Annotated in this window: 46 protein-coding genes and 1 pseudogene; 19 read left to right on the top strand and 28 right to left on the bottom strand. The window is 57.0% G+C overall.

Going from position 1 to position 41193, the window contains the following annotated elements:
• Nucleotides 1-175 precede the first annotated feature (175 nt).
• From fabA to MM194_RS19005, 8 genes are all read right to left on the bottom strand, one after another.
• Nucleotides 176-736: a 3-hydroxyacyl-[acyl-carrier-protein] dehydratase FabA gene (fabA, locus tag MM194_RS19040; RefSeq protein ID WP_033132148.1), complete on the bottom strand. Its 561-nt coding sequence runs from the start codon at nucleotides 734-736 to the stop codon at nucleotides 176-178.
• A gap of 78 nt (nucleotides 737-814) precedes the next feature.
• Entirely contained in the window at nucleotides 815-2791 is a 1977-nt protein-coding gene (locus tag MM194_RS19035) for a Lon protease family protein (protein ID WP_241344493.1), read from the bottom strand.
• A gap of 153 nt (nucleotides 2792-2944) precedes the next feature.
• Nucleotides 2945-3139: a hypothetical protein gene (locus tag MM194_RS19030; protein ID WP_241344492.1), complete on the bottom strand. Its 195-nt coding sequence runs from the start codon at nucleotides 3137-3139 to the stop codon at nucleotides 2945-2947.
• A gap of 15 nt (nucleotides 3140-3154) precedes the next feature.
• Entirely contained in the window at nucleotides 3155-3346 is a 192-nt protein-coding gene (locus MM194_RS19025) for a hypothetical protein (protein ID WP_241344490.1), read from the bottom strand.
• Between the two features lie 167 nt (nucleotides 3347-3513).
• Entirely contained in the window at nucleotides 3514-3726 is a 213-nt protein-coding gene (locus MM194_RS19020; RefSeq protein ID WP_241344488.1) for a DUF3892 domain-containing protein, read from the bottom strand.
• A 342-nt stretch (nucleotides 3727-4068) separates the two neighbouring features.
• A complete protein-coding gene (locus tag MM194_RS19015; RefSeq protein WP_033132152.1) occupies nucleotides 4069-4263 on the bottom strand; it encodes a hypothetical protein in 195 nt (64 codons plus the stop codon).
• Between the two features lie 476 nt (nucleotides 4264-4739).
• A complete protein-coding gene (locus tag MM194_RS19010) occupies nucleotides 4740-6023 on the bottom strand; it encodes a site-specific integrase (protein ID WP_241344487.1) in 1284 nt (427 codons plus the stop codon).
• Between the two features lie 270 nt (nucleotides 6024-6293).
• A complete protein-coding gene (locus MM194_RS19005) occupies nucleotides 6294-6608 on the bottom strand; it encodes a YebG family protein (protein ID WP_033132154.1) in 315 nt (104 codons plus the stop codon).
• Between the two features lie 264 nt (nucleotides 6609-6872).
• Here MM194_RS19005 and MM194_RS19000 point away from each other — a divergent pair, with 264 nt between their 5' ends.
• From MM194_RS19000 to rsmF, 4 genes are all read left to right on the top strand, one after another.
• Nucleotides 6873-7499, top strand: a complete 627-nt coding sequence (locus MM194_RS19000) for a paraquat-inducible protein A (RefSeq protein ID WP_033132155.1) — start codon at nucleotides 6873-6875, stop codon at nucleotides 7497-7499.
• Nucleotides 7483-8085 carry a paraquat-inducible protein A gene (locus MM194_RS18995; RefSeq protein ID WP_033132156.1) on the top strand — a complete coding sequence of 201 codons (603 nt, stop codon included), beginning with the start codon at nucleotides 7483-7485 and terminating at the stop codon, nucleotides 8083-8085. Before MM194_RS19000 ends, MM194_RS18995 begins: the two co-directional genes overlap by 17 nt.
• A 54-nt stretch (nucleotides 8086-8139) precedes the next feature.
• Entirely contained in the window at nucleotides 8140-10692 is a 2553-nt protein-coding gene (locus MM194_RS18990; RefSeq protein ID WP_033132157.1) for an MlaD family protein, read from the top strand.
• A gap of 141 nt (nucleotides 10693-10833) precedes the next feature.
• Nucleotides 10834-12264 carry a 16S rRNA (cytosine(1407)-C(5))-methyltransferase RsmF gene (gene rsmF / locus MM194_RS18985; RefSeq protein ID WP_033132158.1) on the top strand — a complete coding sequence of 477 codons (1431 nt, stop codon included), beginning with the start codon at nucleotides 10834-10836 and terminating at the stop codon, nucleotides 12262-12264.
• Nucleotides 12265-12506: 242 nt separating this feature from the next.
• Here rsmF and MM194_RS18980 read toward each other — a convergent pair whose 3' ends face one another.
• Both MM194_RS18980 and MM194_RS18975 read right to left on the bottom strand, forming a co-directional pair.
• Nucleotides 12507-12785, bottom strand: coding sequence for a RepB family protein (locus tag MM194_RS18980; protein ID WP_033132159.1), 279 nt, complete (start codon nucleotides 12783-12785; stop codon nucleotides 12507-12509).
• Between the two features lie 125 nt (nucleotides 12786-12910).
• The gene (locus MM194_RS18975) at nucleotides 12911-13270 is read right to left on the bottom strand and encodes a DUF3693 domain-containing protein (RefSeq protein ID WP_241344486.1); all 360 of its coding nucleotides are present in this window, start codon (nucleotides 13268-13270) and stop codon (nucleotides 12911-12913) included.
• A gap of 128 nt (nucleotides 13271-13398) precedes the next feature.
• Here MM194_RS18975 and MM194_RS18970 point away from each other — a divergent pair, with 128 nt between their 5' ends.
• The 11 genes from MM194_RS18970 to MM194_RS18920 all read left to right on the top strand — a co-directional run bounded on the left by MM194_RS18970 (nucleotide 13399) and on the right by MM194_RS18920 (nucleotide 20091).
• Nucleotides 13399-13593: a hypothetical protein gene (locus tag MM194_RS18970; protein ID WP_241344485.1), complete on the top strand. Its 195-nt coding sequence runs from the start codon at nucleotides 13399-13401 to the stop codon at nucleotides 13591-13593.
• Nucleotides 13594-13601: 8 nt separating this feature from the next.
• The gene (locus MM194_RS18965; RefSeq protein WP_241344484.1) at nucleotides 13602-13811 is read left to right on the top strand and encodes a hypothetical protein; all 210 of its coding nucleotides are present in this window, start codon (nucleotides 13602-13604) and stop codon (nucleotides 13809-13811) included.
• Nucleotides 13798-15249: a replication initiation factor domain-containing protein gene (locus tag MM194_RS18960; protein WP_241344483.1), complete on the top strand. Its 1452-nt coding sequence runs from the start codon at nucleotides 13798-13800 to the stop codon at nucleotides 15247-15249. The genes MM194_RS18965 and MM194_RS18960 overlap by 14 nt, the downstream gene beginning before the upstream one ends.
• A complete protein-coding gene (locus MM194_RS18955) occupies nucleotides 15242-15640 on the top strand; it encodes a hypothetical protein (protein WP_241344482.1) in 399 nt (132 codons plus the stop codon). Before MM194_RS18960 ends, MM194_RS18955 begins: the two co-directional genes overlap by 8 nt.
• Nucleotides 15640-15867, top strand: coding sequence for a hypothetical protein (locus MM194_RS18950; protein WP_241344481.1), 228 nt, complete (start codon nucleotides 15640-15642; stop codon nucleotides 15865-15867). The genes MM194_RS18955 and MM194_RS18950 overlap by 1 nt, the downstream gene beginning before the upstream one ends.
• 21 nt (nucleotides 15868-15888) lie before the next feature.
• Nucleotides 15889-16134 (top strand): hypothetical protein, encoded by a 246-nt coding sequence (locus MM194_RS18945; protein WP_241344479.1) that lies wholly within the window; start codon nucleotides 15889-15891, stop codon nucleotides 16132-16134.
• A gap of 112 nt (nucleotides 16135-16246) precedes the next feature.
• On the top strand, nucleotides 16247-17668 hold the full coding sequence (locus tag MM194_RS18940) for a hypothetical protein (protein WP_241344477.1): 1422 nt from the start codon (nucleotides 16247-16249) through the stop codon (nucleotides 17666-17668).
• Between the two features lie 3 nt (nucleotides 17669-17671).
• Entirely contained in the window at nucleotides 17672-18013 is a 342-nt protein-coding gene (locus tag MM194_RS18935; protein WP_241344476.1) for a DUF2523 family protein, read from the top strand.
• 1 nt (nucleotide 18014) lies between these two features.
• On the top strand, nucleotides 18015-19367 hold the full coding sequence (locus MM194_RS18930) for a zonular occludens toxin domain-containing protein (protein ID WP_241344474.1): 1353 nt from the start codon (nucleotides 18015-18017) through the stop codon (nucleotides 19365-19367).
• Between the two features lie 164 nt (nucleotides 19368-19531).
• On the top strand, nucleotides 19532-19828 hold the full coding sequence (locus MM194_RS18925) for a hypothetical protein (RefSeq protein WP_241344472.1): 297 nt from the start codon (nucleotides 19532-19534) through the stop codon (nucleotides 19826-19828).
• 26 nt (nucleotides 19829-19854) lie between these two features.
• Nucleotides 19855-20091 carry a hypothetical protein gene (locus MM194_RS18920; RefSeq protein ID WP_241344471.1) on the top strand — a complete coding sequence of 79 codons (237 nt, stop codon included), beginning with the start codon at nucleotides 19855-19857 and terminating at the stop codon, nucleotides 20089-20091.
• 324 nt (nucleotides 20092-20415) lie between these two features.
• On the opposite strand, the gene MM194_RS18915 is transcribed toward MM194_RS18920, so the two are convergent.
• The 15 genes from MM194_RS18915 to yceD all read right to left on the bottom strand — a co-directional run bounded on the left by MM194_RS18915 (nucleotide 20416) and on the right by yceD (nucleotide 32609).
• Nucleotides 20416-20607, bottom strand: coding sequence for a DUF3653 domain-containing protein (locus MM194_RS18915; protein WP_277605162.1), 192 nt, complete (start codon nucleotides 20605-20607; stop codon nucleotides 20416-20418).
• Between the two features lie 243 nt (nucleotides 20608-20850).
• Entirely contained in the window at nucleotides 20851-21792 is a 942-nt protein-coding gene (locus tag MM194_RS18910) for a tyrosine-type recombinase/integrase (RefSeq protein WP_241344495.1), read from the bottom strand.
• 374 nt (nucleotides 21793-22166) lie between these two features.
• Nucleotides 22167-22946, bottom strand: coding sequence for a YchF/TatD family DNA exonuclease (locus MM194_RS18905; protein ID WP_241344469.1), 780 nt, complete (start codon nucleotides 22944-22946; stop codon nucleotides 22167-22169).
• Nucleotides 22947-22979: 33 nt separating this feature from the next.
• Nucleotides 22980-23927: a DNA polymerase III subunit delta' gene (gene holB, locus MM194_RS18900; RefSeq protein WP_033132162.1), complete on the bottom strand. Its 948-nt coding sequence runs from the start codon at nucleotides 23925-23927 to the stop codon at nucleotides 22980-22982.
• Nucleotides 23912-24553, bottom strand: coding sequence for a dTMP kinase (tmk, locus tag MM194_RS18895; RefSeq protein ID WP_241344467.1), 642 nt, complete (start codon nucleotides 24551-24553; stop codon nucleotides 23912-23914). Before tmk ends, holB begins: the two co-directional genes overlap by 16 nt.
• A complete protein-coding gene (gene mltG, locus MM194_RS18890; RefSeq protein ID WP_033132164.1) occupies nucleotides 24553-25554 on the bottom strand; it encodes an endolytic transglycosylase MltG in 1002 nt (333 codons plus the stop codon). The genes tmk and mltG overlap by 1 nt, the downstream gene beginning before the upstream one ends.
• Nucleotides 25544-26350 carry an aminodeoxychorismate lyase gene (gene pabC, locus MM194_RS18885; protein ID WP_241344464.1) on the bottom strand — a complete coding sequence of 269 codons (807 nt, stop codon included), beginning with the start codon at nucleotides 26348-26350 and terminating at the stop codon, nucleotides 25544-25546. The genes mltG and pabC overlap by 11 nt, the downstream gene beginning before the upstream one ends.
• Nucleotides 26351-26428: 78 nt before the next feature.
• Nucleotides 26429-27670, bottom strand: a complete 1242-nt coding sequence (gene fabF / locus MM194_RS18880) for a beta-ketoacyl-ACP synthase II (RefSeq protein WP_033132166.1) — start codon at nucleotides 27668-27670, stop codon at nucleotides 26429-26431.
• Nucleotides 27671-27752: 82 nt separating this feature from the next.
• The gene (acpP, locus tag MM194_RS18875) at nucleotides 27753-27989 is read right to left on the bottom strand and encodes an acyl carrier protein (protein ID WP_005300909.1); all 237 of its coding nucleotides are present in this window, start codon (nucleotides 27987-27989) and stop codon (nucleotides 27753-27755) included.
• Between the two features lie 157 nt (nucleotides 27990-28146).
• A complete protein-coding gene (gene fabG / locus MM194_RS18870; protein ID WP_241344462.1) occupies nucleotides 28147-28881 on the bottom strand; it encodes a 3-oxoacyl-ACP reductase FabG in 735 nt (244 codons plus the stop codon).
• 12 nt (nucleotides 28882-28893) lie between these two features.
• Nucleotides 28894-29829, bottom strand: coding sequence for an ACP S-malonyltransferase (gene fabD, locus MM194_RS18865; RefSeq protein ID WP_241344460.1), 936 nt, complete (start codon nucleotides 29827-29829; stop codon nucleotides 28894-28896).
• 73 nt (nucleotides 29830-29902) lie between these two features.
• Complete coding sequence (locus MM194_RS18860) at nucleotides 29903-30862, bottom strand: beta-ketoacyl-ACP synthase III (protein WP_033132169.1); 960 nt, start codon at nucleotides 30860-30862, stop codon at nucleotides 29903-29905.
• Nucleotides 30863-30869: 7 nt separating this feature from the next.
• Nucleotides 30870-31889 carry a phosphate acyltransferase PlsX gene (plsX, locus tag MM194_RS18855; RefSeq protein ID WP_241344458.1) on the bottom strand — a complete coding sequence of 340 codons (1020 nt, stop codon included), beginning with the start codon at nucleotides 31887-31889 and terminating at the stop codon, nucleotides 30870-30872.
• A 9-nt stretch (nucleotides 31890-31898) separates the two neighbouring features.
• Complete coding sequence (gene rpmF / locus MM194_RS18850; protein ID WP_081966227.1) at nucleotides 31899-32066, bottom strand: 50S ribosomal protein L32; 168 nt, start codon at nucleotides 32064-32066, stop codon at nucleotides 31899-31901.
• 21 nt (nucleotides 32067-32087) lie between these two features.
• Nucleotides 32088-32609, bottom strand: coding sequence for a 23S rRNA accumulation protein YceD (gene yceD / locus MM194_RS18845; RefSeq protein ID WP_033131802.1), 522 nt, complete (start codon nucleotides 32607-32609; stop codon nucleotides 32088-32090).
• Between the two features lie 328 nt (nucleotides 32610-32937).
• Here yceD and MM194_RS18840 point away from each other — a divergent pair, with 328 nt between their 5' ends.
• Nucleotides 32938-33324, top strand: a complete 387-nt coding sequence (locus MM194_RS18840; protein ID WP_241344456.1) for a hypothetical protein — start codon at nucleotides 32938-32940, stop codon at nucleotides 33322-33324.
• 27 nt (nucleotides 33325-33351) lie between these two features.
• Here the strand turns inward: MM194_RS18840 and MM194_RS18835 are convergent, their stop codons facing one another.
• Nucleotides 33352-34002: an START domain-containing protein gene (locus tag MM194_RS18835; protein WP_052101148.1), complete on the bottom strand. Its 651-nt coding sequence runs from the start codon at nucleotides 34000-34002 to the stop codon at nucleotides 33352-33354.
• 210 nt (nucleotides 34003-34212) lie between these two features.
• Between MM194_RS18835 and MM194_RS18830 the strand changes: the two genes are divergently transcribed.
• Nucleotides 34213-34794 carry a nucleoside triphosphate pyrophosphatase gene (locus MM194_RS18830; protein WP_033131804.1) on the top strand — a complete coding sequence of 194 codons (582 nt, stop codon included), beginning with the start codon at nucleotides 34213-34215 and terminating at the stop codon, nucleotides 34792-34794.
• A 78-nt stretch (nucleotides 34795-34872) separates the two neighbouring features.
• Here MM194_RS18830 and MM194_RS18825 read toward each other — a convergent pair whose 3' ends face one another.
• Entirely contained in the window at nucleotides 34873-35520 is a 648-nt protein-coding gene (locus tag MM194_RS18825) for an HAD-IA family hydrolase (RefSeq protein ID WP_241344455.1), read from the bottom strand.
• On the bottom strand, nucleotides 35520-36464 hold the full coding sequence (gene rluC, locus MM194_RS18820; RefSeq protein WP_202963165.1) for a 23S rRNA pseudouridine(955/2504/2580) synthase RluC: 945 nt from the start codon (nucleotides 36462-36464) through the stop codon (nucleotides 35520-35522). The genes MM194_RS18825 and rluC overlap by 1 nt, the downstream gene beginning before the upstream one ends.
• Nucleotides 36465-36877: 413 nt before the next feature.
• Between rluC and rne the strand changes: the two genes are divergently transcribed.
• Nucleotides 36878-40051, top strand: a complete 3174-nt coding sequence (gene rne / locus MM194_RS18815) for a ribonuclease E (RefSeq protein ID WP_241344452.1) — start codon at nucleotides 36878-36880, stop codon at nucleotides 40049-40051.
• Between the two features lie 113 nt (nucleotides 40052-40164).
• A pseudogene (locus MM194_RS18810) lies at nucleotides 40165-41193 on the top strand (IS3 family transposase); the annotation flags it as partial.

Genomic DNA, 41193 nt, shown 5'->3' with positions numbered 1-41193 from the left:
TGGCGCAAGGTGAGCAGTGGGAAGAGAGACAGCAGGTGTTGAAAGGCTTGAGTATCCATGATGGTGGCCTTCAGGGGGATGACCTATTTCAAGGTTAGCCTTTCAACACGTAATTGGGACAGCGCCAAAGAAAAGGGGCCTTTGGCCCCTTTTCTTGGTTCATACCCACCCGAATTCAGAAGGCAGTGGTGTCCTTGAACAGACCCACTTTCAGGTCGCTTGCGCTGTAGATGGGACGACCATCCACCTCGACCACGCCATCGGCAATGCCCATCACCAGCTTGCGGTTGATGACACGCTTGAAGGTGATCTTGTAGGTGACCTTCTTGGCAGTCGGCAGGATCTGGCCGGTGAATTTCACTTCACCCACGCCCAGTGCCCGTCCCTTGCCCGGACCGCCTTTCCAGCCCAGGAAGAAGCCGACCAGTTGCCACATGGCATCGAGTCCCAGGCAGCCTGGCATCACGGGATCGCCCGGGAAATGGCAGTCGAAGAACCAGAGATCCGGGGTGATGTCGAGCTCGGCCAGGATCTCGCCCTTGCCATGTTCACCACCGTTGTCATTGATCCTGACGATGCGATCCATCATCAGCATGTTGGGGGCGGGCAGCTGGCTGTTCCCCTCACCAAATAATTCGCCACGGCTGCAGGCAAGCAGCTCTTCGCGGGTAAACGAATCTTTGCCTTGTTCACACAGGGAGAGGCGGGGATTAATGGTGTCGTTATCTAGGGTCACGCTGTTTATCCTTCATATGGGTCAAAGCCGGGCCAATTTAGCTTACAGTTGTTCGCTAAACAACTCCGATCTCTTCATTTACAAGCCGAACAGGCGGCCGAACAGGCTGCGCAGCAGGCCATTCTTGGGGCCTGAGCCATTGAGTTCATCCAGCCTTTCCTGGATCCGGCCAAACAGGGTATCCGGCATGTCCGGTTCACCCGCCACGCAGCCGGTCAGCAACTCGATGGCTTCTTCCACATGATCCACCGGGTGGATATGGAACTGACCGGCCTCGACGGCGGCAATCACCTCGTCGGACAGGTTGAGTTGCTGGGCGTTGGTGCCGGGCAGCAGTATGCCTTGCTTGCCGGTGATGCCGTGGATCTTGCACACCCGGAAGAAGCCTTCGATCTTCTCGTTCACACCGCCCACCGCCTGCACGTTGCCAAACTGATCGACAGCGCCGGTCACGGCGAAGTGCTGATAGATGGGTTGGCGGGCGAGGGCAGAGAGCAGGGCACAGAGACCGGTCAGGGAGGCGCTGTCCCCATCTATCTCGTGGTAGGACTGTTCGAATACCAGGTTGGCCGAGAGCGGCGAGGGGGTTTCGGCGCCAAATTTGTTGGAGAGATAGCCGTGGATGATCATCATCGCCTTGGCGTGAATGTGCCCGGCGAGCTCCGCCTTGCGCTCGATGTCCGCCACGTCACCATCTCCCAGGTGCACTGTCGCGGTCAGGCGCACGGGTTCACCGAAATCGTAGGGGTGACCGGCCACCTGTATGACCGACAGACCGTTGATCTGGCCGACTTCCTCACCATCGGTCTGCAGCAGGATCTGGCCATCGATGACGCCCTGATCGGATTGCTCCACCAGGTAGTTGAGGCGGTAATCCTGCTCTTCGAGGGCGAGCAGGATGTGCTCCTCGGTCACCTCAGGCGCCTCCAGTTCCCGTGCCAGACTGTCGGCCATGCGCATGATGGCGCTGAGCTGCACCTCGGAGAGCGCAAGCCACTCCTGATGGTCGCACAGGCGGCTGGCATGACGACACAGGGCGAGGAGGGCGGCTGGCGTGAAGTCCAGCAGATTCCAGCGTTGACGCAGCCAGGCCAGATATTGCAGGAAGGCCGGCAGATCCTCGTCAATCTCCACTTCGGACACCAGATCGGCCCGCAGGAAGATACGCTCGGACATGTCTCTGTCCAGCATCTGGAATTCGGCTACTTCGAGACGATCACCGACCAGAATCAGTTTCAACCGGATGGGCGTAGCCTCCGGGGTGAAGAAGGGGGTCAGGGTCTTGCCTTCCTGATAGGCATTCCAGTCCAGCTCGCCTTTTTGCATGGCATTCTTGAGCTTGAACCAGAGGTGGGGCTGATCCAGCAACTCATCGAGTTGCAAGATGAGGTAACCACCGTTGGCCTCACGCAGCAGGCCGGGTTCGAGTAGATGCTGGTTGGCGTAGACGGAGCCTTGCTCGGTCTGGTAATTGATGGAGCCGAACAGGGTGTCCCAGTTCAGGTCCCGGCCATAGATGACAGGGGCTTGCTGCTCTTCGTGATGGATCAGCAGGTTGATGAGCACGGGATGCTGGAATTCGAGCCCCTGAGCCACGTGCGCCGCCAGATCGGAGAGAAAATCCACGATCTTGGGGTCATTGTCCTGTTTGCGGATGATCCTGGTGACCAGACGTTCGGCATCCAGGTGATGACTCATCAGCTTGAGCAGCTCGCCAACCATCTCGCAAAACTCGAACCCGGTGCCGGGCTGCAGGCGCAACCAGATAGGTTTGAACGGGTTGTTGAGATTCTCGGTGTAGCAGAGGTCGAACAAGTCACCATCCTTGCCATTGGAGGCGGCGATCAGCGTCTGGCAGACATTTTCATAATCTGCGCCAGGGAAACCATTGAGCAGCATGACCGGGCAGTCGCCATCAAAACTGGCCAGGCGCTTGATGCCAGAAATGGCTCTGGGTTGCAGGGCTGCGAAAGGGATGGGTTCGAGCTCGCTGAGCATGGGAAACTGCTCAATCGTAAAAGCGGGTTTTAATTGTTCTGATGTTAATTCAGCCACTTAAGACATCCGGTCGGGGATAGGATCAATTGTTTCCATTATACACAGTTCGATTAGCGGGAACAGGAAACAAGCACTCATGATTTAACATAATATACATTATGCGCGGTCAGACTTGGGGGCATGAGTAAGGGGCCGGAGGCCCCTTGGTTACTATTTATCGTCGGAATAAGGCCGAACGTGCGGAAGCGCCTCATTATTCGAAGCATGGTACGCATCCAGATACTCTCTGGTTTTCACTGCCAGCTCTTGAGGTGATTTGCCAGCTAACCGCATAGCTTCAAGTTCTGTTTCAAGTTCCTTCTGCCTTGCATCAAGGTTCAGGATTTTCTCTGCTGTATCACTCATTCAAATGCCTTGTAGTTATCGGCCTGTAGCCTTCAGGAAATCGAGAATGTTGTACATCAACGAAATGCGCTCGCGGGCAATCTCAATCAGATCTGGGCGGTCTGAAATGCCAAGAATGCCAATGATTTTTTGCAAAAGCGCGGATTCATCTAACACATGGCCATGATCTGCTGCATATTGCCCAACAAACTGGTAGAAACGATTCATATCCAGATCGTGCGATGTGTGCCAAGTAACTGAAAGCCAAGAGTTTAATAGCCGTTCTGCGTTAGCCGAAAGAGTCATTAGAAGCACCTATTCTATAGAAATGAAGGGGCTAAGCCCCTTTACTGCGTTGGTAACGCCGATAACTAGATTTATCGGCATCAACGGAGCTATTTCTTATCGATATTGTTCGACTTGGCCCCATCAGGGTTTGCTCGGGCGTAATCGACCCCATCACGCTCGTAATTGTGAAAATCAGGATGTTTCCCTTGCTCAATCTCCCTAGTCAGCTCCCTGCGAGATACAACCCCTCGCCCAGGAATCGTGTAGGTTTGGTTTTCACCGTTCGGGCCGTCCCCATTACCGCGAATATTCTTGGCCATATGTATCTCCTATCCGAGCCAGATGCTCCATACGGATATTGGGATTGCTGTTCATAAAACAACCCCTTAATAACAAAAATCTACAAGGTAAGAGATAACACCCCTGCCCCGTGGCTGAGTTGAGCATGTGAGGATTGAATTCCCCCCGTATTACTACCCGGGGGCTGCGCCTGGAAAAACCGTGCGGCGCCGTGGCGCTGCCCTCCCCTCAAGTCTGGAAAGCCTTAAAAGCCGGTTTTGCTGGGAAAGGGGGCGCTAGCTCCAGGGTTATATGGGCTGGATTTGCCGCGAGGTATGGACGGAAACCAGCAGAAGGGAATAGGAAAAGAGGCGTTCTCTACTTCAAACACATTCAACTTGCTTGAGTTCAAACAAAAATAACTGGGTGCTTTTGATATTGGGAGTGCAAAGCTGGTCACGCAGTTCGCTATTCAGGAAATAGGCTATTGCTTGTTTTGCGGTGGGTGTCTGGCTTGACACCATCTCAAACGGGATTTTTTGTAGTCCTGACGCGATCACTACTTGAAAAATGGGCATTGCAAATTCTTTTGATTGTCCAGTCAGTATTATCCTATGGTGATTTTCCTTCGGGGCCAACTCATCTTTGAATTCTGGGCTTCTTGCCCCGGCAACGAGACTTCTCCTGTTTCGCCGGTTGTGTTACCAGAATGGTCGACAACGCTTCATTCTTACTTCCATCGAGCATCATGCCAGCAGAAAACCGCCCCCCCACAGCAGCCCAGTCTTCATATGCCACTTGTAGACCGGGCGCCATTTTTCCAACCCATTTCCTCCTTTTAGAAGATGGCCCCAGATTGGCGGCCTATTGGGACAGCACCTTCAAACCGGTGAGAACGTTGAGTTGCTCTATACGGGTTTAGATGGCTGTCTGAACAGCGCCCTATTATGTGCGCTGATATGAGTGGAGGAGCGATCCTGGTGGTATCGTCGTCACTGCGGATCCGACCGATAAATAATGGTGCTTTTTATGATCTGTCCGGTTGATGGCGATTTCATTCATGTCCAGAAAGGTGATCGAGGGGCTTGTGACTCGCACTCTCGTGGCGTTCGCTGTTGCCGGTGTGCAGATATTTGGAGGTGGTGTCGATGCTGTCGTGTCCCGCATCGGCCTGCACGTGGGAGAGTGGTCGACCATTGAGGTTGATATCGTGGGTGATGCCGGTATGGCGAATGGAGTGCGGCGTCAGGCTGCGCATCTCGGCCGCGTCCTGGGCAAAGCCATCCAGCTCGGCCAACTCGGCCGCCTGCTCAAGCACCGCCATGACCAGCTCGCGCAACTGGCGGATCCCGAGGTTGGCATTGAGCTCTCCCTGCTGTCGTCCATGGGCTGCCGCCTTGTGGCGCACGAAGAGGGGGGTCTGCTCATTCGGTGTCGGCAGTGGCGACAGCCCCAGAAAGCTGCGGTAGCGTTTCAGGGCATCCAGCAAGGCTTGGGAAACGGCCACGGTGCGTCGCTTGCCGCCCTTGCTGCGAGGAATGTAGTAGCCCCAGACACCGGTTTTGTTGTCGCGGCGAAACTGATCCATGACAGGGCTGAAACCGGGCCTGGCCGCCACCTCCGAGATCCGCAGATAACAGGCATACATCAGGCAGATGAGAAAACGGCTGCGCTCATGCTGGGCCGGGTGCTCGCTGGCGAGCTGCTCGGCGGCCTGCATCACATAGGACCATTGCAGCTCGGTAAAGGCCTGGGTCTGCTCGTCGGTCTCCTGATGGAGCGGCTTTTTTACTCTTTGCAACAGCAGTGCCGGGTTGCGGTCCATGTACTCTTCCTGGACGAGAAACTGGAAGAAGGCCGACAGGATGGCGAGTTTGGTCTTCATGGCCTGATCGCTCAGGCGGTAAGGCAGCTCAAGGCCCAGCTCCCGTTTGCCCAGAAAGGGTCGCCACTGGGGGTTGGGCAGCCGCTCTCCCCACTCCTTGTCGAGCACGAACTGGGCCACGTTTCGATAGGCGATCAGCGCCGGCGGTGGCGCCTGACAATAGTCGAGATAACGCATCATGATCCGCCTGGTGAGATCCTTCGGGCTGATGGCCATCTCGGCGAAGCTCCAATGCAGGAAGGTGGTCAGCTCGCTGCGATAGGTCTTGTAGTTGTTTTCACTGTGGCGCTGCTCCAACAACCAGTCGACGGCCAGCTCATAGACGAGGCCCGCATCGGGTACGTCGCCCATGCTGAGGTTGGCCAGATATTGGTTGACTTGAGGGTTCCCCCCCTCCAGATGGAGCAGGCTATCGAATAGCGGCATGGCGGGCGGAAGTGGCAGATGGGTCATATGGGTGCTTGTGGTTATGGTTGTCTGAAGTGAGGCAAGCATTGCCTGGTGTTGATACCGCGAGATGGGGCATGTCATCAATGCACTTAGCTCGCTCAGGACGCACCATTGGCTCAGTTTTTGAGTGCAGTGATGGATGAATATATTCACTTAATATGCAGTTTTGTTGGAAAAATCTCGGGGTAAATAGAAATTAAATTGGTTAATAATGCTGAAAGTTGAATATTAAAGGCAGGGTGACTGCACTTAGGCAGTCTCCCCCTCTTCTTTTCAGGCCACGCTCTTTAGGGATTTTCCTTTGGGTTTATCGCTATTTTCAGCATCAATCTTCTCCTCTTTGGGGCTTGTCCCCTGCCCTTTTCCGCCCCGCAGCAGGTTTTGCAGCAGATCCCGCTGCTCGGCCAGGTAGAAGGCCAGGCTCTCTTGCTGCTCGGACGTCAGTTCAACCGGTGCACCGGCCAGCAAGGTCATCAGCTCATCGGCGGTATCCAGCAGCTTGTCATAGGCATCCGCCTCTTTCTTGCTGGCAAAGGTCATCTTTTCCACTCCCCCACGCACCACAACATACTTGATCTCAACGGCCATACGGCGTCCTCCTCATGATAGTGACCACAATTATATGTACGTATATACAGTATTGCAAATAACAGCCAGGTAGCAGCTTCAGAGTCCGCAGCGGTATCCAGGTCCTCTTCACAGCAACGGCCTCATCTCAAGCGAGATGAGGCGCCGATTTTTCCGTCCACTGGGAGAAGCAATCGGGGTTTTCTTGGCGGCAGGCCGTGCCGGGCAAGACAGAGAACCGGTTTTAGGGTAAATTTTATCAATTCCTTCAACAGGTTGAATCGTATGTCGGATCCCCGCACCGTGATCGTCTGCCCGGCTTGCGACTTGCTGATCGAACGCAAGTTGCTGCCGCTGCGCCGTCACGCCCATTGTCCCCGTTGTCATCAGCATTTGTATGGACGCTACGCCTTTCGCCCTTCTCACCTGATGGCACTGACCCTCACCGGTTTGTTGTTGTTGCCTTCCGCCTTCTTCGAACCCCTGCTCTATGTGCGCCTGGCGGGCGTCAACACCGATGCCAACATGATGAAGGGCATAGTGTTGCTGGCGCGGGAGAACGAGCTGTTGGTCGCGGCGCTGGTATTGTGGTGCGGCGCACTGGCGCCGATGGGGCTGCTGCTCGGCATCTTTGCCCTCGCCTCCGGTCTCGCAAAGCGCTGGCACATCTTGCCCCTGACGCTGAAGGCGGTGGCCGTGTTTCGTCATTGGGCCATGCTGGAGGTCTATATCGCCAGCTTGCTGGTGTCCCTGTTCAAACTGGTCGATATCGCGGATGTGCGCTTTGGAGGGGGCTTTCTGAGCCTGAGCTGTTTGATGCTGCTCACTCTCGCCCTGTTGATCCTGTTCGATCCCGCCCCCTACTGGGAGCAGGTCCCCATGGAGGAGCCCAATCATGATCAGCGCCCGTGAACAGGGGCTGTGCGGTTGTCACACCTGTGGCCTGCTGGTGCGCTATCAAGCAGGCACCGTCTGTCCTCGCTGTCACAGCAAATTGCAGATGCGCATCCCCCGCTCCCTCGCCAGCTCCTGGGGCTTGCTGGCGCTGGCGACCTTCATGCTGCTGCCGGCGAACCTGCTGCCCATCACCCATTTTTACACCAAGGGGCTGCTGCAATCCGATACCATTTTTAGCGGCATCATCTCGCTCTATAACAGCCACATGTCCGGCATCGCCACCATAGTGTTCCTGGCGAGCATAGTGGTGCCGGTCGGCAAGATACTGGGGCTGGGCTGGATCTGCTGGCAGTTGCAACGGGCCAAGCCGGTGCGGCGCAGGCGTCAGCTCATCATGTATCGCATCATCGATTTCATCGGTCGCTGGTCCATGTTGGACCTGTTCGTCATCTCGTTGATGATGGCCCTGGTGGATCGCGGCGTGCTGCTCAACGTGCTGGCGGGGCCGGGTGCGACCGCCTTCGGTTGCGTGGTGCTGCTCACCATGATGTCGGCCCGCATGCTGGATACCCGGCTATTGTGGGACAAAGAGGCCCGCTGATGGTGCCTCGCTCTGTTGGTTTTCATTTGCACATTCATTGTCTAAGGAGTCGATATGATCGGGGCTGAACCCGTCATCGAGAAGCGCCGCTGGCTGTCGCCGGTCTGGTTGTTGCCTGTCATCGCCCTCTTGCTGGCCGGTGGCTTTATCTATCAGCAGGTGGCAACCCGTGGCCAGCTCATCCGTATCAACTTTGCCCAGGGCAACGGTATCTTGCCGGGCAAGACCCAGCTGCGCTACCAGGGGGTGGCCATAGGGGTGGTACAGGAGCTGGCACTGGCGGCGGATGGTCGCAAGATAGCTGTGCTGGTGAAGGTCGACAGCCGCGCCCGTCCGCTCATTCGCAAGGGCTCCGACTTCTGGCTGGTGAGCCCCAAGGCGTCCCTGACGGAGATCTCCGGCCTCGATACCCTGGTTTCCGGCAACTACATCAACCTGCAGCCGGGACGGGAGAACAGGCCGCTGGAGGAGGAGTTCGATGCAGTCGATGGCCCTCCCCCCGGTTATCAGGCCCAGGGGCGCACCCTGCATCTGACCGCCGACTCGCTGGGATCGGTCGGCATCGGCGCCAAGATCTATTTCCGTGGCATCGAAGTGGGCAGCGTCATCAACACTCGTCTGGGTGAGGATAACCAGAATGTGATCCTGGATCTGGTGATAGAGCCGCGCTTCGAGCACCTCATCAAGGCCGATACCCGCTTCTGGAACATCAGCGGCATCAAGGGCTCCTTCAGCCTGGCCGGCGTCAGCGTCGAAGCGGGCAGCCTCGCCTCCATACTGAGCGGCGGCATCGCCTTTGACTCTCCCAAGGACTCCCCGTTACCGGAGAAGGGACAGACCTTCACTCTCTACAAGGGGCTGGCCGAGGCGGCGCGGGGTGAGCGCATCAATATCCAGGCGGGCGCCCTGCCCATCAAGGAAGGGATGCCGATCCTCTATGAAGGCATCGAGATTGGCCGGGTTGATCCCATTCGCCTGACCGAACAGGGCCGGTTCGTCACGGCACTGATCAATCCGGAGCAGGCGTTTCGAGTGACCGGCAAGAGCCGCCTCGTCTGGGAGACGGTGTCACTCTCCCCGACCGGACTCAAACATGCGGATCGTCTGCTGGCCGGGCCCGCCATCCGGCTCGATTATGTGGCGGGCGACCGGGTGAGGACCATGATGCTGACGGATCAGGCGCAGCCTGGTGGCATCAAGCTGACCCTGCAGGCGGATGATCTCGCCGGGGTGAGCGAAGGGGCCCCGCTGTTGTTCAAGGGATTGCAGATTGGCCAGGTGGGACAGCTGACGCTCGATGCCAGCGGCAACGCGAGCATCGAGTTGCAGGTGAGCGAGGCGTATCGCCCCCTGCTGACGCGGGCCCGCTTCTATCGGGCTGCACCGCTGCAGATTGCCGCCGACCTGAGCGGTATCAAGGTGGAGTCCAGCCCGGCGAGTGCCTGGCTGGCGGGCGGGATCAAGCTGGTCCAGGTGCCGAGCGGCGAGCGCATTGACCGCCTTTACCCCAGCCAGGAACTGGCCTTGCTTGGCAGTCGCAATGCCAAACCACAACCCTGGGTCTTGCGCGCCGAGCAGGCCGATGGCATCGGCATCGGCTCTCCCGTGCTCTATCTGGGGTTGGAGGCAGGCTCGGTCAAGGCGCTCAAGGCGGATGCCCGCGGCGTCGAGATCACGCTGGAGATTAACGCCATCTATGCGCCCCTGCTCAAGCAACAGCCCCAGTTCTGGAAGAAGGCGGCCATCGATGGCAAGATCCGGCTGGATGGGATCCAGGTCAAGATGGGTAACCTCGCCACCTTGCTGCGCGGGGCCATCGAGTTTGACCAACTTGGCACCAACCGCAGCAGTCATCAGCTGTTCGACAACAAGGAGCAAGCCAAGATCCGGGTGCGCAGCCTGACGCTGACCGCCGATAGCAATCCCGGGCTCGGCGTCGGCAGCCCCATCCGCTACCGAGGGGTCGATATCGGCAAGGTGGAGCAGGTCGAGCTGGATCCGTCCCTCGGTCAGGTGAGCTTCAAGGCCGAGCTGGACGAGCAGTACGCAGCTCGTTTCCTGCAGACCGGTGCCCGCTTTACCCTGGTGCAGGCCAAGCTCGGCCTCGGCGGTGTCGCCCACCTCGACACCCTGATCAAGGGGGCCTTCATCGAGGCCAGCCCGGGTCAAGGTGCAGGGCGGGAGCGCTTCCCTCTGAGTCAGAGTGGCCCCATCGGGCTGGCGCTCACCCTCAAGAGCCCCTCGGTCAGCGGCATCAGCGTCGGCAGCCCTCTGCTGTTTCGCAAGTTGATGGTCGGCAGCGTCACCAGGGTAGCGCTGGCCCGGGATGGCAGCGAGGTGCTGATCGATGTAAGCATCGACGCAGAATATGCCCACCTGGTGCGGGCCAACAGCCGCTTCTGGAATGTCTCCGGCGTCAAGGCGGATATCGGCCTGACCGGCGGCACCATAGAGGTGGAAACCGTGCAGAGTCTGCTGACCGGCGGCATCGCCTTCAACACCCCGGAGCGGGAGATGGGGCCGACCGTCAAGGCGGGCCACAGCTATCTGCTCCATGGCAAGGCGGAGAAGGAGTGGCTGGAGTGGAGCCCCCGCATCCAGCCCTGAGTCCCTTGGCTCACATAGATAAACCGGCCTTGTGGCCGGTTTTTTATAGGCTGGCGCGCATCACATCGTGAAAGCTCCCTGAGGAAAACGGCCGGTATGTGGTAAGATATCGCCCCTATTTTGGGTCTGCGAGATTGCACAGTGCACGACAACACCTACCTTCCCGATCACTTCCTGCGCCATATTGCGGCCATCATGCCGGCCAACCTTTCCATGGATGAGTTTGTGGCGAGTTGTCGGCGACCGCTTAGGCGCAGCATCCGGGTCAACACCCTCAAGATTGCGGTGCCTGACTTTGTGGCGAAGATGCAGCCACTGGGCTGGCAGCTTGAGCCCGTGCCCTGGTGCGAAACCGGGTTCTGGCTGACTCGCGAGGATGAGAGCGTGCCCCTTGGCAACACTGCCGAGCACCTCTGCGGGCTCTTCTACATCCAGGAGGCCAGCTCCATGCTGCCGGTGGCGGCGCTGTTTGCGAGCGACAAGGTCAAGCGGGACGGTATGCTGCTGGATGCGGCGGCGGCGCCGGGCTCCAAGACCACTCAGATCGCCGCGCTGATGGATAATCAGGGCATGCTGGTTGCCAATGAATACTCCAGCAGCCGGCTCAAGGTACTCAGCGCCAACATTCAGCGCTGCGGTGTGACCAATGTGGGCATGACCCACTTCGATGCCAAGGTGTTCGGCCAGTGGTTGCCCGAGACTTTCGATGCCATCCTGCTCGATGCCCCCTGCTCGGGGGAAGGCACGGTGCGCAAGGATGAAGACGCCCTGCGCAACTGGAGCATAGAGAGCATCGATGAGATTGCCGCCGTGCAGCAGGGGCTGCTGGAAAGCGCCTTTCATGCCTTGAAACCGGGCGGCGTGCTGGTCTATTCCACCTGCACCTTGAGCGCCCAGGAGAATCAGGACGTCTGCCAGTCACTGCTGGACAAGTTCGGCGATGCCCTGAGTTTCGACTCGCTGGCGGACTTGTTCCCTGGCGCCGGGCAGGCCTGCACCGAGGAAGGCTATTTGCACGTCTGGCCCCAGATCTTCGACAGCGAAGGCTTCTTCGTCGCGCGGTTGCGCAAGCACCACTCGGTGGCCAATACCATGTTCAAGCCGGGTAAACTCGGCAAGTTCCCCTTCTCCCCGTTGCCGGCCAAAGAGGCCGAGCCCATGCTGGCTGAGATTGAGGTGGCCTTCGGCCTGATCCCGCAGGGGCAGTTGTTTGGTCGCAACGACGAGATCTGGCTGTTCCCCACGCTATTTGAGCAGGTACAGGGCAAGCTGCGCTTCGATCGCATCGGCATCAAGCTGGCGGAAACCTTCAAGAAGGGTTATCGGCTGACCCACGAATGGGCACTGGCCTATGGTGGCCTGGCCACCCGGGGGTGCGTCGAGCTGGATGTCGCCAATGCGCGGGAATTCATGATGGGACGGGATGTCTGGCCTGAGCTGGAGTCTGGCTCGGGCGAGGTGATAGTCCGCTATCAGGGATATCCGCTGGGGATGGGAAAATGGGTCGGCAGCCGCATCAAGAATGCCCTGCCCCGTGAGCTGGTGCGCGACAACAACCTGTTCAACAGTTGAGCTGATCCCATGAGGCGGTGGTCACATCGAGGGCGCCGCTGCATGGGTCGGGTGCCTTATCGTCCTCTGCCCAACACCTGTTCGAGTCTGAAAAACCTCCACTCTGGTTGAACTTTTAGTCAGATCTTGAAATGCCTCGCGCCTTGTCTAAGCTTAGGGTTATCTGCACACCGGTTAGCGCACGGCTCTGCAAGGAGCCAATTCCCCTATGCCAGGTACAAGGAATTCGTACCTGGCTTTTTTTATGCCTGCTCGTCGATGAGCTCGGCACTCTCTGTCTCAGGCAGACGTGCAGGCACCAGCTCATGGCGATAGAGCAAGTCGATCGCCTGCTCGATGAGCGAGGCCTGACTGTCTTCCAGATGCTGGCCGAGTTCATGAAGTCGCTCGGCGTGACGATTGCTGATCCAGCACTGCAACCGGCTGTGGGTTTCCTGCTTGCGCTTCACGTGTTGACGTTGTCGCTCGGCGTTGTCTTGTGCATCCGAGTGCTTGGTTATTTCCTGGTTTTCCTGGCTCATATGACCGTGCTTTTCTCGATTAATGCAGATGTTATCTCTCACTGTGAATTCTTCTTCGAGGAAGTGCCCTACTCCCTCACCGGATCGGGTAAGGGAAAAAGAACAACAAAACAATGAGATGGTATTTAACATAAAAAATATTTAGACGCGGTCAGTATCCCTTCCAGATTCAGGCTCGCCATCGTCATCAAGCCCACTGCCAGCGCTGTCCCTGTGCTGGCGCAGTACTTTTTTAAGGCGTCGTACCACGCGGCTCTTGTCTCCGGGGTCTTCGCTCTGACGGCTTGCAATGAAATGATAACTTCCAGCTCATCTAGGCCGATTTCCTTTGCTATCGAAATAGCTGATTCATCAGTGAATTCTCTTCTTCCTTGGTGCAGTTCTGTGATGTAGGACGTTGAATAACCAAGCTTCTCTGCAACTTCTTTAAGCTGGGTCAGATTTTTAGCTCTCATGTAGGCTTGAATCAGTGCTTTTGAGTTCATTTCGTACCCCTTTTTCCATTCCGCCTTAGTTTAACACATACGTTGACTCGTGAATTTTCGGACTTGTGGCTTTGTCTTTCCTATCCAATACTCGCCTCATTCGTTGATTCGGCAATGAGTGTATTTACATGGAACGCCAAACCCTACAGCAGCAAGTCCCCCTTTACCACGTCTGCCCTGAGTGCCAGGGCGATGGCTGCCGTGATTGCGGCTCCATGGGCATTGTGGAAGGCGACTTCCCCAGTGAGCTGCTGGATCAATCTATCCCCTTCTCTGCCGACCGCGAACTCGACTTCAACGCTGATTCTGGATTTGCCCAATGACTCCGAAAATGAAGCGCAATCTCTACTGGCAACAAGAGCCCACTGGCTGGATTGCGGCCAGTGTTGCCAGTCAGGTCGAGATGTTTCCTGATCTCGCTTCTTGCCTGCGTTACCTCGCTTGCAACTACCCGGATACCGATTTTGAGCCGGTCGAAGTGACTGATGATACGTGGCGCAATCTCTATGAACAGGGAGTCTTTTTCGATGACTGGTCATAAGACAAAGCACGACTTTCTCTCCTTCACTTGGAGCCCGGAAGTGCTCAAACAGGTTGCAGAACTCGCCAAGCAAGGCGCGATCCTCAAGGCTGTGCCGGCGTTCGGTCAACATGCTCATATGCTGCTGCGTAGCATCCGCCCTAAGTCTACCGACAAGGGGATGATCTATGTTCGGTCCGTTCCCACGGTCAATGACCCACGTGTTTTGCGTGATGCAGTGGTGCCTCAAACTACTGTAGACGGTGCCCGGTCTATCCTTACGGCGGCCATGTATGAAGCCATGGAATTGAACATTCGCCGGGCCTACAAGAACGATGCCAGCCGCCGGATGAATATCGAACTCAAGTCAGTGTTGGGCCAGCTGCTGGACGCGTCCACGCTGGAGCTCAACCCGGAGGCTAGGTACTACGATGCCTACAACGATTTGATTCACGCATACGGGATTCAATTCTTTGACTCCCTTTGCTGTGGTGAACTGGAGATCTTCCTTGATGAACTCAACCATCAAATCGGTGTTCCTATCCCTGCTCCGCGCTTTAGCCTGCGTGCTAGACGTGGTGGTGTGCATGGCTATAGCTATTCAGCTGACTTACTTGTTGATGGAATTGCTTGCGGACTATGCGCCTGGGGGGCCGCTAACCATGGCTGTTTCATCTCCTTTTCTGGTACTGGATGTGACGCTCTTGATTTTCATGCTTTGTATGCTTGCATGGTGCGTGTACCAGGCATCCGTATCACTCGGGTTGATCTTGCGCTCGATGACTACAGCGGTGACATCATCACGTACTCAGGTGCCGTAGAAGCAGCCAAGAACGGCGCGTTCCACCCTGCCCGTGGCAATGCCCCTAAGTGGATGAAGATTGAAGCCGGTGAGCTTATCCCTGAAATGGTCAAAGGCTTGGCCAAGCGCTTTGGCCTTATCGCCTCCTCCGGTTGCTCGTTCTATATCGGCTCGCGTCTCAACGGTAAGTGCGGCCGCACCTATGAAAAAGGTAAACAGCTTTCATCGCTGGAATACCCGGACTGGGTACGGGCTGAGGGTGAACTGCACAACAAAGATCGGATTATACCGCTCGATGTACTGCTGAATCCTGACCCCTATTTTGCGGGCATGTATCCCCAGTTCGCCGAATGGTTGGCCGCTATGGTCGATGAATCGGTTGAACCGGTGCGTATTACTACCTTCAAAAATAAATTCGTTACCAGTCGTGATAATGCGGTTCATAACATGTCCCGCATGGCTGGCCGTCTGGTTAATTGGTTGGTGAACGTGGAAGGATTGAAACCTGAAACAATTATCAAGCAATTAACCGCCCATCTATCGATAGACGATATTCCAGCTCGCCTACGGCTGCCTGTACCGCCAGAACTGGATTCATTGCCTGTATTTATGCCCACAACTGAGGGCTTATTCACTGGAGACTACAGCCATGGCTGAGATTAACAATGTAATGGTGTTTTGCGTCACTCATGGCAAAGGTATTTCCCATAAAAAGGGATCTCCTCGCCCCTATGACTTCGCTAACCTCGAATACATCGTTCAAGCAACGAACCTTGATATTCAAGATTGCACCATTTCTAACTGGGGCTATCAGGCTAAAAGCATTGGCGTCAAAAATGAGCCAGCTGTGATTGCTCGCCTGTCTAAGTGCCCCCTGCTGGTGCCGGTCACACTCGTCATTGAGTTTGACCCGCAGGACTTTACCAAGCTGCTGGCCGTCGACTTCAAGACGGATTTGCCGGTAGTCGATGATTTTGGTGGTGAATCCACTACCAAAGCCCTAGTAACGAACGGCAAAGCTGTTCCTGTTACTGAGAGCAAGTTCTGATGAGCTGCCTACTTGTCTCCGATACAGGGGAAATCATCGTCACGGCTGATGGTTTGAATACCTGCACGGGGTATGTGTTGGTTACACCTGACCAATATCGAGCACAAGTAGGCGCTTTATCGGAATTTGATAAAGACCTCGCCAATGAATATCTCGGTTTCATGCTATTGACCTTCTTTGCTGGTCATTCAGCAGGCCGTCTTGTTCGCTGGCTTGGTAGACGTTAATTTCACAAAAGGAACTGTGTCATGAAACATATCAATCAAGTTCGTAAGTATTCCGCTCAGGTAGTTCGCAAGTATGCCGGTCCGGCCACTGTCGTTGTCGGTGCGGTGTTCGCTTCCTCTTCGGCGTTCGCCGTTGATCTGGCGACTACCTTCGCCGCTGCCCGTGCTACGGCTGAAGCGAACATGGATCTCATCCTGGTCGGCGTGTTCTCGCTGGCGCTCATCGGCTTCGGTGCGGCTCACCTGCTGGGCTGGACTAAGAAGTAATGTTCGCGGCCCTGTTATGGGCCCTCGGGGCAGGCCTCTGTTTCGTGCTTGGGTTCGTCTCGGGGGTTTACTCGGCATAACACGAGGGGGCGGGGAAACCCGCCTTTTTTTTATGAAATGGATCTTCGCCCTCCTGTTTTTATTTTCATTTAATGCTTTCTCTGTTGAATCTTCTCCTGCTAAATCAACAGGGGTTTACATGGGCAATTGCCCTGTAGTGGGTGGTTATAAATCATATAATGATTGTATTGCAGCAATCGTTGCTAATTTTAATGCAACGAATGCATATAGCAGTGCCCCTTACACGGTTTCTCCTTCAACTCCGCCCGCACTTAGCGTTAAAGATAAGTATGGACGCATCAGTAGCCCCGGGACTATGACTGGTGGTTCGACTGTAACTTCTTATTCTTGTCCTCCGGATGGCAAACCAAATTTAACGCTTGGTCCCATTGATTTAAATGGCTCTAAGGTTTGTCAAGCTCCTCCTAAAGTCTGCATGATGGGGGCTATTGTCCGGGTCGATAAGGACGGTAAGGAAACCTGTGTCCCCAATTGCAGTTCTGCCGCTGGCCTGACACATACCTCTCAATACTTCTTCCAGGCTGGTCCTGACCCTGCCTCTACTGCTGGTAATGTGGCTTGTTATGGGCAGTGCTCTATCAAGACCATGGGTGGTACTCAACTTGCTTCAGGTGCCTGGACGGGGAACTTTGCTTTCACTGGTGCCAACTGTTCTGTCGTTCGTCCAGAGCCCACTGTGGACTCTGAATCAAACACCTCTGGGAATGGCTCTGCAACGCCCGTAGACGAATCCACAACGTCACCGGGTACAACGGATGCCCTTGGTCAGCTCAATGGTGCAGCCTCTTCTGCAACAGGAACACCGGTTCAACCGACTGTGACTGGCCCTGATGGCACGGCCACTTTGAAAGATGTAACGAAAACCATTGCTGATGCTGCCAACGCTCAGATCAAGGCGACGTCGGCCCAGAACGTGGCGACCGGTAATCTGATCTCGAACACCAATAAGGATCTCCAGAACACCATAGTAAAGACCATGGGCGGTGGAGGTGGCGCAGCTGCAACGCTTCAAGCCCAGGGTAATGGCAAACTGGATGGGATTGGCTCGGCCATCGGCACGGGTAACGGCAAGCTCGACGGTATCCAGTCCACCCTGAACGATATAGCGGACAAGCTCGACGAACCGGGAGAAGAAACACCCTTTGTTCCAGGTGCGGGTTCGGGTGCGTTCTGGGAAAACGTGCTGCCTGAATCGGCGTTTACAGAAATCAAAGAGAAACAAGCCGACGCTATTCAAGAAATGAAGGATTTGGCAGCTGAGTTTCAATCCTCGGTTCAAATGACTGATTTGTCTGCATCGGGTGAGCCTGACGAATGGGCCTTGAACATGCATGGAACAGTATTGCCGTTCGGTGTGGGGGCGTTTCAGTTGATGCTGAATTTGGGCTTGGCTGCCCTTATTCTTTTCATCTGTGCGCTGTATGCCATTTATCTCATCACAAACAGGAAGTGAAATATGATAACCGAATTCATAAATTGGGTGTCAGGGATATTCACCGATGCACATGCGTTTCTGACCGATGGTGTCCCTTATATTGTCTCTAGGACGTTGGCTTATATTGTTGAAATTGGTGTTTACGTCAAGATTCAAGGTGAGCTGATGATGATAAAAGTGGGCTATTCTGTGGCCCATCAAATCATTCAGGATTTTAATATTTCTGCAATATTGCAGCCATTGATGAGTGCGTTACCGTCGTCGGTGCAGTGGTTTTTATTTCAGTCAGGGATAGTGGATGGCATGAATATGATTCTTCATGCTCTTGTCACTCGCTTTGTTTTGAATTTCTTGGGGTGGTGATATGGCCGTTGTTATTCGTCATGGGCCTAACGGCTCTTATAAGTCGGCATCAGCGGTATGGTATGACTTGCTGCCGGCCTTGCGGCAAGGTCGAATTTGTATCACTAACCTTGAGGGCTGTTATCCCCTTGAGGAAATCGCTAAGCGACTCGGGGAGACGTTCCCAGATACTACCCGCCTGTATCGTATTAACATCCTCCATGAGGATGCCTTGCGTCTCTGGCGGCGTTGGTTCCACTGGGCCCCTGTGGGGTCCTTTATCCTCATGGATGAGGTTCAGGATATATACCCCGATAAGTCGTGGAAAGAATCCGACTTGGATTATCAGCCCATTGAGACATATAAGGAACAATTGCCGCCGGGATTGATGGAGGATTATTATTCTGCTATTGAATCCTGTAAGCCTGAACAGTTCGAGTCCTGCGATTACGATGACACCGGTGCGTTATTGTTTGATGGAGATGGGCGTATTGTTTACCCAAAAACATTGAATGGGGCTTTTAAACGCCACCGTAAATTTAACTGGGATATTGTTTGTGTTACCCCTGATATAAATGATATTTCGCCAATCGTGCGCGGTTGTGCTGAATTGGCAAAATCACAAGCTAATAAAGACTCCTTATTCATATTCAAACGCAAGCCGAGGATATATGAACATAACCCGCGTCAAAGTGGCGTTCCGAATGCTAACTCTACGGTCTATCGTGAGAAAGTGCCTTTGGCTGCTTTTCTTCTCTACAAATCGACGCAAACCGGAAAGCAAACAAGGTCCGGCCAGTCGAAAGGCCCTTTCACATCACCCCTCTTTTATTTTTATGCGTTACTTATTTCGTTCTTTGCTGGTTATGCCATATATAACTATTCTAAGGCCGATAAAATTAATGCTGATATCGATGCTAATTCACCTGTGGCAACTTCTGAAAACAATCCTGCTGTGGCTGTTCAAGGTAATTCGCGTGTTCCTGATCATGTGGGCACTGGTGGCACTAACAAGGTATCTCCTGGTCAGCCTGTTTTTGTGAACCCCTATAACGCCAAAGCTGTCTATGTGACCGGCTCTGCCTTGGACACCCAGGGTAACGGCGTGGTGACGTTCGCGCTGTATGCCAAGGACGGCACCGAGTATCACACCAACAATGACGAACTCTTGTCCATGGGGTATGCCGTCCGCTTCAAGCGTTACTGCCAGGCCGAGCTGTTCAACGTCGATACCGGTCAGTCGGTAACTGTCTATTGTGAACCTTCCAAGTTTGTTGAGCCTAAGGCCCCTACGACGTCCGCTCCGGCGTTGTTGAATCCCTTCTCCACTACCGATAAGGATGCGGGAGGCGGAAAGGAGGAGGGAGCGGTCTAGCGGACGACGACGCCGCCGCCAGCCGATATTTTGTGTAACAGTGACGTTAATTTGTGGCAAATGGGTCAGCGAAAATAATTAGCGTCACAGTAACGAATAATTTGATAATTTACGTCACTGTGACTATAATTAGTACATCTAGACAGCAAACACGGATGTGACTCATGAAAGATCAAGCCGATACCGCCACTCTTGAACTCATCCCGCAACCTCGCCGCCGTGGTCGCCCCTCCACCGGTAACGCGAAATCCGGTGCTGAGCGCCAAAAGGATTACCGTGCTCGCCAGCATCATGAAAACGTCACAGTGACAATAAATAGGGATGATGTGTTGATGCTGAGCACCTTGCTCAATGCGGCTAAGTATTACGGCCCTCGCACTGGGGTCGAAGTGGATGCGGCATCCGTGCAGCGGCTCATTGCTGCGCTCGATGATGCCTGTGGTGGTGCGGCTTTAAAGTAACGGTTACTTAAATTGAGGTGATCGATATGATTCAGGGAATGATTTTTACGTTCGCGGTGCTGGCGTTCGCGGCGATGCTCGCTGCTGGCTATCAGTTCGGGTTTCATATTGGTGTAGGGTATGTGCTTGGTGCCCTGGTGGCCGCGCCGCTCTTGTCTGTGACATTGGTGTTTGGGCTGATCTGTCTGGCGGATTGGAGCGAGCACCGTGCCCGCACCAGACGCCGGGTTAGGTCAGCTGCCCATCGCGTTCAGGGTCAATGAACAGGGGCGCTAGCCCCTATGAGGCGCTCCCCTTACGTCAAATCGGAATGACGTAGGCGGGCGCCGGAACATACCCATCTGTCCCCATGCCCGGCTCCACCCCCTTCCCTGCTAAACCGTCTTTATTGCCCGGCTCTAGTGCCCAGGCGCAGCCTATGGGGCACGGCCAGCGGCTGCTGTGGCCTCCTGTCGAAGACAAGCGGGAGGAACCGCGCCAGCCGGTTTGGGGGCCCCCCGTGTAGTAATACGGGGGGAATTCACCCTGCTGCTTCCCATTGGCACGAACGACTGAAAAACAAAGGGGCCCGTAGGCCCCTTGTCTTTTTATCTGTACTTCCTGTATTTGACCCGTGGCGAGTGCCATCGTTTGAAATGCTCAGCGGCCATGACATCCAGAAGCTCGAGCCTTTGCCTGGTCATTTGGGAACCGGCTGGAGTGATAAGGTGATAACCGGACATGCGCCAGCCTTCCCAGTACCGCTCGAAAATTGAGGGTAGCTCTCTGCCTGCGGCCATCCTCATTACTCGTTTGTATATTGCGGGCATCTCTTTCCCTTCGTCCCACAATGTGACTTCCGTCACAGATACAAAACAAAGTTTTGCGGTTTCCTCCTTATTGAATCCGCATTCAAACCAACGAAAAATGAAATTTCTTGTGAGATTACGTTCCATGTTATCCAAACCGTTAAAACTGGCTAATTCCAGCGGCGCCTAGTTTGAATCCCAATTTAACGTAATCTGTACGGTGACGCGGTTATCTTAAAGCAGGCCATCCAGCGCATGATCGGAGAACTTGTGCGCGTCGTCGAAGTACTCCTGCAGGGTACGCATGTCTTTGTGCCGTGTCACCTCGATGATCTTGTTCATGGGTTTGCCGGCGGTCACGGCCGAGGTGATGAAGCCTCGACGCAGGCTGTGGCCACTGACATAGAGATCGTCGATGACCTGGCCGGTGCGCCGCTTGATCATCAGGTTGATGCCCTGAGGTCCTAGTGGCTCAGGCATGAGTTGACCCCAGCGGTTCATGCGGCGAAACAGCGGCCCCTCGCCGATCCGGCTCTTCTTGAGCCAGTTGGCCAGCGCCGACACCGGGCAATACTGTTTGCCGGGGATGAGTGCAATTTCGGTCTCGTGGAGCTGATGTTTGCTCGGCTTGAGGCGAAGCCTTATCCCCTGACCCACAAAATCGAGATCGCTCACCTCGATACGGGCGGCTTCCGAACGGCGCAAGGCACCGCTGAACATCAGCAGCAGCAGGGTATGATCCCGCAGTCCCGCCAGAGTTGAAGTATCGATGTCGTCGAGCACCCGAATGAGCGGCTGCAGGGTCAGGGCCCCCGTCTTGCGTTTTCGATTATCGCCGAGCCGCACTATGCCGCGCATCATCTCCTTGATCTCCGCATGTTCGGTCGGCATGGGATGAATGCCCTTCTGCTTGAAGGCATAACGAATGCCGGCGAGTCGCCGCACCAGGGTCGCGGGTTTACGCGGCTCGCCATTGCGCAGCTCCCCCTTCCCCTCTTGCTTGTCCAGCCATACCCAATCGGCCAGAACGCCATCGGCCTGATCCGCCAGGAAATTCATGATGTCGTGATGGGTAGTTTGCAGCGGCTCCAGCTGCTGCAGCTGGCACCAGTAGACGAAGATACGGGTATCTGCCTCATAGGCATTGAGGGTGGAGTCCGCCTTGGCACTGCGCAAGAAGCGCCTGGCGCGGCTATTGAGCTGAGGATCGAACACCGCCTGCAATGACTGGTGAGCGGGGTTTTGAATGGTTGGATAGGCCACTTAAGTTGATGATTCTATGCGAAGTTTCGGAAGATCTTACAGGATCTTTCAGATCCATCAAGTATCGATAATGAATATTATCGATACTTATAAAGTCTTGGTTTTAACCCCCTTGGCATCCGCAATACAACCTCAGCATTGTCTGTTCTATTACACCAGTAATCAGGATCAGAGCTGCTATGATCCATATAAAAATTAGAGATAACGACCTTTGTTTTTAGAGTTCGCATGGTAAGTTATGCTGATAATAAGAAATAAAAAGGCCCCATTTCCAGGGGCCTTGTTGGTCATCTTTTTGCCAGCTTGAACAGCTCGAAGAAGTTGTGGCTGGTGGCCTCGGCCAATGCCGCCAGCGGCATCTGACGAAGGTCAGCGATGAACTGGGCAACATCTCGCACGAAGGCCGGCTCGTTCTCCCTGCCCCGGTGTGGAATGGGGGCGAGATAAGGAGAGTCGGTTTCGACCAGCAGCCGCTCGAGGGGCAGCGCCTTGACCACGGCCTGCAAGGCAGTGGCATTCTTGAAGGTGGCGATGCCGGAGATGGAAATATAGAAACCCATCGCCATGGCGGCCTCCGCCATCTCGAGGGATTCGGTGAAGCAATGCAGCACACCACCCACTTTATCTGCCGCCTCTTCGCGCATGATCTGCAGGGTATCCTGCTGAGCATCCCGGGTATGGATGATCAGGGGTTTGTTCAGCGCCCGCGCCACCCGGATATGTTCGCGGAAGGAGGCTTGCTGCACCTCTTTGTTTTCCGGCGAGTAGAAGTAATCCAGGCCTGTCTCGCCGATGGCAACGACACGGGGATCGGCTGCCTGAGTCAGCAGCAGCACGGCATCCACACCAGGATCCTGATTAAGCGGGTGTACCCCGCAGGAGGCAAATACCTGGGGGTAAGGGGCGATCGCCGCCATCATGGTCGGGAACTGTGCCTGGGTCACACTCACGCACAAAAAATATCCCACATTCTGCGCCGCCGCCTTGGCCAGCACTGCCGCCATGTCGGTTTGCTTGCTGCCATAGCTGAGGCGATCGAGGTGGCAATGGGAATCAACGAGTAACATACATAACCTTGCTTGTTTGCTTCTTAATCGATCTCACAACCAGCGATTAAGCCAGTTCATCAGATGAATGGTGGGGTTGGATAGCTGGCCCGGCTGGCAGGCCACCTTCAGGGCGACGAGCTGCTGCTCCGCCTCCAGCAATTTTTCACTGGAGTGACGCTCGGCCAGCTGCTGGCTGAGGGCCGTCAGATCCGGCATCGCCAATTGGTGGTGACCACAACCGGCCTGGGTCTTGAGGGCATCGCATAAAAACAGTTGCAACCAGTGCAGCCGTACCTGGCTGTCTTCTCCCAGTTGAGCGCAGACGCTGGCCGCGCGAGTCGGGGTTTGTGACAAGGAGACGAAGCTCTCCAGCAGGGTCCGGCGCGCGCCATCTTGCTGATCTTCCAGATAACGAAGCACACGCAGCGGTGCCCCCTGGCAGATCCGCACCTGGGCCTGAGTGGCCTGATGACCCTGTTCACTCAGCCAGCGCAGTGTCTCCCCCTCCGCCGGCAGCTGACAGACATGCTTGTGACAACGGCTGAGAATGGTGGGCAGCAGGCGGGAAACCCTGGAGGCGATCAGCAGCAACAGACTGTCGCCGGCCGGCTCTTCCAGGGTTTTCAGCAAGGCGTTGGCGGCGGACTCGGTCATGCGCTCCGCATCCGGAATGATCACCACCTTGCCGCGACCGAGCTGGGCCGTGCTCTGCAGGCGAGTGCAGATCTCGCGGATGGCCTCGACCCCTATGGTCTTGCTGTCGGCACCGAGGGTACCGAGATCCGGATGGTGTCCCTTGTCCAGCAACTGGCAGGAGTGACACTGACCGCAGGGTTCACCTCTCACCGGCTGCTGACAAAGATGCAACCGCGCCAGCCGCTCGGCCAACTGCTCCTTGCCAAGACCGGGATCGCCGAGCAGCAGCCAGGCGTGACCGAGGCGACCACGTTGGGCACTTTGGCTTAAGTTTTGCCAGTCCGGGATCAGCCAGGGATACATGAGGACTCGTTCGCCAAATAGTGGCCGAGGGCCGCCTCGATGGCGGCCTTGACTTGCTCAGGCGTTTGCCCGGCATCGATCACCTTGATGGAGTCGTCTGCTGCCGCGAGTTCCAGATAACGGGCGCGGGTGCGCACGAAGAAACCGAGCTGCTCCAGCTCGATGCGATCCAGCTCGCCGCGATGACGGGCACGCTGCAAACCGATGGCAGGATCGATGTCGAGATAGAGCGTCAGATCCGGCTTGAAGTCACCGAGCACCGCCTGCTTGATAGCGCCGATGAGCGTGGCGTCGATGCCGCGACCGCCGCCCTGATAGGCCTGGGAGGAGAGATCGTGCCTGTCCCCCACCACCCAGCAACCCTCTGCCAGAGCGGGTCTGATCCGGGTCTCGACCAGCTGTACCCGGGAGGCGTACATCAGCAGCAACTCGGCCTCGATGGTGAGGCGCTCATCGTGGACTTCTTTGACGATGGCGCGCATCCGCTCGGCCAGGGGGGTGCCACCCGGTTCACGGGTACACTCGATCCGCTCGATGCCGTGGGCATGCAGGTAGTCGGTGACGTACCGCACCGCGGAGCTCTTCCCTGCCCCTTCCAATCCTTCAATTACGATAAATTTTGACATTAGGGTTTCTTCAATATGAATTCGCGAACCGCTCTATTGTGTTCATCGAGGGTCTTGGAGAAGTAGTGGGCCCCGCCCCCCTTGGCGACAAAGTAGAGATAGTCGGTCGGCTTGGGGTTGAGCGCCGCCTCGATGGAGGCCTTGCCCGGCATCGCGATGGGGGTCGGCGGCAAGCCATCGATCACATAGGTGTTGTAGGGGTTCACATCGGTCAGATCGCTGCGGCGGATGTTGCCATCGTACCTGTCTTTGACCCCGTAAATAACGGTGGGATCGGTCTGTAGCTTCATGCCAAGGCGCAGGCGATTGACGAACACCGAGGCGATCTGCGCCCGCTCATCCGGCTGGCCGGTTTCTTTTTCGATGATAGAGGCCATGATCAGCGCCTCGTAAGGGCTCTTGTAAGGCAGGTTGGCCTGACGCTTTTCCCAGCTCTCCTGCAGGAAGGCCTTCATGTCTTGATAGGCACGGCGCAAGATGGAAATATCGCTGGCATGAGTAGTGTAAGCATAAGTCTCTGGCAGGAACCAGCCTTCCAGCTTGCCGTTGTCGATACCCAGCTCCTGGGCCAGATCGGCTTCGCTCTGCTCCACCGTCAGCCGCTCCAGATAGGGAGCCCCTTCGATCTGCTTGCGCCAATCCTCGAAGCGGGAACCCTCGACGAAGGTGAGGCTGAAATGAAACTCCTTGCCAGAGGCGAACAGGGAGAGGGTCTCCTTGAGCGGAGCCCCTTCCTTGATTTCATAGGTACCGGACTTGATGGCCACCAGTTCGGGATGGCCTCGCAACCAGAGACGCACCGCCCAGGGACTGGTGTCCCCCTCCCCCAGCTCGGCAATCAGGCGCGCTGCGTGGGCGCCTTTCTCGACGGTGAAGAGGCGCGTCGGCCCCTTGTTGGTGAGGGTCTCCACCTCTTGCCATTTGTAATATACATAGCCCCCGGCGACGGCAACCGACAGGGCAGCCCCCGCGAGCAGGGTGTAAAGCCGATTAAACTTCAATGACCAAACGCTCCTGTAAACGACGGCTCAATACCGGATTGGGATAGGCCTGATCGCCGATGCGGATCAGCGGCACTATGCCCATCAGGGTATTGGTCAGCCATACTTCCTCGGCCTGCCACAGTGACTCCAGCGGAGCCTCCACGACACGCAGTTCAATGCCCATGTGTTTAAGCATCATCATCACACGCCTGCGCATGATGCCGTCGACCCCCCCGCGGGAGAGATCCGGTGTGAACACCGTTTTACCACGACGCCAAAACAGATTTGCGCTGACTCCTTCTACCAGAAATCCACGGCTGTTCAATACTATACCTTCGACTCCACCCCGTGCGGCAAGTTCGCTTTTCAATAAAACTTGCTCCAGCCGCCCCAAGGTCTTGAGCCCCGCCAACATGGGGGCGTCACCGAGTTGTTGCTGGCAGACCAGCGCCGCGATGCCATCCTGCTGCCAGCCCTGGTAATGGCACGGGTAATTCCCCAGGGAGACGATGCGGGTCGGTGAGTGACAATCGGCACCATCATAGCCCCGGCCACCGCTACCACGGGTCAACACGACCTTCACGACAGCCTGCGTCTGCCCTGTCGCCAATTGCGCCACCTCAGTGGCCAGTTTGTCCCAGGGTAATTCCGCGAAACCGAGTCTGGCGCTGGCATGTTGCAGACGAGCCAGATGGGCCGGCCACCAGACAACCTGCCCCTGTTTCACCAGCATGGTGGTGAAATGGCCGTCGCCATATGCCAAGCCACGATCCTTGGCGGATAAGGCTTCTGTTGGCACTCCATTGATCAACATGCGTGTCCCTTTGATAAAAAAGGCCCGATACCAGGGTATCGGGCCCGACTCTTTGCTGAGAAAGCCGCCCAGAGCGAATTATACGCGCTTGAAGATCAGGGAGCCATTGGTGCCGCCGAAACCAAACGAATTGGACAGGGCATACTCAAACTGACCGGCTTTGGCCACATGAGGCACCAGATCCAGATCGCACTCCTCGTCCGGATTGTCCAGGTTGATGGTCGGTGGGACCATCTGGTCGCGCAGCGCCAGCACGGTAATGATCGCCTCGATGGCACCAGCGGCACCCAACAGGTGGCCGGTCATCGACTTGGTGGAGCTGATCATCAGCGACTTGGCATGCTCACCAAACACCTGCTTCATGCCGCGCAACTCGGCCACATCACCCAGCGGGGTGGAAGTGCCATGGGCATTGATGTAACCGATCTGCTCGGGAGCGATGCCGGCATCCTTGATGGCGTTCTTCATGGCACGAGCACCGCCATTCCCGTCAGAGGGAGGCGCCGTCATGTGATAGGCATCACCGCTCATGCCAAAGCCGACCAGTTCGGCATAAATCTTGGCACCGCGCGCCTTGGCGTGTTCGTACTCTTCAAGCACCAGCACCCCGGCACCATCGCCCAGCACGAAGCCGTCGCGATCCTTGTCCCAGGGGCGACTCGCCTTCTGGGGCTCGTCGTTACGGGTAGAGAGTGCCTTGGCCGCCGCGAAGCCACCCATCCCCATGGGAGTGGAAGCCTTCTCTGTGCCGCCGGCAACCATCACGTCCGCATCACCGTAGGCGATCATGCGACCGGCCATGCCGATGGCGTGGGTGCCGGTGGTGCAGGCGGTGGTCACTGCGATGTTCGGACCTTGCATTCCCTTCATGATGGAGAGATGCCCGGACACCATATTGATGATGGTGGATGGCACGAAGAAGGGGCTCAGCTTACGCGGGCCACCATTGACGAGGCTGCTGTGGTTCTGCTCGATGAGCCCCAGGCCGCCGATGCCGGAGCCGATGGCCACGCCAACCCGCTCTGCGTTCTCTTCGTTGATGACGAGACCGGAATCATCCAGCGCCAGCACACCCGCCGCCACGCCGTACTGGATGAAGAGATCCATCTTGCGGGCTTCTTTGCGGTTGATGCCGTATTGTTCGGGATCGAACCCTTTGACCAGGCCTGCGAAACGGGTCGCATACTCACTGGCATCAAAATGGTCGATGAGGGAAATGCCGCTCTGCCCGTTGAGCAGGGCTTGCCAGCTGGATTCGGCAGTGTTACCCACCGGGGAAAGCATCCCCAGGCCGGTCACCACGACTCTGCGTTTTGACACTGAGGTAGTCTCCGAGAGGTGTTTTGAGAGGGAGTAAACATAAAAGAAGCGGCCCTTGGGCCGCTTCTTTCAGAACAGGAACTTATTCCTGATTAGCGGTGATGTAGTCGATAGCCGCTTGAACAGTGGTGATCTTCTCGGCTTCTTCATCAGGAATTTCGGTATCGAATTCTTCTTCCAGCGCCATTACCAGTTCAACGGTATCCAAAGAGTCAGCGCCCAGGTCGTCGACGAAGGAGGCAGCGTTCTTAACGTCTTCCTCTTTAACACCCAGTTGTTCGATGATGATTTTCTTTACGCGTTCTTCGATGTTGCTCATGACCTGAATTTTCCTTTAAAAATACGCTATTGCGTCTGGTTGGGGTAGTTTATTCAATTGACTGGAGTTTGCAAGTAGCTTGCCGCTGGTCAAACCACGAAATGTGCCAAACTTCGGCGTACTATCGCAAATTTGAACAGATCTCACGACAAATTGATTACACCATGTACATCCCGCCATTAACATGCAGGGTTTCACCGGTGATATAAGCGGCGTCATCAGACGCCAAGAATACCACAGCGGCGGCAATTTCTTTCGGATCGCCCAAACGACCGGCAGGCACCTGATTCATGATGCCGGTGCGCTGCTCTTCGTTGAGCGCCTTGGTCATGTCGGTCTCGATGAAACCGGGGGCCACCGCGTTCACCGTGATGCCACGGGATGCCACTTCACGGGCCAATGACTTGGTAAAGCCCACCAGGCCCGCCTTGGCGGCAGCATAGTTGACCTGACCGGCGTTGCCCATGGTACCGACCACGGAACCGATGCTGATGATGCGGCCATGGCGCTTCTTCATCATGGCACGCAACACCGGCTTGCTCAGACGGTACAGGGAGGTGAGATTGGTGTCGATGATCTCGTTCCACTCGTCATCTTTCATCCGCATCAACAGGTTGTCGCGGGTGATGCCAGCGTTGTTGATGAGGATATCGATCTCGCCGAAGCGTGCCTTGATGGCGGCAAAGACAGTTTCGATGGATTCCTGGCTGGTCACGTTCAGTGCCATGCCGCAGCCCTGCTCGCCCAGGTAGGCGCTGATGGCCTCGGCGCCGTTTTCGCTGGTCGCGGTACCCACTACCTTGGCGCCACGGGCCGCAAAGGTTTCGGCAATCGCACGACCGATGCCACGACTGGCACCGGTGACCAACACAACCTTATCGGTAAAACTCATGACTCGCTCCTGTTACTTGGACTGGGCCAGCGCCTGCTCGAAAGAGCCAGCATCGTTGGCGTGAACACCTTCCACGCGTGCATCGATGCGCTTGGCCAACCCGGTCAATACCTTGCCCGGTCCCATCTCGATCTCGAGGGTGATGCCGTCATTTGCCATCCGCTCGACCGTTTCGGTCCAACGGACCGGGCTGAACAACTGACGCACTAGGGCTTGTTTGATGGCGGCCGGATCCTGTTCACAGGATACGTCCACATTATTGATGACTGCGATGCTTGGAACCTTGATCTCGATCCCATCCAGCGCGGCGGCCAATTTTTCGGCGGCCGGTTTCATCAGGGCACAGTGCGATGGCACCGACACGGGGAGTGGCAGCGCACGCTTGGCGCCGGACTCCTTCATCAGTACGTTGGCACGCTCGACCGCTTCCTTGTGACCGGCGATGACCACCTGCCCCGGGGAGTTGAAGTTGACCGGAGAGACAACCTGACCTTGCGCTGCCTTCTCGCAGTTGGCGGCGATGGAGTCGTTGTCCAGACCGATAATAGCGGCCATGGCACCGGTGCCTTCCGGCACGGCTTCCTGCATGGCGAGGCCCCGCAGCTCAACCAGCTTGACTGCATCGGCAAAGTTGAGCGCGCCGCTGCACACAAGGGCGGAATATTCACCCAGGCTGTGACCTGCCATGACGGCGGGAGTCGCCCCACCCTGCTGTTGCCACAAGCGCCACAGAGCGACGGAAGCGGTCAGCAGCGCAGGCTGGGTGCGCCAGGTCTTGTTCAGATCCTCGGCCGGGCCTTGCATGACCAGGGCCAGCAAATCGTAACCCAGCACCTGGCTCGCCTCGGCGAAGGTCTCTTTAATCACGGCGTGTTGCTCGGCCAGTTCGGCCAGCATGCCGACACTCTGGGAGCCTTGTCCCGGGAAGGCAATGGCAAATCGGGTCATCATTGATTCCTTTAAGGTAAGACGAAATCGACAAGCGGGCGCCCGAGACGGATATCAAGGGCGCGACTTGATATCAGAGGCGCACCAGCGCCGAACCCCAGGCGAAACCGCCGCCGAAGGCTTCCAGCAACACTAGCTGGCCCGGCTTGATACGGCCATCACGTACCCCTTCATCGAAGGCGATGGGTACGGAGGCGGCGGAGGTATTACCGTGACGATCCAGGGTCAGGATCACCTTGTCCAACCCCATGCCAAGTTTCTTGGCGGTGGCGTTGATGATGCGGAAGTTGGCCTGGTGCGGCACCAGCCAATCGAGCTCGCTTGGCTCGATGTTGGCGGCGGCAAGGGTTTCGGTCACGATCTCGCTCAGGCGCGTCACCGCGACCTTGAACACATCGTTGCCCTTCATATACATGTAGGCTTCGAGCTCGGCACCCGGCATGCCACGGTGTGGCTGCGGCAGCTTGAGCAGTTCCCCATAGCGACCATCGGCATGCAGATGGGTAGAGATGATGCCTGGTGCCTCACTCGCCCCGATCACCACGGCCCCGGCCCCGTCACCGAAGATGATGATGGTGCCACGATCCTTGGGATCGCACATGCGCGACAAGACGTCCGCGCCCACAACCAGCACATGACGAGCTGCGCCGGATTTGACGAACTGATCGGCGATGGCCAGCGCGTAGGTGAAACCGGCGCAGGCAGCGGCCACGTCGAAGGCCGGGATCCCCGGCACCCCGAGCATCCCCTGCAATTCACAGGCGGCAGCCGGGAAGGCGTTTTCGGCACTGGTGGTGGCCAGCACTATCATGTCCAGATCAGCCGCAGTCAGACCCGCCGCCTCCAGCGCCCGCAAGGCCGCCTGATGAGACAGGGTGGCGACGGTCTCGTCGGCCCCTGCGATGCGACGTTCACGGATCCCGGTACGTTCCACGATCCATTCGTTACTGGTTTCGACCATCTGCTCGAGATCGGCATTGGTACGCACCGCACTCGGCAGGTAACTGCCAGTACCCAGAATTTTGCTATGCATAGAGTTCTTATAAGTCCCTGTCGGAAAAGACAGATTCAAGGCGATCCGCTATTTGCAATGGAAGTTGATGCTTGGCCTCCTGTGCGGCCAGCAGGATCGCATGACACAGAGCGTGCCGTTCGGCCCGCCCATGGCTTTTTACCACAATGCCGCGCAATCCTAACAGACTTGCGCCATTATACTGGTCGGGGTTCAGGTAAGAAAAACGCCGTTTGAACATAAATCCGGCGAGTCGACCAAGAAAGCTGCGCTTTTTACGGGGATAGCCGGCCAATTCGGCCATCATCCGCACCACCCCCTCGGCCGTCTTGAGCGCCACATTGCCGACGAAACCGTCACAGACGATCACATCGGTTTCACCGCTGAAGATCCTGTCTCCTTCGATGAAGCCGACGAAGTTGAGTGCGGAGCACTGGCGTAGCAGCTCCGCGCTGTGGCGTACCAGATCGTTCCCCTTGATCTCCTCCTCCCCCACGTTGAGCAAGGCGACCCGGGGAGAAGCTATCCCCTCCACCTTCTCGGCGACCACAGACCCCATCACCGCAAATTGCAGCAGGGTATCGGCATCGCAGCTCACGTTTGCGCCCAGATCCAGCATCACGGTGCGTTTGCCGCCCAAGGTGGGCAGCGCCTTGATGAGCGCGGGTCTGTCGACGCCGGGCAAGGACTTGAGCACGCACTTGGCCATGGCCATCAGGGCACCTGTATTGCCGGCGCTGACGCAAGCATCGGCCTCACCGGCCTTGACCAGGTTCAGCACCACCCGCATGGAGGAGTCTTTGAGGGTACGCAACGCGACGATCGGTTTATCACCCATGGCAACGACCTGGGAGGCATGGACAAACCGAACGCGGGGATGAGTCAGCAAGCCATGTTGCTGTAACAAGGAGGCGGTCTGGTGTTGGTCACCGACCAGAATAAGTTTTAGCTGAGGCAGAAGAGACAGTGCCTGCACGGCGGCAGGCACTGTTTCCGAGGGGCCAATATCTCCCCCCATTATGTCTAGCGCGACAGTTTGCGTAGACAAAGGCAATCCTTAAGCGATTACCTTTTTACCGCGGTAGAAACCATCGGCAGTCACGTGGTGACGACGATGGATTTCACCACTGGTCTGATCAACAGTCAGTGCTGCAGCGGTCAGTGCATCGTGGGAACGACGCATGCCACGCTTGGCGCGGGTTTTACGGTTCTGTTGTACGGCCATGGTAGGCTAACTCCTAAAAATTCACTTACGTTTGAGCGCTTCAAGAGCTGCAAAGGGATTCGGCCGCTCATCAGCAGGCTCGATGTCACCCCAAGTCATTTCCATGTTTCCTCGCGGGCAGGCATCCATTGGATGCATAGCCACTTGAGGCAACGAGAGGATGAGTTCATCCTCCAGGATTTGATGAAGATCTATCTCGCCGTTTTCGTCCAATTCAATGGGCTCATAAGCTTCCGGCAGCTCTTCCTCGTTTGTTCTTTCGAACAGCGGAGTGTAGATAAAATCAGCTTCGCAAAGGTGCTCGAACGTCTCACCGCAACGTTGGCAAACCAGTTCGACCTTGGCATGGGCAGTGCCTTTCATAACGGTCAACTTCTGGATGTCTTTACCAAACTGCAGGGTGACGTCCACATCACTTTGCAAGCCTTCGGTTGATGCTTCCAGTCTGGGCATCTGCGACTTTTCCACTATCCCGACATAATCGAGTAGCTTCAAGGCATTACGGACTGGATCAACCTTAACGGGCAACTTCACCTTTTGCATAGGGCGCGAATATTATAGGTCCAACAAGGGATAGTCAAAGGAAAAAGTCCTTACCGCCGATGATTTTAACCACGCAGGCCCCTGAAGACAGGAACTTGCGTTCATCGGTAGCTGATTATGCCACAAACAGCGGGATCCAATACAGGATCCTGCACGATCAACCCTCCGTTCATCGGCTGCGCGGGCAAACTAGGTGAGCTTACCTGCCTGTTCAATTCCATGCTCGACCTGCTTCATCGGCCGGATCTGGTCGTGGTTCAGACCTGCGCCAGGTTCTGTACTCAACATGATGACGGATCTCATTGAAGGACATTATTGGAGCTTGTTTATGAAAGGCTTGATCCCTTGCTCGTTGGCGCTGGTTTTATTGATTATCTGTTCGCAGTCATCCGCGGCCGCCGAAGAGAAGACCACCGGACACGACTACCGGGAGCAGGAGATCGAGTCTTTCATCCCCTGTGACGCGGACAATGCGTTCTGGATACAGGGTGAGAACAAGGTGCTGCAATCCCTGCGAGACAAGTTGAGCAAACGGGACGAAAGTCATCCGGCTTCCCCCCAGCCGCTCTATGTGGAAGTGACGGGGCATTTCGAAGACAACCCCAATACAGAGGGACGCACGGCCGACTACGATGGCCTCTATCGCATCGAGTCCGTGCTTGCCAGCCGACCGGATAGCCCGGCCGGTTGCCCCCTGCTGGTGATGGATGATTGAATCAATATTTCGCCCTCGCTCAAGGGTTCAGGGGGTGGCCGTACAAAGGTTTTTTGCGCTCAACAGGGATGGCTGATGCCGAGGCATAGCCTCCATCAGGCGGCGAATGGCTTGGAAGCTTTCTAGAGCCGCCTTGATGGCGACCGGATTGACTATCCAGCCCGGCAGGCTGTTGCCCGGGTTGGTGTAAGTTTCAAGCCGGACCAAGGTACTCCCATCTGGTTGTGGCAGGGCTTCCCAGCGCCCATCGCTGGCCCGGATCCGCACCAGACCCGGCTGCTCACGCAGCGCATCGGGCTCGGCCCAAACCTTGAGCGCCAATCCGCAGTCGGCCCGTCTCGACACATGGGAGCGGGTGATGAGCTCCCTGTCCTGCACCGGCCAGGGGGATTCCAGTAGGGTATAGACCAGTTCATCATCGGCACCGGATCTTGCCAGCACCCGCACCTCGCGGCTCTTGGGCAGCCACTCCCGGTGCCGACTGGTATCACGCAGCACGGTCAGGAGCGCAGTAGGTTCGGCCATGACGCGCATCTCCAGGCGAAGCGCCAGGTAGGGACCCGGTGGACGTGGCTGGGTCCAGATGTTGACTCCCCCCTCCCCCTGCTGAGGTTGCCACCCCTGCCCCCAGCTCGAGAAAGTGATCAACATCAAGGCCAGTGCACAACATTTTTTCATCCTTGCCTCCCCATTCTCACTCCTATGCTTATAGCCGTTTTTCGTGCAGCCGCCCCATCTTCGTCCTGGGACCAGTCAATGCGCCCTCATGCTCTCGATTATTACCTGCCAAACCTCAGGATCGAGATCCTGACCGGCCTGTCTGTTTGCGCCAAACCACGCTGCCATATAGAATCAACCAATTGATTTATAAATGGATATCATCAGATTATGAGCGCCCCCCTGATCCTTGCCTCGACCTCCCGCTATCGCAAGACGCTGCTGGAAAAACTTGGCTTGCCGTTTCAATGTGCCTCTCCCGAGGTTGACGAGTCGCCTCTGCCGGATGAATCGGCCCAAGCCTTGGTCGCGCGACTGGCCTTTGCCAAGGCGGATGCTGTCGCCCGACACCATGATCAGGGGTTAATCATTGGTTCTGATCAGATGTGCGTGTGTGACGGCCAGATCCTCGGCAAGCCGGGCACGGTAGAGAAGGCGGTGGCGCAGCTGATGGCGGCGCAAGGCAAGAGTGTCACCTTCTATACCGGCCTCTGCGTGCTGGATGCGGCCAGTGGCAAGGCAGAGCAGCTGGTTGAACCCTTCACCGTGCATTTTCGCCACCTCGATGAGGCCGCCATTCGCCGCTATGTGGAAGCGGAGTTACCCCTCGATTGCGCGGGCAGCTTCAAGTGTGAAGGCATGGGCATAGTGTTGTTCAAGGGGCTGGAGGGGCGCGATCCCAATGCGTTGACCGGCCTCCCCCTTATCGGTCTGATCGAGCTACTGGCGCGCCATGGTTTGGCCTTGCCATAATTTGCTATAAAAATAAAAAATGACGAGATAAAAAACGGGAGCCAAGGCTCCCGTTTTGCTGTTGTGTCGTATAGGGCACTAACTCCGCAGCAGTCTCAGCTCATCCATGGTGTCGACCACGGCAACCGGATCATGGGCTTGCAAGCGCTCCCTGTCATGTACGCCCCAGGTAACCCCCACGCGTGGCATGGCGAGCGCCTCTGCCATCGCCATGTCGTGGATGGAATCGCCGATCATCACTGCCTGTCCGGACACCAAGTCCAGCTCATCCAGGATCTGGGTCAGCATCAGGGGATCGGGTTTGGAGTTCGCCTCGTCCGCGCCACGGGTGGCGGCAAACAAGGGACGCAGCCCAGTCTCATCCAATACCCGGTCCAGCCCACGACGGGACTTGCCGGTGGCGACCGCCAGGGCGATGCCCTGTGCGTGCCAGTGGTGCAGCAACTCGCTCGCCCCGGCAAACAGCGGGCTTGGCGTATCGTCATGCAGATAGTGATGGCGATAGCGGGCGATCAGGGCCTGAGCTCGCTCGTTTCCCTGCCCCAACCCAAACAGGCGAGGAATGCCCACCTCGAGGCTGAGCCCGATGATCTGATGCGTCTCCTGCGCCGTCGGCACAGGTTCGCCACAATCCCGAGCGGCCCCCTGCACGCAGGCGACGATCCGCCCCACCGAGTCCATCAGGGTACCGTCCCAGTCGAAGATGGCGAGCCGGATATCTTGCATCAGCGGGCCAGCTTGTTCAGGAAGCTGTCGAGCTCGGGAGCGAGCGGTGCTTCCACTTGCATCTCACGATCGTCGACCGGATGGGTGAAACTGAGCTTCCAGGCGTGCAGGAACAGCCGTTTCAAGCCTTGAGCGCGCATCTTCTCGTCGAAGGCAGCCTCACCGTATTTGTCATCGCAGGCGATGGGATGGCCAGCATGCTGGGTATGAACCCGGATCTGGTGAGTACGGCCGGTGATAGGGCTGCACTCGACCAGGGTCGCCTCGGCAAATTGACGAGCGATGCGGAAGCGGGTCTCGGATGGCTTGCCATCGCCGCTGACCCGCACCACTCGCTCGCCGGACTGCAGATCATTCTTGCGCAGCGGCGCGTTGACCACCTTGACGTGGGGCTGCCATTGGCCGCGCACCAGCGCCAGATACTGCTTGCGCATGGTTTTGACGCGCAGTTGCTCGTGCAGGCTGCGCAGGGCACTGCGTTTCTTGGCGACCAGCAGCACGCCGGAGGTGTCGCGATCGAGCCGGTGCACCAGCTCCAGGAAGCGGGCCTCCGGGCGCAGGGCACGCAGCCCCTCGATGACCCCGAAGCTCAGGCCACTGCCACCGTGCACGGCCATGCCGGACGGCTTGTTGAGCACTATCATGGCCTCGTCTTCAAACAGGATCTGACTCTCCAGACGCTGGATGCTGCCGAGGTTGGCGGAGGGCAGTTCGTTCTTCTCGGCCACGCGCACGGGGGGCACCCGCACCTCGTCGCCGACACAGAGTTTGTATTCGGGTTTGATGCGCTTCTTATTGACGCGCACCTCGCCTTTACGAAGGATGCGATAGATCAGGCTCTTGGGGACGCCCTTTAGCTGAGTCTTGAGAAAATTGTCGATGCGCTGCCCTTCATGCTCAGCTTCGATGGTGAGCAGCTGCACTTGTTGATGTATCTGTGTCATGGCGCGGATTTTAACACTGCCGGTGGTCCTTGGCTGCATGCTTTGTTAAAAAATGGCGTCTTGCTATAAAAGTGGTTTAAATGGGATAATAAACAAGGTTTTGTCATTGTGTTCAAGCCTTGTACTAAGTGGCCAAAATTTATGCCACCCAATCCCGAAACACCGTGTATACAAGAACATGACGGTTCCCGGGTGCGAGGTACAACGCATGGAGAACGCAAACAGAACCGATTTAATTGTCTCCACATCGGTATCCTTAATTCGTGCCTTCTCGAGAAGGCAGAACCAGAGTGCCCTTAGTTTGCGCCTCATGCATGCCCCAACCGGGAGGTTGCCCAAGCATGCTGAAGACCCGAGGCCGGCGCCGGCAGGATCCTGTGGAGGAATCAAAATGACAAAATAATGAGAACTCAATGAAAAGAATGCTAATCAACGCGACTCAGGAAGAGGAGTTGCGCGTAGCGCTGGTTGACGGACAACAGCTCTACGATTTGGATATTGAAAGTCCGGGACACGAGCAGAAGAAAGCGAACATTTACAAGGGTAAAATCACCCGCGTAGAACCCAGTCTTGAAGCTGCTTTTGTTGACTATGGCGCCGAGCGCCACGGTTTCCTGCCATTGAAGGAAATCGCCCGCAATTACTTCCCCTCCGGTTATTCCTATCAGGGTCGTCCCAACATCAAAGAAGTGGTCCGCGAAGGCCAGGAAGTCATCGTCCAGATCGATAAGGAAGAGCGTGGCACCAAGGGTGCAGCCCTCACCACCTTTATCAGTCTGGCCGGCAGCTACCTGGTGCTGATGCCGAACAACCCCCGTGCTGGCGGCATTTCCCGTCGTATCGAGGGTGACGAGCGGACCGAGTTGAAGGAAGCCCTGAATGGTCTGACCGTGCCGGACGGCATGGGCCTCATCGTGCGTACCGCCGGTGTGGGCAAGTCCCCGGAAGAGCTGGAATGGGACTTGAACGTTCTGCTCAACCACTGGGACTCCATCCACAAAGCCTCGCAGAATCGCTCGGCGCCGGTGCTTATCCACCAGGAAAGCAACGTGATCGTGCGTGCCATTCGTGACTATCTGCGTCGCGATGTGGGCGAGATCCTGATCGACAATCCGGTCATCTTCGAACGTGCCAAGTCTCACATCGAGCTGGTTCGCCCCGATTTCCTCAATCGCGTGAAGCTGTACAAGGGTGATGTTGCCCTGTTCAACCACTTCCAGATCGAGAGCCAGATCGAGTCAGCCTTCCAGCGTGAGGTGCGCCTGCCCTCCGGCGGCAGCATCGTCATCGATCCGACCGAAGCATTGACCTCCATCGATATCAACTCCTCCCGCGCTACCAAGGGCGGCGATATCGAAGAGACAGCGCTGCAGACCAACCTGGAAGCGGCCGACGAGATTGCCCGTCAATTGCGTCTGCGTGATCTGGGTGGCCTGATTGTCATCGACTTCATCGACATGACCCCGGTGCGCCATCAGCGCGACGTGGAGAACCGTCTGCGTGAAGCCGTGCACCAGGACAGAGCCCGCATCCAGCTGGGACGGATCTCCCGTTTCGGTTTGTTGGAAATGTCCCGTCAGCGTCTGCGTCCCTCCCTCAACGAGTCCAGCAGCCATATCTGCCCTCGTTGCCAGGGTCAGGGTGTGATCCGTGACAACGAATCACTGGCCTTGTCCATCCTGCGTCTCATCGAAGAAGAGGCCATGAAGGACAATACCGAGCAGGTACACGCTCAGGTGCCGGTCGATGTCGCCGCTTATCTGCTCAACGAGAAGCGCGCTTCTATTGCCGGTCTGGAACAGCGCAATGAGATCCGTGTCTACATCATTCCGAACCAGCATCTGGAGACCCCGCACTACGAGGTCACTCGCATTCGCAAGGGTGAGATCGCAGAAGCGGCCAGCTACGAGCTGAAAACCGAGATTGCCAAGCCGGTCTACCAACCGAAGCAGGCTCAGGTGATCGAGCGCGAGCAACCGCTGCTGCAAGGCTTCGTTCAAGCACCCCAGCCTGCCGCACCGACCGCCCCTGCCCCTGTGGTAGCACCGGCTCCGGTTGCCGCCGAGCCAGGTTTGTTTGGCAAACTGTTCAAGGCCATCTCCGCTCTGTTCGCATCCGATGCGGCACCTGGCGACGTGAAAGCGCCCGCCGAGAAACCGGCCGTACGTGAGGCGAGCAAAGAAGAGGGTCACCGTCATCAACGTGACGAAACCCGCAGCCGTGGCCAACGTGGTCGTCGTGATGACAACCGCGGCAACCGCCCCTCTGCGGAAGCCGGTGAGAAGCGTGAAGGCGCAGCCAACCGCGAGGGTGGTGAGAACCGCAACCGTCGCCCACGCAAAGAACGTGAGCCTCGCCAGGAACGTGAAGTCCGTGGTGAACAGCGCATGGATCGTGAACCCCGTCAGGAGCGTGAGCCCCGCGGTGAGCGCAACGAACAGCGTCTGGATCGCGAACCTCGTGAGCCGCGTCAGGAACGTGAACCCCGCGCCCCGCGCCCGGCTCGTGAACCCCGTGCTCCGCGCGAACCTCGCGCCGAAGTGGTCGTTGAAGCGGTAGAAGCCGTTCAGCTTGATACTGCTATTGTCAATGACGAGCCGCAGCAGGAGAAAGAGCAGAAGGTGGCCGAGCGTCGCGAACGTCGTCAACTGCGCAAGCAGGTTCGGGTCGATGTCGTGGCTGCCGAGACCCCTGCTCTGCCCGTGGACGAGCAGGTGAATGAGGTCGTCGATGCCCAGGCCGTGGCCGGTGAGCAAGAGGAACAGACCGACGGTCAGCGCCGCTCTCGTCGTACCCCGCGCAGCCAGCGGATCGAAGGCCAGCGTCGCAAGCGCATCAACGAAGATGCCCGTGGCCAGCGTGATGATGAGCCCCAAGCTGACATTCAACTGACTGCGGCCGCTCAGGCGGATGCGGCTCAGGTGAAAGTGGAAGAGCCTGCGGTACCCGTCGTCACCATCCCGAGTGCCGAAGCCGTTGCCGCCGCACTGCAAGCCTCTGCGGCGCTGACCGAGCACGTGATCGCCGAGGCCATCGCCGAAGACGCTCACGAGCAAGCCGAAGCTGTCGTTACCGCCCCGGCCGAGGTTGCTGAAGCTGTTGTCGCTGAGCCGGTGGCCATCGTCGCAGACGTGGCGCCAATCTCTGCTGCCGAGCCGGTGACTGCTGAAGTCGAAGTGGCTGTGATCGCCGAGGACGCGCCTGTTGCCGAAGCCGTCGTAGCTGAGGTGGCACCTGCTCCGATTGCGGTTGAAACTGCGCCCGTTGTCAGCGCCGAGTCTGCTCCTGCACCACAGGTTGAAGAGGTTGTGGCCCCGGCCATTGCACCTGAAGCCGTGGTCGTTGCACCGACTGAGCCTGCTGCCAGCGCCCCTGTGACCAAATCGGTCAACAAGGGTACCGGTGTATTGGCCCGCGCTCGCAAGGCCTCTGCGCCCATGGCAACGCCAGCAGCTGTGCCTGCCCAGGCTACTCGTGAGCCGGTGGTCCAGGCACCTTTGGTTCGTAACGAGGTCGCCAGCTCAGGCCGCCACGGTGGCAGCACCGCTGCCGTCAACGTGGCTAAGAGCCCGGCGGGTCGCCCCTGATCCGCTAGCTTGCTAGCCTGATAAAAGAGCCACACATTGTGTGGCTCTTTTTTTGTTTGTGTCCCGTCCTGAATATGGTTTACACCTTTCCCCCCCAATAAATGGAGAACCCGATGGGACAAGGTGTGAAACGGACACAGCGCGATTACTCGCTGACTTTTAAACTGGCGCTGGTCGAGCAGATTGAAAAAGGCGAGCTCACCTACAAACAGGCTCAGGCCCGATATGGCATTCAGGGCCGCTCCACCGTTCTGGTATGGTTGCGTAAACATGGTCGGCAGGATTGGAGCCAGGGGGCTTCTGTGCGCGCCGGCAGGAGCACTACCATGCCTGACCCCGACAACCAGACGCCCGAACAACGTATCAAGGAGCTCGAACAGCAGCTGGCGCTGATGAGCCAGAAGGCCCAGTTCTTTGAGGCCGTGGTCGATGTGCTGAAGAACGACTACGGTGTCTCCATCGTAAAAAAGCGACCCGGCAAGTCCTCTCGCAGCGGCAAGTCGAGAGGCTGACCATCGTCAGGGCTTGCCGGTTTCTGGGAATCAGCCGTCAGGCTTACTACAAGCGCAATCGGGTTGCAGACCTGCGCCACGCACAGGGGCTGCAGGTAGTGCGTTTCGTGCGTCAGGTACGGCTGCGACAACCGCGGGTCGGCACCCGCAAGCTGCATTATCTGCTGCAGGGTCAGGATGATGGCGGGCTCAAGGTTGGGCGGGACAGGCTGTTTCAGATATTGGCCGAGCATCGTCTGCTGGTGCAGCCCAGGCGGGCGTATCACAAGACCACCCACAGTTTTCACCGCTTCTACCGTCATCCCAACTTGCTCAAGGCAGGGTCGGAGCAGGTCACGCCGGTGGCACCGGAGCAAGTCTGGGTCGCCGACATCACCTATCTGCCAGCCAGGAGCGGGCCGCTGTACCTGAGCCTGGTGACGGATGCTTACTCACGCAAGATAGTGGGTCATCACGTGCACGAAGGGATGCACGCCGAGTCGGTGGCGATGGCGTTCAAGAACGCACTGAAGCAACGATGTGGCGGCGGGGAGCTTATCCATCACTCGGACCGCGGCGTGCAGTATTGCTCGGGGTTGTATCAGTCATTGCATGAACGGCACGGGGTCCGGTGCTCGATGACAGACGGAT

Origin of the sequence: Aeromonas sp. MR16 (assembly GCF_022549315.1) — a bacterium.
In the GTDB taxonomy this organism is placed as follows: Bacteria; Pseudomonadota; Gammaproteobacteria; order Enterobacterales; family Aeromonadaceae; genus Aeromonas; species Aeromonas aquatica.
The sequence above is the reverse complement of the archived record's forward strand: the minus strand, read 5'-3'. Positions and strand labels throughout refer to the sequence as shown.

Excerpts from the sequence above, each read along its gene's own strand:
- MM194_RS19030 (WP_241344492.1), bottom strand. The coding sequence starts at position 3,139 with ATGAGTGATACAGCAGAGAAAATCCTGAACCTTGATGCAAGGCAGAAG.
- MM194_RS19025 (WP_241344490.1), bottom strand. The coding sequence starts at position 3,346 with ATGAATCGTTTCTACCAGTTTGTTGGGCAATATGCAGCAGATCATGGC.
- MM194_RS19020 (WP_241344488.1), bottom strand. The coding sequence starts at position 3,726 with ATGGCCAAGAATATTCGCGGTAATGGGGACGGCCCGAACGGTGAAAAC.
- MM194_RS19015 (WP_033132152.1), bottom strand. The coding sequence starts at position 4,263 with ATGCCCATTTTTCAAGTAGTGATCGCGTCAGGACTACAAAAAATCCCG.
- MM194_RS19010 (WP_241344487.1), bottom strand. The coding sequence starts at position 6,023 with ATGACCCATCTGCCACTTCCGCCCGCCATGCCGCTATTCGATAGCCTG.
- MM194_RS19005 (WP_033132154.1), bottom strand. The coding sequence starts at position 6,608 with ATGGCCGTTGAGATCAAGTATGTTGTGGTGCGTGGGGGAGTGGAAAAG.
- MM194_RS19000 (WP_033132155.1), top strand. The coding sequence starts at position 6,873 with ATGTCGGATCCCCGCACCGTGATCGTCTGCCCGGCTTGCGACTTGCTG.
- MM194_RS18995 (WP_033132156.1), top strand. The coding sequence starts at position 7,483 with ATGATCAGCGCCCGTGAACAGGGGCTGTGCGGTTGTCACACCTGTGGC.
- MM194_RS18990 (WP_033132157.1), top strand. The coding sequence starts at position 8,140 with ATGATCGGGGCTGAACCCGTCATCGAGAAGCGCCGCTGGCTGTCGCCG.
- MM194_RS18980 (WP_033132159.1), bottom strand. The coding sequence starts at position 12,785 with ATGAGCCAGGAAAACCAGGAAATAACCAAGCACTCGGATGCACAAGAC.
- MM194_RS18975 (WP_241344486.1), bottom strand. The coding sequence starts at position 13,270 with ATGAACTCAAAAGCACTGATTCAAGCCTACATGAGAGCTAAAAATCTG.
- MM194_RS18970 (WP_241344485.1), top strand. The coding sequence starts at position 13,399 with ATGGAACGCCAAACCCTACAGCAGCAAGTCCCCCTTTACCACGTCTGC.
- MM194_RS18965 (WP_241344484.1), top strand. The coding sequence starts at position 13,602 with ATGAAGCGCAATCTCTACTGGCAACAAGAGCCCACTGGCTGGATTGCG.
- MM194_RS18960 (WP_241344483.1), top strand. The coding sequence starts at position 13,798 with ATGACTGGTCATAAGACAAAGCACGACTTTCTCTCCTTCACTTGGAGC.
- MM194_RS18955 (WP_241344482.1), top strand. The coding sequence starts at position 15,242 with ATGGCTGAGATTAACAATGTAATGGTGTTTTGCGTCACTCATGGCAAA.
- MM194_RS18950 (WP_241344481.1), top strand. The coding sequence starts at position 15,640 with ATGAGCTGCCTACTTGTCTCCGATACAGGGGAAATCATCGTCACGGCT.
- MM194_RS18945 (WP_241344479.1), top strand. The coding sequence starts at position 15,889 with ATGAAACATATCAATCAAGTTCGTAAGTATTCCGCTCAGGTAGTTCGC.
- MM194_RS18940 (WP_241344477.1), top strand. The coding sequence starts at position 16,247 with ATGAAATGGATCTTCGCCCTCCTGTTTTTATTTTCATTTAATGCTTTC.
- MM194_RS18935 (WP_241344476.1), top strand. The coding sequence starts at position 17,672 with ATGATAACCGAATTCATAAATTGGGTGTCAGGGATATTCACCGATGCA.
- MM194_RS18930 (WP_241344474.1), top strand. The coding sequence starts at position 18,015 with ATGGCCGTTGTTATTCGTCATGGGCCTAACGGCTCTTATAAGTCGGCA.
- MM194_RS18925 (WP_241344472.1), top strand. The coding sequence starts at position 19,532 with ATGAAAGATCAAGCCGATACCGCCACTCTTGAACTCATCCCGCAACCT.
- MM194_RS18920 (WP_241344471.1), top strand. The coding sequence starts at position 19,855 with ATGATTCAGGGAATGATTTTTACGTTCGCGGTGCTGGCGTTCGCGGCG.
- MM194_RS18915 (WP_277605162.1), bottom strand. The coding sequence starts at position 20,607 with ATGGCCGCAGGCAGAGAGCTACCCTCAATTTTCGAGCGGTACTGGGAA.
- MM194_RS18905 (WP_241344469.1), bottom strand. The coding sequence starts at position 22,946 with ATGTTACTCGTTGATTCCCATTGCCACCTCGATCGCCTCAGCTATGGC.
- holB (WP_033132162.1), bottom strand. The coding sequence starts at position 23,927 with ATGTATCCCTGGCTGATCCCGGACTGGCAAAACTTAAGCCAAAGTGCC.
- tmk (WP_241344467.1), bottom strand. The coding sequence starts at position 24,553 with ATGTCAAAATTTATCGTAATTGAAGGATTGGAAGGGGCAGGGAAGAGC.
- pabC (WP_241344464.1), bottom strand. The coding sequence starts at position 26,350 with ATGTTGATCAATGGAGTGCCAACAGAAGCCTTATCCGCCAAGGATCGT.
- acpP (WP_005300909.1), bottom strand. The coding sequence starts at position 27,989 with ATGAGCAACATCGAAGAACGCGTAAAGAAAATCATCATCGAACAACTG.
- fabG (WP_241344462.1), bottom strand. The coding sequence starts at position 28,881 with ATGAGTTTTACCGATAAGGTTGTGTTGGTCACCGGTGCCAGTCGTGGC.
- fabD (WP_241344460.1), bottom strand. The coding sequence starts at position 29,829 with ATGACCCGATTTGCCATTGCCTTCCCGGGACAAGGCTCCCAGAGTGTC.
- MM194_RS18860 (WP_033132169.1), bottom strand. The coding sequence starts at position 30,862 with ATGCATAGCAAAATTCTGGGTACTGGCAGTTACCTGCCGAGTGCGGTG.
- rpmF (WP_081966227.1), bottom strand. The coding sequence starts at position 32,066 with ATGGCCGTACAACAGAACCGTAAAACCCGCGCCAAGCGTGGCATGCGT.
- yceD (WP_033131802.1), bottom strand. The coding sequence starts at position 32,609 with ATGCAAAAGGTGAAGTTGCCCGTTAAGGTTGATCCAGTCCGTAATGCC.
- MM194_RS18840 (WP_241344456.1), top strand. The coding sequence starts at position 32,938 with ATGAAAGGCTTGATCCCTTGCTCGTTGGCGCTGGTTTTATTGATTATC.
- MM194_RS18835 (WP_052101148.1), bottom strand. The coding sequence starts at position 34,002 with ATGAAAAAATGTTGTGCACTGGCCTTGATGTTGATCACTTTCTCGAGC.
- MM194_RS18830 (WP_033131804.1), top strand. The coding sequence starts at position 34,213 with ATGAGCGCCCCCCTGATCCTTGCCTCGACCTCCCGCTATCGCAAGACG.
- MM194_RS18825 (WP_241344455.1), bottom strand. The coding sequence starts at position 35,520 with ATGCAAGATATCCGGCTCGCCATCTTCGACTGGGACGGTACCCTGATG.
- rluC (WP_202963165.1), bottom strand. The coding sequence starts at position 36,464 with ATGACACAGATACATCAACAAGTGCAGCTGCTCACCATCGAAGCTGAG.
- rne (WP_241344452.1), top strand. The coding sequence starts at position 36,878 with ATGAAAAGAATGCTAATCAACGCGACTCAGGAAGAGGAGTTGCGCGTA.